This is a genomic window from Flavobacterium sp. NRK F10, assembly GCF_024054235.1.
Classification (GTDB): domain Bacteria; phylum Bacteroidota; class Bacteroidia; order Flavobacteriales; family Flavobacteriaceae; genus Flavobacterium; species Flavobacterium sediminis.
This window is the reverse complement of record NZ_JAMXLC010000001.1, coordinates 1640935-1698605: the sequence shown is the minus strand read 5'-3', so window position 1 is coordinate 1698605 and position 57671 is coordinate 1640935. Positions and strand designations below refer to the sequence as shown.

Below are 57671 nucleotides of genomic sequence, written 5' to 3'. Positions count from 1 at the left end.
ATCAATAATAAATATCCTTGGGGAAGTCTAAGCAAATTCTCTATCCGCAATCCTTCTGTTCAAACAACTGTTATCCCTCAATATTACAATCATTTATTACTGGACTCTTACTTTACAAAAGACTATATTATTTGCAAATACAAACACGAAGGGAATTACTATATCAACGTTAACGACTACAACGGAAAACTGATCCGTAAATTTGAAGCGCCTTACAGTATGAATCTTAACATTCGTTTCTTTGATAGTAAAACCAACGAGTTGTATGTCACTTTTTATTCGTACACTATCTCTTATCTGAATTACAGATTAAATATTGACACAGGTAAAAGCAATGTCTATTACAACAGTTATATACGACCTAAACCAACATTATTCCCGTTTGATTATTTTGAAACTAAAAACATAACCTATAAAAGCAGAGACAATAAAAACATTCCTATAACTATTATTTACAAAAAGGGAATTGAACTAAACGGGCAAAACCCAACACTTTTAGAAGCTTACGGTGGATTCGGGATCATCAGTTCCCCAAAATATGACGTTGGTCTTTTACATTTTTTAGAAAAAGGTGGTGTTTATGCCTATGCTGAAATAAGAGGCGGAGGAGACAAAGGAATAAGTTGGCATAAGAACGGTCGAAAAGATAAAAAAATGAATACTTTTAACGATTTTATCGATGCTGCTGAGTTTTTAATTTCAAGCGGTTATACTTCTTCTGAAAAACTTGCTATTTCCGGGACTTCTCATGGCGGACTTGTTGTTGGGGTTGCATTAACCCAGCGTCCGGAACTGTTTAAAGTTGCAGTTTCTAAAGTAGGTGTTTATGACATGCTCCGATTTGATGAATATACTATTGGCGTTAGGCATTTAGACGAATTCGGTGATCCGAATGTTAAAGAAGATTTTGATTATTTAAAAGCCTACTCTCCTCTTCATAATATAAAAGATGATGTTAACTATCCTATCACATTAATCATTACCAGCGAAAATGATGACAGAGTACCTCCTATTCACTCTTATAAATTTGCAGCAAAACTCCAAGAAAGGCAGGCCCAAAAGAATCCTGTATATTTAATGGTAAAAGAAAAGGCCGGGCACTATGGTAAAATTGCTAATTATACCGACCGAGTAAAACAAGAAGCTGAATTTTATAGTTTTATCTGGGAAACATTAACTAAATAAGAAAGAGCCAAACATAAATGTTTGGCTCTTTCTTTAAAATCTTCTTTATCAAATATTATCCGTTTAACGCTTCTGCACCACCTACAATCTCTAAGATCTCTCCTGTAATTGCAGCCTGACGTGCTTTGTTATACGTTAATTTCAATTGGTTACGCAATGCTGTTGCATTATCTGTAGCTTTATGCATTGCCGTCATACGAGCACCGTGCTCAGCAGCAAATGAATCGCGAACAGATTTATATAATTGTGTCTTTAATGATTTAGGAATCAATGTTGACACGATTTCTTCTTTAGAAGGTTCAAAAATGTAATCAGAAGCTATCGCTTCACCTTCGGCAATCGGTGCCAATGGTAAAAACTGTTCTGTTTTTACAATTTGAGTAGCGGCATTTTTGAAATTGTTGTATACAATTTCAATTTTATCATACTCAGCTGCTACAAACTTATCCATTAATACCTGAGCAATATCAGCTACTTTATCAAATGTTAAATCGTCAAAAACAGAACTATAATTAGCAAGTATCCTATTGGTTTTGCTTAAAATATCGTTTCCTTTTTTACCGATAGAAACCACGTCAACTTGTTTTCCTTGGTAAAAGTTCACTCTGTTTTTTACTTCTTTAATCACATTGGCATTAAAAGCTCCACAAAGACCTCTGTTAGAAGTTACAGCAACAATTAAAACTTTGTTTACTTCTCTTTGTTCAGCAAAAGCTCCACCAGTATTTCCCTCTAATGTAGCACTTAAATTTTGTAATAATTCCGTTAATTTCTCAGCATAAGGACGCATAGCTGTAATAGCATCTTGCGCTTTCTTTAATTTAGCTGCAGAAACCATTTTCATCGCTGATGTAATCTGCATCGTTGACTGAACGGAACTGATTCTATTTCTAATTTCCTTTAAGTTTGCCATTCTTTTTAGGTATTTGGTTAAGGGGAAAAGGCAATAGGTTCTCTAACCTACTACCATTCTCCTTTTACCTATTCTATTAATATTTTGCTGAAATTTCTTTTGCTACTTTTTCTAATACATCAGTGATCGTATCATCAAATTTACCTGCTTTTAACGCATCTAATGTATCACGGTGCTTAGCTCCTAAGTATGCTAAGAAATCTTTTTCAAATTCTTTTACTTTATCAACCGGAACATTTCTCAATAAGTTTTTAGAACCGGCATAGATAATTGCAACCTGATCTTCTACAGTATACGGATCGTTTACTGATTGTTTTAAGATCTCTACGTTACGTTTACCTTTTTCAATTACATTCATTGTTGCAGCATCCAAATCAGAACCGAACTTCGCGAAAGCTTCAAGCTCACGATATTGTGCCTGGTCTAATTTTAATGTACCTGCTACTTTTTTCATTGATTTAATTTGAGCCGAACCTCCTACACGAGATACAGAGATACCTACGTTAATTGCAGGGCGAACACCTGAATTGAACAAGTCTGACTCTAAGAAAATCTGACCGTCAGTAATCGAAATTACGTTAGTCGGAATATAAGCAGAAACGTCACCTGCTTGTGTTTCAATGATTGGTAACGCTGTTAACGAACCACCACCTTTAACGATCGGTTTTAATGATTCCGGTAAGTCATTCATTGTTTTAGCGATTTCATCATCTGCAATCACTTTAGCAGCACGCTCTAATAATCTTGAGTGTAAGTAGAATACGTCTCCCGGATAAGCTTCACGTCCCGGCGGTCTTCTTAATAACAAAGACACCTCACGATATGCCACCGCTTGTTTAGACAAATCATCATAAACAATTAAAGCCGGACGACCTGTATCACGGAAATACTCACCGATAGCAGCACCGGCAAAAGGAGCGTAAACTTGCATTGGAGCAGGGTCAGAAGCATTAGCAGCAACAATAACTGTATAAGCCATTGCACCTTTATCTTCTAAAGTTTTAGCGATAGCTGCAACTGTAGATGCTTTTTGTCCTACTGCAACATATATACAGAATACCGGTTTTCCGGCATCATAAAATTCTTTTTGATTTAAGATCGTATCGATACAAACTGTAGTTTTACCAGTTTGACGGTCACCGATTACCAACTCACGTTGTCCTCTACCTACAGGAATCATGGCATCAACTGCTTTAATACCTGTTTGTAACGGTTCGTTTACCGGTTGACGGAAAATAACTCCCGGAGCTTTACGCTCAAGCGGCATTTCATATAAATCTCCGCCAATAGGACCTTTACCGTCGATTGGGAAACCTAAAGTGTCTACTACACGTCCTACCATTTGCTCTCCTACTTTAAGAGATGCGATACGTTGTGTTCTTTTTACAGTTGAACCTTCTTTAATACCTGTTGAAGGACCTAACAATACTACCCCAACATTATCTTCTTCTAAGTTCAATACGATTGCTTCTAATCCGTTTTCGAATTGAACCAACTCACCATATTGAGCATTAGACAATCCATAAACACGAGCAATACCGTCACCCACCTGAAGTACTGTTCCAACTTCTTCTAAAGTAGCACCAGATTCAAAACCTGATAGTTGCTTTTTTAATATTGCTGATATTTCAGCAGGTTTAATTTCAGCCATAATATTTAATTATTTCATTTTCAATTAAAAATTTTTAGTAAATCTTTAATTTTAATGTTTCATTATTATACTTGTTAATAAATTTATCTAATTTTTCTTCATCAATACTTCCGTCTTCAGATACTAATTCAGATTTATTGATGGCTTTAGCAATTTCTTTACTGCTCAGATCCGTAAACAGTTCCTTTCCGGACTCTAAGAATCTAACCGTAACAACATATTTTTTAAGAGTAGCCGGATAATTATGTCCTCCCGGTTGGCTTCTGGCAGGATTGGGAACTTCATACGACGTACTTAAAAAAGAAACAAATTCTTCTCCGCCTAATGTAGACAACGTCATTGTTGATCCTTCATTTTCATATTTATAAACTTCAACACCGTCAATCAAAACGTTCCCTTTTTTAAATTTTACTTTTTGAGAAAAACTCAAAACAGAGAAAGATAACAACAAGAGTATTAAAACTTTTTTCATCGAAATTAATTCCTTTTGTTTATTAATTACTAAACTCTCTTTTTAATTGTAGCAACCTGTTTGCTACAGATGCATTGTATTGTTGATCACCAATTCGCAATACAAACCCTCCGATAATTGCAGGATCTACTACATTGGTTAAATTTACTTTTTTAGATGTAAAAGTTGCTATTTTCGCCAACACTTTATTTTCCAATGCTGCATCTAACGGAACTGCTGTAGTCACAACGGCATTTTCAATGCCATTGGCTTCATTATATAGCTCTTGGTATTGATCACCTATTGGAGCTAAAATCCCAAATCTTTTATTTTCAAGCAATAACTGGAACAAGGCTTTAGTTTCCGGTTGAGCACTTGCAAAAACTTCAACCAAAGCATTACGTTTAGTCTGAACATTTACAATCGGGCTTTCCAAGAACAATTTCAATTCTTTAGATTCCTTTACAGCCGAAACGATAGTGTTCATATCAGCCAAAACTTTTTCAGAATTGTTATTTCCCTGAGCTATATCAAGTATTGCTTTCGCATAGCGAATAGCGGCTCTACTTCCTGCCATAATTAATTCAATTTAGCGTCATCTAACATTTTCTCAACCAATTTTGATTGTGTTTCTTTGCTAGATAATTCTTCTTTCAATAATTTTTCTGCAATTTCAATAGACAATGTTGAAACTTGAGCTTTGATCTCAGCCATAGCTGCATTTTTCTCAGTTTCAATTGTTGCTTTAGCCTGAGCTATCATTTTATCTCCTTGTACTTTCGCTTCGTCTTTAGCATCAGTAATCATCTTGTCTTTGATTTCACGAGCTTCTTTTAGCATGTTATCTCTTTCTACACGAGCTTCAGCCAATAATTTCTCATTATCCGCTTTTAGGTTTGCCAAATCTTTTTTAGCATTTTCTGCTGCCATTAAAGCATTTTCAATACCTTCTTCACGAGCTGCCAAAGCTGCTAAAATCGGTTTCCAAGCAAATTTTGCCAATAACACAATCAAGATTACCAGAATAATTGCTTGCCAGAAAAACAAACCGTATGAAAAATCATTAATTAACTTATCCATTTTATATCAATAATATTTAAGTGTCTTCTAAAATCTGTTTAACAAAACAAGACCTGCAACCAACCGTTGCAGGTTCTTTGTTTTTCTTTTAATTAAGCTCCTAAGATTAAAGCACCAAATGCTAAACCTTCCAATAATGCACCGATGATAATCATCGCAGTTTGGATTTTTCCAGCAGCTTCCGGTTGACGAGCAATAGCGTCCATTGCAGAACCACCGATTTTACCTAAACCTAAACCAGCTCCGATTACGATTAAACCAGCACCTACTAAATTTGGAATTGTCATAATAATTGATTTATATAATTAAACAAAATTCTTTCTAAATTAAACAATAGCATTATCGTGATCTCCTAATTCATCTACCGAATGGTGTTCATCATGATGATGATCCTGAACTGCCATACCGATAAATAAAGACGATAGCATCGTAAAGATAAACGCCTGAAGGAATGCCACTAACAACTCTATAATCGAAATAAACAACGTTAAAGCCATTGATGTTCCTATAGCACCGCCGGTTGACAACTGCTCTTTCATCAAGAACACAATTGCAATTAACCCCATGACTACAGTGTGCCCCGCCGTAATGTTTGCAAAAAGACGAATCATCAATGAGAACGGTTTCGTAAACATTCCCAACACCTCGATCGGCATCAAAACAATTTTCATCGGAACAGGCACTCCCGGCATCCAGAAGATGTGCCCCCAATAATCTTTATTAGCACTAAATTGTGTAATAAGAAATGTAAACAATGCCAAACATAAGGTTACTGTAATATTCCCTGTTACATTGATCCCTAACGGAGTCAATCCGATCAAATTCAACAACCAGATCAGGAAGAACACAGTCAACAAATAAGGCATGAATTTTTTATATTTTTTCTCCCCGATATTCGGACGAGCTATTTCATCTCTAACGTAGATTACCAATGGCTCTAAAACACGATTAAATCCTTTTGGTAAATTATTGTGGCTTGTTTTGTAGGTTTTCGCCAATGAAGTAAACATAACGAATAACAAAACTGCAGTTAAAAACAATGAGAATACATTTTTTGTAATAGAGAAATCCAATGGTCTCTCATTAGTAGGATGATGATGTTCATCATATTGAATTGTACCTTCAGCATCCGTTTTGTAAACTTTACTATGATACAATTTATAGAACTGACCTCCTTTTTCCACTACTTTTTCTCCGTGATGAAATTCAGAAGCAGAAAAAACTTTTAATCCGTTATCTAATAAGATCACCGGTAATCCGAAACCATAATGCTTTCCTTCTTCCTCATCAGAGAAGAAAATAAAATAGTAATCATCTTTTAAGTGATGTTCAATATGTTCATTGACGATGTCTTTAGAAGATTTTGCTTCTTCACCATGCGTTTCTCCGTGGTCAACGTGATCAGCATGAACTTCATTAGTTTCAACTTTTGTACTATCAACTGTATCAGAAGCTAACACATTTGTAGTCGTAAAAACCAGCATTAGTGCGGCTAAAATCGAAAGTGGTTTTTTCAGAATCACCATATTCTCTTATTTATATAACTTTTATGGTTCTTAAAAATTTTTGCAAAAGTACAACTTTAATTAAAAATCCAAGTTAGAATACATGTTTTTTTTGCTGATTTGTTATACAAATTCATTTTACCTCATTTTTATTCAGCAAAACTACTGTAAAATAGACATCTACGAGCATAAAAGAGAAAAAAATGAGAATAAAAACCATCTTATCTGAAAACGTTTGCGTAATTCCGGAAATAAGACTTGTGTAAAATACGTATACAAGAATGTTTTTAACAGTAAGTGTGATTAGAGCGAAAAAGCCCAATTGGTCTGACTTTTTTTGATAAAAAACAGCTCCGAGCAATACCAGAAAAGTGAGAAATGATTCTACCAGAAATATACTCTTAACAAAAGAGGCTTTTTCGGAAAAAAAATCAAAAAATAAAAAGGCAATATCCACTATTAAGATGATTAAACAGGGATATAAAATTTTAAACAAAAAATTATTTTTTCGTTCAATCTTCATCTTCTCTACTGATTTGTTGTACTTTCTTTATAACCTGATATAAAGCCAAAAACACTCCGAAGAGTGTTAATACTGGTTTAAGGTATGCTGTTCTATAATATTCATCTGCTTTAGCTCCTAAAATCGAAAAAACAAAAATAACCACTCCCATTTGCGTTGGAATCGTTACAAAATACAACCATTTACTAGGCTGATTTTTCTTTTGTTTCATTTGCAACAGACTTTAACTGGTTCTTCATGGTACAGGTCGCTTCAAATACGGCTCCCGGTTCTACTGCTAATTTACCTACAGTTACTTCTCCATTGATCGAAGCTTTTGATTTCACGGTTAACAATTCTGTTGCGATCAGTTTTCCGGTAAACTTACCTTCAATATCCACATTTTTGCATTTAACATCTCCCTGCACTTCGCCTGAAGGACCGACCACTAATTTTCCGGTTGATGTATAGTTCCCGACAAGAACACCGTCCAGCCTAAAATCGGCTTTTGATTCAATGTCACCTCTTATCACTGTTCCTTCAACAATTCTGTTTGTTTTACCCAGAACATTGTCGTTATTTTTTGCTTTATCAAACATGGTTTATAGATTTTGGGGGTTCTTTTTTATTCTTTATGCTCCTGCAACCATTCGGCAAATGCTTTTTTGATCTGAATTACTGTATAATCTTCCGAAGAGAGACAATAAGCCTCGTCATTAATTTTATATTCTTTATAATCTCGCAATAAACTTAAAACTGATTTTGCCGTTTGTTTTGACTGAAGGCCGTGCAAGATAACAAAATCGTTACCCATATCATAAATATCCACCGATAATTTTAAGTTACTATTTTGAGTATTATCCATATACTTCTTTACTGTCTGTAATAATTTTTCCTGAGATTTATCAGCAGGATATTTTACAGGGAAAATAATTTTCCAGCCTGACGCTTCTTCATCTTTTACGAATTTTAACTGTTCCAGTTTAGGAATATTTTTCTGAAGCAATGCCTCTGATTCTTTTCCTTCTTCTGTATTGGGATAAGTCAATGCTACAAAATTCAATCCTTTTTTATATTCCTCCAGACCAAAAAGTCTTCCTGAAACAACCGCCTTAAGCATTTCAAACTTCGGCAAGGCATCATCGCCCACATACTCATCTACTTTTTGAACTAAAGCAGGATAGCTTTCTCTTAATTTACCTTCCTGTACCTCATTATAAACCGATTTATAAACTGATTCAGGATTGTCTTCATCGGCTAAAACTTCCGTCGGGTTCTTAATGATCTCTGCATAACGGCTTTCCGGATATTCCGACAAGATCTGATCTTTAATCATTGCTGCTTTAGCCGGATCTATAATTTCGTATATTTTGTACAAATTGTATTTTGCCGGAAGTATCAAACGTTCTTCAGGTTTGTTCTTAAGCAATGTTTCTAATCGATTAGCAGCCAACTTATATTCTTTGAACTTTTCTTTATAGATCAGCCCTAATTGGTAATATGCCATATTTCGCTCTTTGGCTATACTATCAATCACTTTACTATCTTCAGGAATTTGATCTAAATAATAAGCTACATTATAAAGCGGGTTTTCCGCGATAGAATCTTTTTGTTCTCCTTCATCGGTCAATTCTTCGTCGTCGTCTTTAAAACTTGTTTTATCTTTTGATGAAGACAATCTCCAGTTGTCTTTTAATTCTATTTTTCCCCATTTCTTTTGAAATTCTGTCTTCCCGTAACTTACTGTAACCGGATTGTAGAAATAGAAAGCACTTTGCCCGTTAGTGCTTCCGCCCGGAGGTAATAAGGATGCTGTCCCCAACACTTTGTCACTTGTGTTCTTTCTATTTCCTGACACATCAGAGTTTGCTACACTATTTGCTTTTATATTCGCCTCTTTTTCAGCTTGTTCCTTAGCTAACTTAGCCTTGATCTCATCTTGTACTTTAAGTTTTTCAATATAGCTTTCGTAATATCCTCTTTTCTCTTTATCGGTTAAACTTACCACATGGAGTATGCTGTCATTACGAGTTGCAATATCTTCGTATAAAATAACATCCGCTAAATTGTCTCTCTTTTTCTTTATTTTTCGATATTCACGGGTACGCTCGTCTAAACGGGTCAACGTACTATCATAATACATTCCTGCCAATTTATACTCAGCATTTCTAAAATTGATCTCAGCGATATTGCGATAGTTAGAAGCACTTAAATAACGATCCTGCGAAAGTGTTCTCAAGGATTTATTATAGTATACTTTTGCTGTAGAATCTTTTTTGAAATTGTCATAAAAAATCCCCATCTGATGGTTTAAAACATCTAAATAGGGTCTGTTTTCTCTGTCTGCTAAAAGTTTGTTGAACTTTTCAAGAAAAGCAATAGTATCTCCTTTTTCATAATCGAACTGCTTCGCTTGTTCAGCATGCGCATGAATTACATATTGACGAGGCGATTTACGTTTCATTTCTATGACTTCCTGAAAAGTTGCAAAAGCGCTGTCCTGATAATTCATCTTTTCGTACAACTGTCCTAATATAAAAGTATAACGGGCTTTTTCTTCTTTGCTTTTTGTTTCATTTTTAGCCACCTTAACCGTTGTTATGGCGCTGTCAATTGCTTCTAAATTAATGTAAGCCTGAGTAAGCATAGCATTTGCGTCTGCTAAATCCTGTCCTTCAATCTTCTGACTTTCTAAGAGTTTCTTTAGGTTTTTTATTGCTAATTCTTCACTGTTTAAACGAATATTAACTTTTTCACGCCAAACTTTTGCATGATAGATCCTGTCGCTTTTAGGATATTTATACAGAATATAGTTTAAAGCTTCCAGTGCCGGAATAAAACGATTGTCATAGTATCGCGCTTTAGCCAAAAGCAGATATGCCTCATCCATTTGAGGGTTTCGCTCTGTTCCTCCGATATTCATAGAATGTTTCTGAACTGCTTTTACTGCTTTTTCTTCAGCACGTTCAAAATTAGCATTCTTAGTCTGACCGGGCAGAATATTCTGTTCTTTATCAGTTGTACGCTCAATAGGTAGAACTTCCCAAAAATTGTCCTGATATGTTGTTTTTAATTCTTCTAATCCGGCATCTAACGCTAAATTCCCGTTGTATAAAATATTATACTCGGTAGTTACAGCGTGGAAATTACGATTAATGAACTTGTCTTTCTTTACCGAACAGGCGACGATTAAAGACAATATTCCGATGAAGATTATATATGTAGATATGCTCTTGTTTTTCAAAATAAAAACGCTTTTAAACCTTTAACTCAATTCCTTTATTTTTAGTATAATGATTGGTAAAAATACGTTTCTTTTTGATATGTAAAAAAAAATCCCTTTTTTTTGTTATTCATTAACCACTTTTAAGCCTTTTATTACTTTAAAAGCGACATCTATTTGCTCGTCTCTCACAATGATCGTAAATTCATTTGTCGTAGAAATAACTTCATGAATAACAACTCCTTCCCAAGCTAAACGCTGAAAGATGTAATAATACACGCCGGGAACAGAAACATTTTCCTGAGGTAATTTTACCGAAATAGAAGACAGATTTTCAATTTTATGTGTTTGCTTCTCATTTTTAAAAATATTATCAACCAAATCAGCAACGGCTCTGCTAATAATAATATTGGTTTCATTTACTCCTCGTGATGACGTATAAAAGATATCCTGATTTTTATTGATTTCAGAGATCAGCTTTACCTGATTTTCTAATAAAGTTTCTGAAATTGCAAAAGCATAATCCACCAAAGACGAACGAACCGTTATTTCTCCCAGATTACGAAGTACTTTAGAAATTTTTAAATTGATCTTAAAATCCAATTCCTCAGACAACCTCTTAAGCGCCATAACAACAGCACCTTGCTTCACGTCTTTACCTAGTTCTTTCTCTAACTCCGGCATCATAACTCTGGCTAAGGATGTAAGGTTAATAATTCCCTGAGATAAGGAATTCAATAAAAAGGGCTTTGACTTGATGTAGTTTTCAACTACAGAAGAAATAGTTTTCATTTTGTTAGATTTGTTGTGTGCTTTCCACAAATATATAAAAAGAAAACAAATTGTTACAATTATAACTCTAAAAATAATAAAAAGCCTCTTTTATATGCTCAATGTTATAATTACCACTTTTCTTTGTGATCGCTATAATATCAAAGCGAACTTCCACATCTAAATCATTCTGTTCAATATATTGATTAACAGCTTTTACCAAAAGTTGTATCTTCTTTGGTTTTACAAAATCCTGTGGCAAACCAAATTCAATTGAGGAACGTGTTTTAACTTCGACAGCAACCAAAACAGAATCTTTTTGAGCAATAATATCAATTTCAGCCTTATCAAAAATCCAATTAGTTTCCAGAACAGCATAGCCTTGTTCTTCCAGAAATGCTACTGCTAATTCTTCCCCTAACTTCCCTAATTCATTGTGTTCAGCCATTGTAATATACTATTCCGAAAAGTCTAAAACTACTTCATCTTCTCTCACTTCCAACAAAACCTTTTTCCCTAAAATCAACGTTCTGTTATCCCTCTGATGTCCGACAGGAAAATCAAATGCAACCGGAATATTATATTCCTGAGCAATCGCTGTGATGATCTGTACAGCATTTTGGCCAAAAGGAATTTCATTATCATGCATATCCGTCATCCCTCCTACTATAAGTCCTCTTAATTTTTCAAAATAACCATTTCGTTTTAAATTATACATCATTCGATCCACATGATACAGGTATTCGTCCAAATCTTCTATAAACAAAATCTTATCTTTTGTATCGATAGATGAATCTGAACCCAGCAAACTGTATAAAATAGACAGATTACCGCCCACTAATTCTCCTTTAGCTTTTCCTGTAATATTATAGGGTAATGAAGGCGCAGTATAATATAACTTTTTACCAAATAATGCATCATGTAACGTTTCTTTTATCTCTTCCGGTGCTTTAGGAACTGTAAACGGCATGATCGAATGCAAAGACGCAATCCGTTCTTTATTCAATTGACTATGCAAAACCGTTACATCACTGAAACCCATAATCCATTTCGGATGTTTCTTAAATTTCGAAAAATCCAATGAATCAACTATCCTTACCGTACCATACCCTCCTCTTGCACACCAGATCGCTTTCACATTCTCATCGTCCATCTGTTGCTGAAAATCAGCAGCGCGCTCAGCGTCTGTTCCACCCAATTGACAACTATCCAACCCTATTGTATTCCCTAATCTGACATTTAAACCCCAGGATTCTAACAATTCAATAGCAGGTTTAGCATCTTCAGGAAAAAATTTTCGCGCTGTACAGACAATAGCAACCGTGTCGCCTTTTTTTAAATAAGGAGGAATAATCATTTTCTTTTGTGAATAAGAATAAATTGAAATAATATATAAGATTACAAAATAGCTTTTCATCATATTCTGTAATAAACTTTACTCAAAAATACACAAAATCAAATCAAAAATTCGCTAATTCATCACTAATGAATTATTTTTGCAATCATTTCGATGCTTTTCGAAAACTAAATTTATTTTTTATGTCAGAAAATCCTAAGAGATATACCATAACGGCAGCCTTGCCTTATACTAACGGCCCTATTCACATCGGACATTTAGCCGGTGTTTATGTTCCGGCTGATATTTATGCACGTTATCTTCGTTTGCAAGGAAAAGATGTTGCTTTTGTTTGCGGAAGTGACGAACACGGAGTTGCGATTTCCATGAAAGCAAAAAAAGAAGGAATCACTCCGCAACAAGTAATTGACAAGTACGACGGCATTATTCGTAAATCATTTGAAGAATTCGGAATTGCATTCGATAATTATTCCCGCACTTCTGCTAAGATACATCATGATACGGCTTCTGAATTTTTCAGAAAACTGTATGATGACGGCAAGTTTATTGAAGAAACTACAGAACAATTATACGATGAAAAAGCAGATCAGTTTCTAGCCGATCGTTTTGTGATCGGAACTTGTCCGAAATGCGGAAACGAAGAAGCTTACGGCGATCAATGTGAAAAATGCGGTACTTCTTTAAATGCAACCGACTTAATTAATCCGAAATCGACCATTACCGGAACTAAACCGGTTTTAAAGTCTACCAAACACTGGTTTCTTCCGTTAAATGAATACGACAACTTTCTAAGAGAATGGATACTGGAAGGTCATAAAAACGATTGGAAACCTAATGTTTACGGGCAAGTAAAATCATGGGTTGATGGCGGATTAGAACCTCGCGCCGTAACTCGCGACTTGGATTGGGGAATTGACGTTCCGGTTGAAGGAGCCGAAGGAAAAAAACTATACGTTTGGTTTGATGCTCCTATCGGTTACATTTCGTCTACTAAAGAATGGGCTGCCAGAGAAGGAAAAGATTGGGAACCCTATTGGAAAGATCAAGATACTAAATTAGTGCACTTCATCGGAAAGGACAATATTGTTTTTCACTGCATTATTTTTCCGGTTATGCTAAAAGCAGAAGGAAGTTATATCTTACCTGACAATGTTCCGGCCAATGAGTTCCTGAATTTAGAAGGTAATAAATTGTCCACTTCAAAAAACTGGGCTGTATGGCTGCATGAATACTTAGAAGATTTTCCGGGCAAACAAGATGCTTTACGTTATACCTTAACCGCTAATGCTCCGGAAACAAAAGATAATGATTTCACATGGAAAGATTTCCAAGCCAGAAACAATAATGAATTAGCGGCTATTTTCGGAAACTTTATTAACCGTGTGGTGGTATTAACGCACAAATATTATAACGGAATTGTTCCTGCACCAAACGAATTAACAGAAGTTGACGAGCAAACTTTAACTGAACTAAAAGCCTATCCGGCGGTAATTACTTCTTCCATTGAGCGCTACCGTTTCAGAGAAGCTTTAGGTGAAATGATGAATGTAGCTCGCTTGGGAAATAAATATTTAGCTGATGAAGAACCATGGAAAATGATTAAAGAAAATCCGGAACGTGTAAAAACGCAAATGTATGTAGCTTTGCAAATTGCTTCAGCTCTGGCTATTTTAGCAGAACCGTTTTTACCGTTTACTTCAAACAAGTTAAAAAACATCCTGAACATTCAATCTAACGCTTGGAATTTAGATTTTAGCCAATGGAACTTGGTTAAACCGGGACATGAAATCGGTAAGTCTGAAATTTTATTTGCTCAAATTGAGGATGCTGATATTCAAAAACAACTGGATAAACTTGAAGCTTCTAAAAAAGCAAATCAAATAGCCAATGCTAAGGCTGAACCGCAAAAAGAAACAGCTACTTTTGATGATTTCTCTAAAATGGATTTACGGGTAGGAACGATTCTTGAAGCCGAAAAGATGCCGAAAGCCAATAAACTTTTAGTATTAAAAGTAGATACAGGAATTGATATTCGAACCATAGTTTCCGGAATTGCAGAACATTTCACTCCGGAAGAAATTATCGGAAAACAGGTTACCGTTTTAGTAAATTTAGCCCCGAGAGCACTACGTGGTGTGGAAAGTGAGGGAATGATCTTAATGACCAATAACGCTGAAGGAAAATTAGTTTTCGTTAATCCTGACGCTGACGGTGTTATGAACGGAGCTACTATAAATTAATTTTTTTGTAACTTTAAAGAAAAGAAGTTATGCTATCTAAAAACATTGAAGACACATTAAATAAACAAATCAAAATTGAAGCTGAATCTTCTCAGATCTACTTATCAATGGCTTGTTGGGCTGAGATTCAAGGTTTAGAAGGAGTTGCACAGTTCATGTATAACCAGTCTGATGAGGAGCGTTCCCACATGCTTAAACTGGTAAAATATGTCAATGAAAGAGGCGGACATGCTTTGGTCACTGATTTAAAAGCCCCGAAAACTAAATTCGGAACGTTCAAAGAAATGTTCGAAGAATTATACCAGCACGAGCTTTTCGTTTCTAATTCCATTAACGAATTGGTCCACACTACCTTAAATGAAAAAGATTATGCCACGCATAATTTCCTGCAATGGTACGTTTCTGAACAGATTGAGGAAGAAGCTCAGGCCAAAACTATTCTGGATAAGATCAATTTAATTGGTGAAGACAGAGGCGGACTGTATTTGTTTGACAGAGATATTCAGCAATTATCCGTTACCAGTTCAATTGCAATCAATTCTAAGTAATTTTTATTTAGAATATTTAAAAATAGTCATATCTTTGCTCTGATTATTATGATTTTATGAGCAAGGAAAAGGACAAAAAAAGTAAAAAGAAAAAACTTAAAAAGTTAAACATAAACGACATTAAAGTTACTGAAAATTGCAAATCAAAATGTTGTGAAAAATATAAGAAAGGCGAAAACAAACGTTGTAAACGTTGCCCTATGTTTGATCTTTTGAAAAAAGCAGTATTATAAAAAAAAGAGACGATTAAATCGTCTCTTTTTTTATTATTAAAACCTAAATATTTACAGCTCTAAAGCTTTTTTAGGATTATTATCCATTAAAATTTCAACCGGATTTTCCAAAGCCTCTTTAACAGCAACTAAGAACCCTACAGACTCACGCCCGTCAATGATTCTATGGTCATACGATAAAGCCACATACATTACCGGAGCGATCACGATTTGTCCATTTTTAACAATCGCTCTCTCAACTACATTATGCATTCCTAAAATACCGGATTGAGGAGGATTGATAATTGGTGTAGACAACATACTTCCGAATACTCCACCATTAGAAATAGTAAATGTACCTCCGGTCATTTCATCAACTGTAATTTGTCCGTCACGAGCACGTATAGCTAAACGTTTGATTTCAGCTTCAACGCCGCGGAAAGACAATAGTTCTGCATTGCGAACTACAGGAACCATTAACCCTTTCGGACCTGATACAGCTACTGAAATATCACAAAAATCGTAAGCAATTTGCTCTTGACCGTCGATCATAGAGTTCACATCCGGATATAACTGTAAAGCTCTGGTAACTGCTTTCGTAAAGAATGACATAAATCCTAAGCCTAAACCATGTTTTGCTTTAAAAGCTTCTTTGTATTCATTACGTAAAGCATAGATAGCACTCATATCAACTTCGTTGAACGTAGTTAACATTGCTGTTTCGTTTTTAGCCGCTACTAAACGTTCTGCTACTTTACGACGCAACATTGATAATTTTTTACGCTCACTACCACGTGGACCACCGGTTGGAGTTCCCATTGAAGGTACTGCATTTACAGCATCATCTTTTGTAATTCTTCCGCCTTTTCCTGTTCCTGCAATAGTCGTAGGATCAATGTTTTTCTCGGCTAATATTTTCTTAGCAGCAGGAGACGGTGCGCTGGTAGCATAAGTTGGTGTCGGCGTTGGCGTCGGTACCGGAGCTGCTTCAACTTTTTTCTCTTCTGCTTTAGGTTCTTCTTTTGCTACAGGAGCTGCATCACCTTCAGGTTTAGCAGCACTCGTATCAATTAAACAAACTACTTGCCCCACTGCAACTGCATCACCTTCTTCTGCTTTAAGGGTAATAATACCGCTTGCTTCAGCAGGTAATTCTAAAGTCGCTTTATCTGAATCCACTTCAGCAATAGCTTGATCTTTTTCTACGTAATCACCATCTTTTACTAACCAAGTTGCAATTTCAACTTCGGTGATAGATTCTCCCGGAGAAGGGACTTTCATTTCTAAAATCATAACTCTATGTTGTTTAACGTTTTCCCTTTTCGTTCTTAATTATGAAACAGGGAGCCTTTTATTATTGTTGTGTAAAATTAATTAAATAAATCTTTATCAAAAACCATTGCAATAGCATTAGCCTGACGTTTTTTAGAACGCTCATAACTACCTGCTGCAGGAGCACTATAAGCTTTAGGCGAAGCCAATCGTAACTTAACTAAGTTAAAATTCATCAACATGAAACTGTACGCTCCCATGTTCTTAGGTTCTTCCTGCGCCCAAACATAATCGTCAACATTAGGATAACTTGCAATTATATCTCTCAATTGCTCAACCGGCAACGGGAACAATTGTTCTAAACGCACAACTGCAACATCATTTCTTCCTAACTCTTCACGTTTAGCAATGATATCATAATATACTTTACCGGTACAGAACACCAACGATTTGATCGCTTTTTTGTCTGTTACTGCCGGATCATCAATTACTTCCTGGAATCGACCGTTAGCTAATTCATCCACCTTTGAAACTGCTAGTGGGTGACGTAATAAACTTTTTGGCGAGAATACTACCAATGGTTTACGGAAATTCGTTTTCATTTGTCTTCTCATCAAATGGAAGAAGTTAGCCGGAGTTGTACAATCAGCTATATACATGTTGTGTTTTGCACATAACTGTAAATAACGCTCCATACGTGCTGATGAGTGTTCTGCTCCTTGGTTCTCATACCCGTGAGGCAACAATAAAACAATTCCGTTTTGACTGTTCCATTTGTCTTCTCCTGCAGAAATGTACTGATCCATCATAATTTGGGCTCCGTTTGAGAAATCACCGAATTGTGCTTCCCAAATGGTTAATGTTTTAGGAGATGCTAAAGCATAACCGTATTCAAAACCAAGTACACCATATTCCGACAATAATGAATTGTAGATATAGAAGTTTCCTTTTTTGTCTGCTATTTCATTTAACAGTACTACTTCTTCTTCAGAATCTTCTACTTTAACTACGGCATGACGGTGAGAGAATGTTCCTCTTTCCACATCCTGGCCTGACATTCTTACATCATATCCTTCCGCTAATAAAGAGCCATAAGCCAATAACTCTCCCATTGCCCAATCTAACTGATCTTTCTCAAAATACATTGCATTTCTGTCAGCGATCAAGCGTGAGATCTTGTTAATGAATTTTTTGTCTTTCGGAAGATTAGTGATCGTAGTAGCAATTTCTGTTAATTTTTCTTTATCGAAAGTAGTATCTACTTTTTGAAGCATCACGTCATCTGAAACCTGATGAAAACCTTCCCACTCATTTTGCATAAAAGGAGTAATCACCGTTAGATCTTTTTTACGAGACTCTTCTAAATTTTCATCTAATTTAGCTTTGTAAGCTTCTTCTAAACTTTTTACAAAAGTGGCATCAATAACACCTTCTGATTTTAGTTTTTCAGCATAAATGTCACGAGCATTTTCGTGTTTAGAGATAATCTTGTATAGTTTCGGTTGTGTAAAACGAGGTTCATCTCCTTCATTATGTCCATATTTTCTATAGCCTAATAAATCGATGAATACATCACCGCCAAACTGCATTCTGTAATCCAATGCAAATAACATAGCGTGTACAACAGCCTCAGCATCGTCTGCATTAACATGCAACACAGGAGACAATGTTACTTTAGCTACATCTGTACAGTAGGTCGACGAACGAGCATCTAAATAGTTAGTGGTAAAGCCTACCTGGTTATTGATCACTAAGTGAATTGTTCCGCCTGTTTTATAACCATCCAGTTTTGCCATCTGTACAATTTCATAGACGATTCCCTGACCTGCTATTGCAGCGTCGCCGTGAACGGCAATTGGCAATACTTTAGAAGTATCATTTGAATGATTATGATCTTGTTTAGCACGAGCAATTCCTTCAATCACAGCACCAACTGTTTCTAAGTGCGAAGGGTTAGGTGCTAAATTTAAGTTTATTTTTTTACCGGAATCCGTTGAGCGATCAGATGTAAGCCCTAAATGGTATTTAACATCTCCGTCAAAATACATATCATCATCATAATCCTTACCGTCAAATTCAGAGAATATATTTTGAGTGTTTTTCCCGAAAATATTAGCTAACACATTCAATCTACCTCTGTGTGCCATTCCCATTACAAATTGTTCAACTCCCTTTTCTGCAGCCGCTTCTATCAAAGCGTCTAAAGCCGGGATTGCAGATTCACACCCTTCAAGTGAGAAACGCTTTTGTCCAACATATTTAGTATGTAAGAATGTCTCGAAAGAAACTGCTTCATTGAGCTTCTTTAAGATGTTTTTCTTCTGATCCGGAGAGAAAGCCGGTTGATTGTCGTTCACATCTAACCGATTTTTAATCCATTCCTGTATTTCAGGATTTCTGATATACATAAATTCAACCCCGATAGACTGACAATAAACACGTTCAAGGTGTTTAATGATCTCAGCTAAAGTTGTCGGCTGCATATTTACCATTTTAGCAGCATCAAAAACTGTATTCAAATCGGCCGATGAAAGTCCGAAATTCTCCAGTGCTAAAGTAGGCGTGTACGTTCTTCTTTCACGAACCGGATTTGTTTTGGTAAACAAATGCCCTCTTGTTCTGTAACCTTCAATTAATTTAAGTACATTAAATTCTTTCTGTAATTTTTCAGAAACTTTTCCTGAATCTTGGGACTCACCTGAAGCAATGTAGGCAATTTGTTGTCCTACTTCTTCTGAACCGTAATTTGCCAGTGCAAAATCGAACCCTTGAAAAAAACTTCTCCAACTTGGTTCTACGCTGTCTGGACTTTGCAAATATTGATCGTATAAATCGGCAAAAAAAGCCGTGTGTGCAGCGTTTAAAAAGGAAAACCTATCCATAATCGTGTCTAAATGACCTTTTAATTAAAAAATTTTTATGCAAAAGTAAAACATTTGTGATAATCTTTTAAAGAAAATCGTATTTTTATATCATTAATTTTTTAGAAAAGGTTTTATGAAAATGAAATTCTCAAAGATTTTAACAGTTTTATTGAATTCTGTGTTTTTATTTTATTTTAGCCTATCCATTTCTGCTCAAAATTCGCAAGAATTCAAAACAAAATCTAATTTTTGGGAAAAAGTACAGTTCGGTGGCGGTTTAGGTTTAGGATTTGGCAACGGATATACTGATATTTCTGTAGCCCCTAGTGCTATTTATAATTTTAACCAATATGTTGCTGCCGGCTTGGGATTACAGTATTCTTATTCCCAACAAAAAGACCTCTATAAAGCTAATATTTACGGAGCAAGTGTAATAGGCTTATTCAATCCTATTGAAGAAGTTCAGCTTTCCGTTGAAGTAGAACAACTAAGGGTTAATACAGTCTTTGAAGATTTCTACAACCACTATGAAGATGATTTCTGGAATACGGCTTTATTTTTCGGAGCCGGTTACAGAACTGACAATATTACTTTCGGTGTTCGCTATAATGTGTTGCACAAAGATAACCGAGGAGTCTATGCAGATGCTTTCATGCCTTTTATCAGAATCTATTTCTAAACCATACCTTTTGCCATTCTCGTTTTAAGACTAAAAAGGCAACTTGTTCTGAAAGTTCAACCAGATCAGATCCGTCTAATTTTTTTACCTCACTCTCAGAAACGTCAATCACATAAAGCAGATTAAGGTATTCTGCAAACTTATGTTGGATTAAAAAATATATCTTTTCGTGTAATTGCTGCTTTAACTCTAAAGGAAGCATTGTTGTCTCTACATCCAAACTTTCATTTGCCAGATGAAAATCCTTTTGCAATTGCAATATCAACTTTTCGTATAGATTTTCTTCTTCAGCCTGAAAAAATAAGGCTTCTATGTTTGCCGGTGGATTATACATTTCTATTCATTAAATTTTCACCAAAAGCTCTTAAAACTTGCTTTTTATCTTCAGCAACTTGTATTGCCTCTAATGTTTTCATCGCTTTATCAGTATATTCCCGAATTGCCAATTTTGTCATTTCATCAGCTCTTGAATTCCTGAAAATATTTTTAACCAATTCTACCTTTTCTGAACTATCATTAGGTTTTAATGAAAATAAATACTGCAACTGACGTTGTATATCTTCTTCCGCGTTTTGCATAGCCATTAAATACAAATAGGTCTTTTTATTTTCTATGATATCCCCTCCTACTTGCTTCCCGAAAGTCTCCGGATCTCCGAAAGCATCTAAATAATCATCCTGCAATTGGAATGCAATTCCCAGATTTAAACCAAAATCATAGACCAAATTTGCATCTTCTTCATTTGCTTCAGCAACAATGGCGCCCATTTTCATTGCTGCCCCCACTAAAACAGCTGTTTTATATTCAATCATTTTTAAATATTCCGGAACCGTAACATCTTCTCGAATTTCAAAATCCACATCATATTGCTGCCCTTCACAAACTTCTAAGGCTGTTTTACTAAATAATTTTGCTAATTGCCGGAATATTTTGGGTTCGTAATTTTCAAAAAACTGATATGCCAAAATCAACATGGCATCTCCTGATAATATTCCCGTATTCAAATCCCACTTTTCATGAACTGTCTGATGTCCTCTTCTTAATGGAGCTTCGTCCATAATATCGTCATGAATCAATGAAAAATTATGAAAAACCTCAACAGCAGTTGCTGCCGGCAATGCTTTTTCAATAGCACAATTAAAAATATCTGCAACCATAACGGTCAACATAGGTCTTATTCGCTTTCCTCCTATGTTTAAGATATACTGAATAGGACTGTACAAATTTGCAGGCTCTTTCTGTACATCTAAAGAGTTAAAATGTTCCGCTATGGAATTCTGATAGTCGGTTATAGTTTGCATGGATTTTAAAAAATTATCGCAAAGGCAAAGTACGCTATTTTTTTATGAAAAACCGAAAACTTTACCTGAGTTTTAAATCTTTGTTAAAAAAATGCAAAAACTTAGGAAACTTTTTTTGTTTTAAAAGTTTCCTATGTAGCTTTGTACGCAAATTAAACGCATATTATGCAAACAGAAATTTTAGAAAAAGCCACTGAAATGTTTCTTACACTAGGGTTCAAAAGTGTAACTATGGATGATATTGCTAATGAAATGGGGATTTCTAAGAAAACTATTTACCAACATTTTGCAACTAAGCCCGAATTAGTTAAGAGTGTAACAGTTCGATTGTTTGAGACTATTTCTTGCGGAATTGACGGAATCTGCAACACTGGTAAAAATCCGATTGAAGAGCTTTTTGAAGTCAAAAATTTTGTTCTTCAACATTTAAAAGATGAAAACTCTTCGCCGATTTATCAATTACAAAAGTATTACCCCAAGATTCACAACACTTTAAAACAAATGCAATTTGAAAAAATGGATGATTGTGTTATTGACAATTTGAATCGCGGTATTACAGAAGGTTTGTACCGAAAAGAAATAAATACCGAGATCATCGGTCGTTTGTATTTTGCCGGCATGAACAGCATTAAAGACGGGGAACTGTTTCCTGCTAACCAATTTAGTCTGAAAAATGTTCAAAACCAATATTTAGAATACCACTTAAGAGGAATTTGCACCTTAAAAGGCATACAGATTTTAGAAAGTTTAATACAGTAAAAACAACTAATGAAGCAAAAATTTATTTTAGCGCTATTGGTCATATCAGGTTTGCTGAATGCCCAAGAAAAACAAGAGGATTATAATTTTTCCTTAGAAGAAGCTATTGCATACGCATTAGAGCATAACTATCAATCGCAAAACGCTTCTAAAGATGTTGAAGCAGCCAAAAAGAAAAAATGGGAAACAACCGCCAGTGGTTTACCACAGATCAATGCAGGAGCTGATTACCAGCACAATTTTGTGTTGCAAAAATCAATTATCCCTGCTGAATTCTTTGGTGGTAATCCCGGGGAGTTTGTAGAAGTCGCTTTCGGCACTAAACATACGATGAATGCTTACGGAAATATTAGCCAGTTGATCTTTGACGGTTCTTATTTAGTAGGACTACAATCTGCAAAAGTCTATCTTCAGATCTCAGAAAATGCTAAAGAGAAAACAGATCTTGAGATCAGAGAACTGGTAATCAACTCTTACGGAAATGTGCTTTTAGCAAGAGAAAGTGTAAGCATTTTAGAAAGCAATAAATCTTCCATAGAAAAAACACTTTTTGAGACCAATGAAACGTTCCAAAACGGTTTAACGGAAGAAGAAGATGTGGAACAATTACAAATAACACTTTCTCAGATCAACAGTTCGTTAGCCAATGCTGAACGAAATGAGATCATTGCTTTAAACATGTTGAAATATGTTTTAGGTATTGATTTAGAAGAAAGCATTACATTAAAAGATGAATTAGAAAATCTAACTCAGGAAAATGTTGATCTAACGGTTTCTCAAGGTTCTTTTTCTGTTGAAAACTCGATTGATTACAAGATTGAACAAAACAATTTAGAATCAAATCGTTTATTGCTAAAATTGGAAAAAAGTAAAGCCTTACCTAGTTTGTCTGCAAATTACAATTTCGGTTATAACGCATTTAATGACCAGTTCAAGTTCTTCACAACAGAGCAAAAATGGCTGAACTATTCCTATTTAGGTGTTAACTTAACGGTTCCTTTATTTAGCAGCTTGGCCCGAAGTGCCCGTACTCAGCAAGCCCGTATTGCTTTTGAACAATCTAAAACGAGCCTGAAATCAACAGAACAAAAGTTGCTTTTAGATTATCAAAAAGCAAAAAGCGACTACGAATTGAGCATTGAGCTATACGGAACTAATAAAGATAATTTACAACTAGCAGAGCGTATTGAGAAAAAACAATCTGTAAAATTTAAAGAAGGGATCTCCAGTAGTTTTGAATATACCGAAGCACAGAGACAATTATACTCGGCACAACAAAACTATTTACAATCCATGATCGATGTTATCAACAAAAAAACAGCTTTAGATAAAATCACCAACACAAAATAATCTTTCCTCATGAAAAAACTATATATCACAAGTCTTGCTGCTTTACTTTTAACAGCATGTGGCAATAACAAAAAAAACTCTACCGAATCTATTATAGAAAAGGGAAATTTACAAGAATTGCGTCAAAAAAGAAGCGAACTGGTAACAGAAGCTGATGCCTTAACTAAAGAAATTGAACTGATTGACAATGCTATCGGAAAATTAGATGACAATCAAAAACTAGCCTTAATCACAACTTTTACAGCAAAAGATTCGATCTTTGATCACTATCTGGAGCTACAGGCTGATGTTCAAACCAAAGAAAATATCGTTCTTAATGCTGAATATGCAGGAACTCTTCAAAAAGTTTATGTAACGGAAGGACAAAAAGTAAGTAAAGGTCAGACTTTAGCTAAAATTGATGATGGAGGATTGAGCCAACAATTAGCCCAATTAGAGATTCAAGCAAATCTGGCTAAAACAACTTATGAAAGACAAGAAAATCTTTGGAATCAAAAAATAGGTTCTGAAATCCAATATTTACAGGCTAAATCTAATTATGAGGCTCAGGCAAAAGCCGTTGCACAACTACAAAGCCAGATCGCTAAAACTTATGTTAAAGCGCCGTTCTCCGGAACCATTGACGATGTTATTACAGATCAAGGATCAGCAGTGGCTCCCGGCTCCCAACTTATCCGTATCGTCAACTTAAGCAATATGTACTTAGAAGCCGAAGTACCGGAGAAATATGTAGGTAGTGTTAAAAAAGGTACAGATGTTAATGTAAACATCCCTGTTTTAAACGAAGTATTTACTACAAAGATTAATCAGGCCAGTGATTATATCAATCCGGGAAACCGTTCGTTTAAAATATTAATCAACATTACTAATAAAAAAGGAACGATCAAACCGAATTTAACGTCTAAAATAAGCATCAAAGATTATACAAATCCGAAAGTTATCGCTGTTCCTTTGAGTATTGTATCTGAAAATGCTGAAGGAGAACAATATGTTTACATTACTGAAAAGCAAGAAAACAACTTAGTCGCTAAAAAAGTAATTGTAAAAACCGGTAAAACACAAGGAGATCTAGTAGAAATATTAGAAGGTATTAAAGATGGTGACCAAATTGTAAAAGAAGGTGCAAGAAGTGTGAAAGACGGTCAAAAAGTTTCAATCATCAAATAATTTAAGACAATGAGTAATAACACTTCCGATAAAGAATTCAGACTGTCATCGTGGGCCATTGAAAACAAAATGACCATTTATGTGATGATGGGGTTATTTTTCTTCTTGGGATTATCGGCATACTATTCTATGCCCAGAGAAGACTTCCCAGAGGTTAAAGAAACAAAAATTTACATCAGCACCGTTTATCCGGGAAATACTGCTGAAGATATTGAACGTTTGATCATCGATCCGCTAGAAGAAGAACTAAAGAACATCAGTAATGTAGATGAGATCACTTCTACTTCTCAAGAAGATTACGGAATCATCACCATTGAATTTGATGAAAAGATCACCGTTGAAGCAGCAAAGCAAAAAGTAAAAGACAAAGTAGATGTAGAAAAAGCAAAAGAAGACTGGCCTACATTCAACGATGCTAAGGTAGATCCGAATGTATTTGACCTAAACCTTTCAGAAGAGGTTCCGATCCTGAACATTAATATTTCTGGAGATTATCCGGTAGACAAATTAAAAAAATTCGGAGAATACCTGGAAGATGAAATAGAAGCTTTAACCGAAATTAAGCAAGTCGATATCAGGGGAGCTCAGGACAAAGAAGTAGAAGTTAGTGTTGACATCTATAAAATGATGGCCTCAAAAGTAAGTTTTGACGATGTTTTAAATGCGATCAGAGGAGGCAACGTAACTACTTCTGCCGGGAACTTAATTGCTAACGGACAACGTAGAACCATTCGAATTGAAGGCGAAATTGACCAGCCTAAAGATCTGGAAAACTTTGTAGTAAAAACTCAAAACGGGGTCGTTTACCTAAGAGATATCGCAGAAGTAGAGTTCAAAGATGTTGACAAAACTACGTATGCACGTGAATTCGGTAACAGTGTCGTGATGCTCGACGTTAAAAAACGTGCTGGGAAAAACATGATTGAAGCTTCCGAAAAGATAAAAGAAATCATTAAAAATGCCGAAGAAAACGTTTTCCCGAAAGACTTAAAAATCACATTAGCAAATGACCAATCTTCAAGAACCTTGAATCAGGTTGACGACTTGGTTAACAATATTATTTTCGGTATTATTCTGGTAGTAGGAGTCCTGATGTTCTTCTTAGGGTTCCGTAACGCTTTATTCGTTGGCTTCGCCATCCCGATGTCGATGTTCATGTCATTCATGATCTTAAATTTAATGGGCTACACAATGAATACCATGATCCTTTTCGGATTAATCATGGGACTGGGAATGCTAGTAGATAACGGAATTGTAGTTGTTGAAAACGTTTACCGCTTAATGGACGAAGAAGGTATGAGCCGACTGGAAGCTGCTAAAAAAGGAATTGGCGAAATTGCATTACCTATTATTATTTCAACTGCAACTACAGTTGCCGCTTTCGTTCCGCTAGGATTGTGGCCGGGAGTAATGGGACAGTTCATGAAGTTTTTCCCGATCACACTTTCAGTTGTATTAGGTTCGTCCTTATTTGTTGCCGTGTTCTTCAACTCTTTGATGGTATCTCAATTTATGGATGTCAATGAAAAAATACTGAGTAGAAGACAACTTCTTATCTTAAGTGCTATCCTTGTTTCTATCGGAACCTTTATGTTAATTACCGGTGGTGCTGTCAGAGGTTTAGGAACAGTATTGATCTTTACGGCTGTTTGTTTCTGGATCTATCGTTATTTTATCAAAAAAATCACGACGGTTTTCCAGACCAAAATTTTATCCCGTTGGGAAAGTATTTATGAGCGTTCGCTTTTATTTTTCCTTTCCGGAAGAAAACCATACGTTGTTGTCGGCTTAATGATCGTTATGTTCTTTGTTGTATTAATGACTTATTTTGGTTGGAGCGTTGGTAGTGGTAGAACAAAAGTAGAATTCTTCCCGGATAACAAACCTAATCAGGTTATAGTTTATATTGAATACCCGCAAGGAACCGATATTGAAAAAACCAATAAAATAACTAAAGCCATTGAAAAAAGGGTTTATGCAGTAATGAACTCTCCGGAATTCACCGAAGGTGATCACAACTTCCTTGTTGAATCTGCGGTATCCCAAGTAGGTGAAGGTGCCGGAAACCCTCAAACTGACGGAGGTTCGAGTGCCGAAATGCCGCACAAAGGTAAAATAACCGTTTCTATGAGAGAATATAAATTCCGAAACGGATTAGACTCTGAGGACTTACGTAAAAAAGTACAAGAATCTCTGAAAAATATTTATCCCGGTGTATTGATTTCAGTTGAAAAAGATGCGGTAGGACCTCCTGCCGGATATCCGATCAACATCGAGATCAAAGGTGATGATTACAATGAATTGATTGTTACTGCTGAAAAGATGAAAGATTTCCTGAATGCTAAAAACATTCCCGGAATTGAAGAGCTGAAAGTAGACGTCAACAAAGATAAACCTGCCATGAAAGTGGTCGTTGACAGAGAAAAAGCAGGTGAAATGGGCGTTTCAGCCGGACAAGTCGGTAATCAGTTAAGAAGATCCGTTTTCGGAGAAAAAGCCGGTATATATAAAGAAGGTAAAGACGATTATGACATTTATGTCCGTTTTAACGAAGACAATCGTTACAATCAAAGTGCCATTTTCAATCAGAATATTACGTTTAGAGATGTTGCTACCGGTCAGTTAAAAGAAATTCCGGTTTCAACTGTCGCTGCACAAAAAAATGCGTCTTCGTTTAGTGCCATTAAACACCGTGACCTTGACCGTGTAGTTGTCCTTTATTCTGCTTTGGCGCCAGGATTTACAGATGCAGGTGCTATCGTAAAACAAATTCAAGCTGAAATGGGTGACTTTGATGCGCCTAAATCAGTTGAATTTGATTATACAGGGCAAATTGAGGAACAAAACAAACAGATGGCTTTCTTAATGGGGGCTTTAATAAGCGGATTAGGCTTGATTATGCTCATTTTAGTATTTCAATTTAACTCTATATCTAAACCTTCGATCATTATGATCGCGGTATTCTTAAGTTTCATTGGAGTATTTTTAGGACTGATGGTAACCGGTTGGCCTTTCGTGATCATGATGACCATGATGGGGATTATTTCCCTCGCCGGTATTGTGGTAAATAACGGAGTAGTACTTCTGGATTATACTCAGTTATTGATGGATCGTAAAAAAGAACAATTGAACATTCCTGAAGGAACGTTTCTAGATAAAAAATATGTTTTTGAAGCTATTGTAAAAGGTGGAAAGTCACGTTTAAGACCGGTACTTTTAACAGCCATTACTACGGTATTAGGATTAATTCCTTTAGCTATCGGTTTTAACATCGATTTCTTTTCGCTATTCAGCGAACTAGACCCGAAAATATACATCGGTGGAGACAATGTAATTTTCTGGGGACCACTGGCATGGACTGTAATCTTCGGATTAATTTTTGCCACTTTCTTGACATTAATTGTGGTTCCGGTATTATTCTATTTGGTTTGTATACTTAAAATTTGGTGGTTTAACGAACGAAAACAAAAAGTTTTAGATTAAAAAAGGCTGCTGCTTAAGCAGCTTTTTTTATTTTTAGAAAAAATTTTCATGAAAAAGATTCTATATTCCTTTCTGGTTTCTGCCTTTTTAATTGCATGTCAAGGCAGTCAAACCTATACTGAACATAAATCTCAAAATTTCAGCATTAAGGTTCGTGACGACCTGAGTGAAACCGATGCTTTAAACGATGAGGCCATTTTACAATTTAAAAATGAATTTCAGGAATTATATCTTATTGTTCTGGAAGAGCCTAAAACTGATGTTTCTCTTTATTTTCCGGAAATCCGTGAAGAAAATGACGCTGATGAACGAATTAAGCTGTATGCCGATATTTTACTGAAAAATTATGAAAACTCATTAACGCTTACTAATTTTTCAGGATACATACCTGTAACGATCAACGGATCAAATGCTATCGAAATGACTTTTAACGCTGTTGATCCTGAAAGTAAGATCAATGTCTTTTACTACGTAACTTTTATAGAAACTCAAAACCATTTTTTTCAAATACTGACCTGGACTTTATTTGATAGTAAAAAGGAACATTTAGACAGTATGGAAAAAATGATTCGTTCTTTTAAAAGCAGAAATCAAAATATAAAATTAAAAAAGGCTACTTAAAAAGTAGCCTTTTACATTTGAATTTATTTGGTTGAGTTAGTTTTTTGCTAATGCTTCTCTAGACCATTTTTTAACATCAGTTATCTTACTGTTGCTAAAATCAACTTCACTTAAGGTATTTTCACCCCAGAAGAACCATTTTCCAACTTTGGTTCCGTCTTTATATTCTCCGATGGCCTGCTTTGTTCCGTCTTCATTGTAGGCAACCCATTTACCATGTAATTTTCCGTTTAAATAATATCCCTCTTGTTTTACCTGCCCATTATCATAATAATATGTCGCTTTAACCATTTGGTCTACTATTTCAAATTTAGGTTTAACTTCTTGCGCAAATATCAAAGTTGAAACCATCAAAAATCCTGCAATCACTAAATTTTTCATAACGCAAAAGTATTAATTAGATTAACAATTATGTAACAAATATATAAATTGTTTTACAATTAAAAAACTTTTACTTAACAATTTGGTAACATTGGAACAAAATTTAACATTGGAACATAAAAAAAGCGATATGAATTCATATCGCTTTTGCATTTTATTAACCGAAAACTAATTCATTACAAATTAGTATCTAATAATTCATGAACATCAGCTGAAGAAGGTCTCGGCGCATCTGCATTAATGATTTCACCGTTTTTACCTACCAAAATAAAACGCGGAATACCGTTGATCTGGTATTGCGTTACAAAATCCGATTTCCAACTATCGTCTGCAAAAAGTTGAATTCCTCCTAACTCTTTATCTGTAACAAATTTTTTCCATTTATCGTGATCTTTAAGAGCATCTACAGAAATACTTACAAAAGCAATGTTTTTACCATGGTATTTCTTTTCCAACTCTTTTAAATGTGGAATCTCTGCTCTACACGGACCACACCAAGTTGCCCAAACATCAATATAAACCAATTTCCCTTTTAGATCTTCCAACTTTGTTTTACCTCCTTTATGATTTTCATAATCAAAAGTCGGTGACGGTTTTCCATTCAATTTTTTGACTTTCTGTGATTCCTCATAATAAGCAGATAATGCTTTCATATTTTGCTCAAAAGTCGACTTGTATTGATTTACAAAAGTCTCTCCCAACTTCTTGTTACCTTCTAATTTAGCAGCTACATCACTTTTCTTTTTTTCGATAATTGCACTGAATTTATCTTCCGGTGAATTCAACAACGTATTAAAATCCATTTGTTCATCCTCAAGAGCCATCTGAGCGATAAAATTATTCTCTTCTGAACCTTTACCACTGTATTTTATAGATTCATCGAACTCTTTTGCATCCATAGTCAACGTCAGATCATAACCGTTTTTAAGATAAAGCTGGGTATACTCTGTTCCGTCAGACAATTGGTAGAAACCTTCTGCAACGGCAAACTTATCTTTAAAAACACCATTCTTATCGGCTACAATTATCTTCGTAAAACGATTTGCTCCTTTAATAATTAAAGAATCACCGTTTCTGTTCTCAATCTTAGCAGTAAATGTAACTGTATCATCATCAACCATAGCAAATGAAAACAGCGCAAAAACACATAATAAGGCAATTAGTTTTTTCATAATTAACGTTTAATTTTTGTAAAGTTACTCTTTTTAATGATTTTTGAAAAATAAAAAAGTGCCACAATAATTTCTTTACTGCACAGCTATACTGTTTTTTGTGTTATTTTTGCAAAAAATAAAGAAAAATGTATAGAAGTCATACTTGCGGCGAACTAAATGCCTCTCACATCAATACAGAAGTTACACTTGCCGGTTGGGTCCAAAAAACACGTGACAAAGGTTTCATGATTTGGGTTGATTTACGGGATCGATATGGTATTACCCAATTGATTTTTGACGAACAAAGAACAGACCTTTCTGTTTTTGAAAAAGCCAAAACATTAGGACGTGAGTTTGTAATCCAAGTAAAAGGGACTGTGATTGAACGCGAGTCGAAAAATAAAAATATAGCAACGGGTGATATCGAAATCCTTGTTTCCGAATTAAATATTTTAAATGAAGCTAAGCTTCCCCCTTTTACTATTGAAGACGAAACGGATGGCGGTGAAGACATCAGAATGAAATACCGTTATCTGGATATCAGAAGAAACCCTGTTAAGAATAACCTTCTATTCCGTCACAATGTGGCCATGGAAGTTCGCAAATATCTTTCGGAACAAGGTTTCTGTGAAGTAGAAACACCTTATCTGATCAAATCAACTCCTGAAGGAGCCCGTGATTTTGTGGTGCCAAGCCGTATGAACGAAGGTCAGTTTTATGCGTTACCTCAATCGCCGCAAACTTTCAAACAGTTGTTAATGGTAGGCGGAATGGATAAATATTTCCAAATCGTGAAATGTTTCCGTGATGAAGATCTACGCGCTGACCGTCAACCGGAATTTACACAGATTGACTGTGAAATGGCTTTCGTAGAACAGGAAGACATTTTAAATATGTTTGAAGGCTTAACACGTCATTTATTAAAAGAAGTAAAAGGTATTGATGTAGATAAATTTCCGAGAATTACCTATGACTACGCCATGAAAACTTATGGTAACGACAAACCGGATATTCGTTTCGGAATGAAATTCGGTGAGTTGAACGAAGTAGCACAACATAAAGATTTTGGTGTTTTCAACTCTGCGGAATTAGTAGTAGGAATTGCCGTTCCCGGTTGTAATGAATACACTCGTAAACAAATTGATGAATTGATCGACTGGGTAAAACGACCGCAAGTTGGCGCTTCAGGAATGGTTTTCTGTAAATACAATGAAGACGGAACTTTAAAATCATCTGTAGATAAGTTCTACGATCAGGAAGATTTGAAAAAATGGGCTGAAATAACAGCTGCTCAACCTGGTGACCTCATCTTGGTTCTTTCCGGTCCTGCTCACAAAACGCGTACACAGCTAAGTGCTTTACGTATGGAATTGGGTAACCGTTTAGGTCTACGCAAACCAGATGAGTTTGCTCCACTTTGGGTGATTGATTTTCCTTTGTTAGAATGGGACGAAGAGAGTGCTCGCTACCATGCCATGCACCATCCGTTTACTTCACCGAAACCTGAAGACATTCATTTAATAGCAAATGATCCGGGAGCAATCAGAGCTAATGCTTACGATATGGTATTGAACGGAAATGAGATCGGTGGTGGTTCTATTCGTATTCATGATAAAGAGCTGCAAGCTAAAATGTTTGAACTATTAGGTTTTACTAAAGAAGAAGCTGAAAACCAATTTGGATTCTTAATGAATGCTTTCCAGTACGGTGCTCCTCCGCATGGTGGTTTGGCTTTTGGTCTAGATCGTTTGGTTGCTATTTTAGGCGGACAGGAAACTATTCGTGATTTTATTGCTTTCCCTAAAAACAACAGTGGTCGCGATATCATGATAGACGCTCCGGCAACAATTGATGATGCTCAACTGGAAGAATTACATATTAAATTGAAATTATAATTTATATCTCCGACTTAAAGAGGAATCTCATAATCAATATGATGAGATTTCTCCAACCGGTCGAAATGACAAATTTGGAGATTTTCAGAAACTTCATTTTCTTTACAAAATGAAATACGTATTACAACTATTATTAGTTCTATTTTTCGGCCTTGTAGGATATGGTTTTTACCAAAATTCTTTCATTCCAAAATCCGGTGATAAATGGATTGGCTTAGGTGTTTTAGTTTTAGCTTTTGGCTTAATGCCTCTGTTCATAATTTATCGATATAAAAAAAGCAAGCTGAAAGAGTTTATTAACTCTAATATTGACAAAGGAAACAAAGAAAATTCTGAAGATCAGTAAATTTATATCCAAAAAAACTTTGTTATGTAATTAATAAGACTATCTTTGATTCATTATTAATTATTTTTATTTATTACTTTAATGCGAACAGGCACAATTAAATTCTTCAACGAAGAAAAAGGCTATGGTTTCATCACTGATGAAGAGACCGGAAAAGACATTTTCGTACACGCTACTGGTTTAAAAGTAGAAAAAGTTAACCAAGGTGAACGCGTAAGCTACGAAGAAGAAGATGGGAAAAAAGGTAAAATAGCTGCTCAGGTAGTAGTTATCGAAGAATAATATAGATTACTTATTAATTTTTGATTACCTTAAGGGAACAAAATCTCTGAGCAATTGCTCAGAGATTTTTTATTTTACACCCATTTTTTCTCAGCTTCAGTAGCGTCAAGAATATCAATCCCTAAAGCTAATTTAAAATGTTCCGCAACATCAAAAGCTTTACCTTTATCAGTCGTTTTAAAAAATGTAATATGCTTATTTCTGTCGTAAAATAAATTTACCAGAATGATATCGTATTTCTGAGTAGTCTCTGCAGTAACAACCCTTATTGTTTGACCTTCTTTAGTTTTAAAAACCGAGATATATTCAAATTCAGGAATAGGTTTCCATTTTCCGATTTTCACACTGAATAAAGAATAAAAGGTTCTGAACTCTTTACTGGTTAAATTAATATCAGAACCTTCTGCTACATTTAATCCCAAACCAATAACTAAAAAAATCAAGGCCATTAAACTTCCGGTTCCTATTAACATTACAACTCCTAACAAAGCAAACGCAATTCCAAAAAAACGTTTTACAAAAGGAATTTCTTTCTGGTAGCTAATTATATTCATCTTCATATCTCATAAAAAAAGAGATTACAAAATTGTAACCTCTCTTCAAATTTAGTTGTTTTTAGTCTTATTTGAAAAAATATTTTAACCCGAATAGTACATTTCCTTTTGGCATCGGAATCATTCCTGCCTCTATATATTCTGCATTAAAAATATTATTCGCATACATGGACAATTCCACAGCTTTAATTTTATAACTGACATTGGCATCATATACATTATAGCTCATTCCAGCAGTTCGTTCTACATATCTATACGCAATGGTAGAATTAAACCCTTTAATCCAGTTCAGTATTAAACTACCTGTAAACTGATGTTTCATTGAGTTAATGGAATATTGTGAAAAATTAGCTTCGCTCTGTTTAACATCATTGTCCAGATACGAATATCCTAAATGTAACTTCTGCTTTAATTCATTGATTGTAAACTGATAATCCATTTGCGTTTCAAAACCTTTCGTATTTACATTTTGAATGTTCCTCGCCTGCCAGGCATCCGTCTCAGTCGCTCTGACATAGTCTATTAAATTATCTGCATCGCGATTAAATACAGCAAACGTCCAACTCAATCTGTTGTTGATCCATTTCAGACCAACCTCTTCCGAAACGGCTTTTTCTGCCTCTAGATCAGGATTGCTGATGGTTGTAGGCGAAGTATAATACAAATTCGTATATGTAGGCACTCTGTAGGTATAACCTGCATTAGCGTAGGCTCTTATATTTTCAGAAACCTTCACTCCTAAATCAATTCCCGGAAATACCTGATTATCAAAATCAGAAAAATAGGATGCTGCAATTCCCGGAGTTATATCTAAAAGAGTATCAAAGAACTGAAAACGATGCTCTAAAAACAACGTTCCGATCTCTCTTTGGTTATCCCCTAAACGGTTACTTGAAATATAATATTTAGAGAACTCAAATCCGAAACCTGTAATTCCTGCTTTAGACTGATACGAACCGTTTAGTTCAGCCGCTATTTTATTAGTAATATGTAAATTTCTGTAGGCTGAAGGATTATCCCTGATATACAAATATTCGTCTTGGTTCCTCCTCCAATACACTTTTGGTTTCCATGTCCAATTTCCTTTTTTAATTGTAGTTGAAAATCCAATTAAACTCGCCTGTGTTTCTTCATATTGTTGGGTTGCAGTAGCAATTCCGTAAAAACCATTGGCTCCGAACTTTCGCTCGCTAAATGAGGTTATGAAATCTATTGGTAATTTGTTTGTATTAAACTGACTTTTTACAAAAACATTGGTGTTGTCGAAATCTGTATTTTCCCGATAGCCTTCTGAAAAGTTTTTACTAACATGAATTAAATGGCTTGATGTTTCCCGACGGATCGTTCCGGTAACTTCTCCTAAGAACTGATGGAACGAACCACCTTGAATTTTGGTTACCAATGAATTTTCAGGCGCGTCTTTGGTTACAATATTAATAGCTCCGTTAAAAGCATTTTGTCCGAAAATGCGAGCAGCCGGTCCTTTTATAACTTCAATTCGTTTGATAACTTCAATTGGCAAAGCTAAATTCATCGTGTGGTGTCCTGTTTGCGCATCATCAACTTTAATCCCGTCGATCAATAACAAAGTTTGGTCAAAACTTCCGCCTCGGATGTATAAATCCGATTGCATTCCGCTGACACCCTGACGGCGAACATCTATTCCGGCTACCTGCTGCAAAGCATCCGCAACATTTGTTACTCCTGATCTTTGTATATCTTCAGCCGTTACAATTTGAATAGTTCTTGAATTCTCTTTAAAAGGCAAATCAATTCGGGAAGAACTCACGATAACTTCTTTTAAAGTATCGATGTTTTGATCTTCCTGTGCTTTTCCTATTAAAGAGAGCAGAACAAAGGGCCATAAAAAATATTTATTTTTCATAAACAGTAATTTGTATTCATTTTTTAACGGCACAAAATTCGTAACTTTCCGGACTAGCAAAATAGTCCAGTTTGAAAATAACAGATAGTCCGGTTAATGCTTTTTTGAAGGAGAACATTCGTTTTGAAAAAAATAGCGAAACAGCGGTTTATATCCAAATCGCCCAACAAATCATTAATGCTATTCAGCGAGGTTATTTGGCTCGGGGAACTGCATTGCCCGGAACAAGAAGATTCAGTCGGTTATTACAAGTACACCGAAATACTGTTGTAGCGATTTATGATGAATTGGCTTCACAAGGTTGGGTTGAGATAATCCCAAATAAAGGTACTTTTATTTTGGTTCCCGAACAAAAAACCGTAACAATAAAAGCAACGCACCAGCATGTTAGCCCCGTTAATGATTACGCTCCGAAAACAGGTTTCCCCTTTCAATCTTCCTTTCATCTGGCATCTACAGAAGAAGTATCAACTACTAAATATAATATAAATGATGGTCAGCCGGATTTGAGACTGCACCCTGTTCATCAATTTTCAAAATGGTATAGTGCTTCTATGAAACGTAAATCTTTGCTCTCTAAATGGAATCAAACGACAGCTTCAACGCATTCAAATTTTGAAACACAACTGAGCAACTATCTAAATATAACGCGTGGTTTTCACATTCAACCATGTAATATAATGAATACACGTAGCACAGAAATGAGTTTATACATTGTCTCCCAACTGCTCATTCGCCCGGATGATGTTATTCTTGTGGGAAACCTGAGTCATTATGCCGCCAATATGATTTTTCAACAGGCCGGAGCTATCATTAAAACTATTCCTGTTGATGAAAAAGGTCTTGATATTGATTATATCTCAAAACACTTTACCAAAGGCTCTATTCGCTGTATCTATGTTTGTTCTAATCGTCACTATCCTACTACCCGGACGCTGAGTGCTGAAAGACGCCTGAAACTATTAGAATTGGCTAAAAACCATCAATTTGCTATTATTGAAGATGACTTTGATTACGATTTTCAATTTGAAGGTTCAGCCATGCTTCCTATGGCAAGCTCAGATATTAACGGAATGGTAATTTATTTAGGAAAACTGGGACAATCACTGTTTCCTAGCTTTCAAACCGGATTTGTTGTGGCTCCTCAAAATTTAATTACAGAAGCTAAAAACTATTTACAAATGCTGGACCGCCAAGGAGATCTGATTCAGGAACAAATGCTCTCTGAATTGATCCATGAAGGCGAAATTTATCGATTATTAAAGAAAAACATAATGGTTTACAAACAAAGACGTGATCTTCTCTGCAAATGTCTGAATACGTATTTAGGGAAAGCTATTCAATGGAAGAAACCTAACGGAGGACTGGCTGTATGGTTAGAATTTGAACCTAAGATATCTTTGGTTCAATTAACAGAAGAAGCCCGAAAAGAAGATTTGTTTTTACCTAAGACCATTTTATATCAAGATAAGGATACATGCTCTATTCGTTTTGGTTTTGGACATCTGAATGAAGAAGAAATAGAAATTGCAGTTCTAAAATTAAGAACTGCATATAACAGAATTACAAATGTATTGCGATAGAATTTCTGAAATATTCCATTTCAGGCTGAATTATTTTGTGTAGTTTTGATTAGAATTTCAAAGTATCAAAACAGAAATAATATGAAAAAGCAATTTGTTCTTATACTCATCGGCCTTGTATTAGTTTTAGTGGGAATAGCCCTGAAATTAAAATTTGTTGCTTATGCTGATACAATTATTTTAGCCGGAGTGGGCTGTGAAATTGTCTTTTTAGTACTCACAATAAAAAAAGCAATGAGAGAACGGTTTAAAAAGTAAATTTCTTCCAATAAAAAAATCCTATCTTATTCAGATAGGATTTTTATTTTGACTTATGTTAAAGCTTAATCTGCTAAAACAATAATTTTGTTGTCTTGTAACTCAATGGTTCCGGAACTGATCGGCAACCAATAATTCTGCTCGCTTACTTTAGTGAATTTAGAAACAAATTCTTTTTCGATCTTAAAGTTCTGAGCATTGATTTTTATATTCCCTTTAGTTAATAATGACACAATAGGTGCGTGATTGTTTAACATTTGGAATTCACCATTAACACCCGGAACTGCTACTGAAGTAACTTCTCCTTTAAACAATGTTGCTTCTGGTGATACTATTTCTAAAATCATACTTTTCAAATTGATAATTAATAATTGCCAATGGATAATTATTGTCAACTATCAATTGTTTATTGTACATTGATTAAGCTTCTGCTAACATTTTTTCTCCGGCTTCAATAGCTTCTTCGATAGTACCTTTAAGGTTGAATGCTGCTTCCGGTAAGTGATCTAATTCACCGTCCATAATCATGTTAAAACCTTTGATAGTATCTTTAATATCTACTAATACACCAGGAATTCCTGTAAATTGCTCAGCAACGTGGAAAGGTTGAGATAAGAAACGTTGTACACGACGCGCTCTAGCTACGGCCAATTTATCATCTTCTGATAACTCTTCCATACCTAAGATAGCGATAATATCTTGTAATTCTTTATAACGTTGTAAAATCTCTTTTACTCTTTGTGCACAAGCATAGTGTTCTTTACCTAAAACTTCAGGAGTTAAGATACGAGAAGTAGAATCTAATGGATCTACCGCAGGATAAATACCTAACTCTGCAATTTTACGAGACAATACCGTTGTAGCATCTAAGTGGGCGAAAGTAGTAGCCGGCGCCGGGTCAGTTAAGTCATCCGCAGGTACATAAACCGCTTGTACAGAAGTAATAGACCCTCTTTTTGTTGAAGTAATACGCTCCTGCATAGCTCCCATCTCAGTAGCCAATGTTGGCTGGTAACCTACCGCAGACGGCATACGTCCTAATAATGCTGACACCTCAGAACCTGCTTGTGTAAAACGGAAGATGTTATCAACGAAGAACAATACGTCTTTCCCTTGATCTTCACCGGCACCATCACGGAAATATTCAGCAATAGTTAAACCTGATAACGCCACACGAGCACGAGCTCCCGGTGGTTCATTCATCTGACCGAAAACGAAAGTAGCTTTAGAATCTCTCATTCCGTTTTTGTCAACTTTAGTTAAATCCCATCCTCCATTTTCCATAGAGTGCATGAAATCTTCACCATATTTAATAATACCAGATTCTAACATCTCTCTTAAAAGGTCATTTCCTTCACGAGTTCTTTCACCTACTCCGGCGAAAACTGACAGACCTCCGTGACCTTTTGCAATATTGTTAATCAACTCCTGAATCAATACTGTTTTACCTACTCCGGCACCTCCGAACAAACCGATCTTACCTCCTTTTGCGTAAGGCTCAATCAAATCGATTACTTTAATACCTGTAAATAAAACTTCTGTTGAAGTTGATAATTCATCAAATTTTGGCGCTGGTCTGTGAATTGGCAAACCATTAGCACCTTCTTTAGGTAAATTACCTAAACCATCGATAGCATCACCAATTACATTAAATAAACGTCCGAAAACTTCTTGACCAACCGGCATTTGGATTGCAGCTCCGGTAGCCACAACTTCAGTTCCTCTTGACAAACCATCAGTAGAGTCCATTGAAATTGTACGAACGGTGTCCTCACCAATATGTGATTGTACTTCTAAAACTAATTTAGAACCATCAGCTTTAGCGATTTCTAATGAATCATAAATCTTAGGAAGCTCAGCATTTTCAGTGTTAAACACCACATCTACAACTGGCCCGATAATTTTTGCAACTTTTCCTGTGAATTTAGACATTGCTTATGTATTTATTTAATAGCTATTTACCTAATGAAAAACACTTCTATTTTTCAGAGTGCAAAGATAGTTTTTTTAAAAACAATTTTGCAATTTATTTTTTGTGTTTTTTGTAATAAAAATAGAAAAACAAGCAAATTTAGTATAGTTTCTTTTACCTGCTTTCAAAATTTATCTACATCGTTATCGTAAAAGGTTCTTTTTTTACTTATTTCTTTTGCATAATAAAAAAGCGAAACTTAAAGTTTCGCTTTTTTATTATTATTACCTATTCTACAGTTACTGATTTTGCTAAATTTCTTGGCTGATCTACATTACAGCCGCGCATGACTGCAATGTGATACGATAACAATTGAAGAGGTATCGTTGTCAACAAAGGGGTTAAGGCTTCATTCGTTTCCGGTATTTCAATAACATGATCCGCTAACTCTTTTACCTGCACATCTCCTTTAGTTACTACGGCAATAATCTTACCACTTCTTGATTTGATCTCTTGTATATTACTCACTACCTTATCATAATGCCCTTTATTAGGAGCAATAACCACAACCGGCATTGACTCATCGATCAATGCTATAGGACCGTGCTTCATTTCCGCTGCCGGATAACCTTCTGCATGTATATAAGAGATCTCTTTTAATTTTAAAGCACCTTCTAAGGCTACTGGGAAATTATATCCTCTTCCTAAATACAAACAGTTTGTTGCATCTTTATAAATTGAAGCTACTTCTTTTGCCACTTCATTACTTTTCAAAGCTTCTTCCACTTTTTCAGGAATTAACTCTAATTCTAACAAATACCTTTGGTAATCAGAATTTGACATTTTACCGTTTGCTTTCGCCAAACGTAATGCTATTAAAGTAAGAACTGTGATCTGTGTTGTAAAAGCTTTTGTTGATGCCACACCGATCTCAGGACCTGCATGGGTATAAGCTCCCGCATGTGTCTCTCTGGAAATTGACGAACCGACAACATTACAAACACCAAACACAAAGGCTCCATTCTCTTTAGCCAGTTTAATGGCGGCTAATGTATCTGCTGTTTCTCCTGATTGTGAAATAGCTATAACAACATCGTCTTTGTTTATAATAGGATTGCGGTAGCGAAATTCTGAGGCATACTCTACTTCGACCGGTATACGGGCAAATTCTTCCAGCACATATTCAGCGACTAAACCGGCATGCCACGATGTTCCGCAAGCTACTATGATGATCCTTTCAGCATTTAAGAATTTCTCCAGATTATCTTCCACACCAGCCATCTGCACAATTCCTTTATTCGCTAATAAACGTCCGCGATATGTATCTTTAATAACATTCGGTTGCTCATAAATTTCTTTAAGCATGAAGTGCTCATATCCTCCTTTTTCAATTTGCTCTAAATTCATTTGGAGCTCCTGAACATAAGGGTCTACTTCTGAGTCATCCTTAATTTTATGAACTTTAAGCGGTTTATTTAAACGCACAATAGCCATTTCTTCATCTTCTAAATAAATGGCATTTGAAGTATATTCAATAAAAGGCGAAGCATCAGATGCGATGAAAAACTCTTCATCTCCGATCCCGATAGCTAAAGGAGAACCTAAACGAGCTACTACAATTTCATTCGGCTTTTGTTTATCCATCACTGCAATAGCATAAGCACCAACAACCTGATTCAGTGCGATCTGTACTGCTTTTCCTAATTTTACATTTTCCTTTTTCTTAACATCTTCAATCAGATTAACCAAAACTTCAGTATCTGTATCTGATTTGAATGTATACCCTCTTTTTATTAGTTCTTTTTTTATAGGCTCATAATTCTCAATGATTCCATTATGAATAATTACAAGATTCCCCGAATTTGAAAAATGCGGATGAGAGTTTACATCATTCGGAACGCCATGAGTAGCCCAACGTGTATGACCTAATCCTATCTTGCCTTTTAATGTTCCTTCCTTCTCTGCTTTTTCTTCTAAATCTGAAACTTTTCCTTTAGTTTTTGAAAGTTTCAGATCAGTTCCGTCATAAAGCACAATTCCTGCACTATCATACCCTCTGTACTCTAGGCGCTTTAGCCCTTTAATCAAAACAGGATATGCTTCTCTGTGACCGATATAACCAACAATTCCGCACATAAAAAATTAATTAGGTTCTGTATAATAAATTTCGAGCTTTAATCTATTTTCTTCAAGAACACTAGGGTCATTTCCGTAAACTACTGTTCCTAAAGGGTTCATTATACTTGACAAAGGTACTGTTTCAACAGTGAAATCAGCACTCCCGCTTGGAATAGCCACCGGTAGATCAAATGTATTCCTTAAATTATAATTAGCCACATTAGCAATGGTTTCAGTAACTGCTAAGCCTAACCTGATATTCTTAAGATCTTCTATATCTTCACTTTGCAACAAATTATTAATGTAGTACAATAATCTGAATTTGTAAACTGTTCCTACATCATTATCATCAACCTCTAAAATACCTCCAAAAACATATTTATTATATTTAGCATCTGAAGCAGTGGTTGAGTCGTACGTATAATCTAATAAAACAGTATTATTAGTTGCGTCATACAAATAGATTCTTTTAGCCTCTTCATCAAAATTTATTACATCATTAGCTATTGTAAATGTCAAAACCGCATCGTTAACCATCCAACCATGCTCTCTTATTTCATCTAATTCATCTGCCACTCCGTTACCATCGGTATCATCTGTCCCAAACAAATCAATAAATGCCACTGATCCGTTACCCCCTTTTAAATACAACATTGCATCATTTGAATTTGCTGTATTTAAGACATTTTGGTAATTAGTATTATATGTATTGTCTAAAAAATTAACTGTATTTCCGCTTAAATTAAGTTTTAAAGATTTTTTCTTCAAATCAGCACTGGCACTAGCTCTGGAATGATATTGTATCACTATATAGCCCGAAGAAAAATCTAATTTTGCTAATGCACCGGCTGCACCGGAATTAGGTGTTACTTGAAAATACAAACCTCTGAAATACTCTTTAAAGTTATTATTATTAAACAAATCTGTTGAATTAGCTTCTAAAACTCTTGTCAAAAAATGATTTTTATCCAAATCAAGCCACATACCCGGCTTCATTCGTTCTTTAACAACTCTTTGAGTAAGGTCTATAGTTGTATTTCCGTCTGAATTCAAAAAATGACCTTCACCGTCCGTTTCATATACAACAATTTCGCCATTTTGAAATTTAAACTGACTATTCTGAGACGTATTGATTGAAGTATTCAATTGAGCACTTACTAAGTTCCCTTCAATTAAGTTTTTATCATCAGAATAATATCTTTGTATTTCTGAAGGATTTACAGCGTCATAACTTCTTAAGAGATAACCACTTTCATATATTTTCAAATCAAAAGAATCACTTAAATTCCCGTGTATTGAATCAAGGCTGTAAGTATTATTTCCCTCACCGTCAGTATCTTCAAGAGTACTGAAATAAGGGACATATAGATAAACTGAATCGATTGCTTGAATTTCAATATCAATTCCTAAATCCGGGTCTGTACTATTTAATTCCAACTGTGTTACAAAACTGGCCTTAGTTGTACCAAAAACAGGATCTTCAAACACTCCTAAAGCATTTAAAGGCATATTATTAGTCTGCACAGGACCGGTAGCTCTTGTATAAGCCGTCAAGTTCTGAACCGGATATCTGTTAAAATTATAATTTCCGTCGCCTATCAAATCAGCCCCGACAGTGTTAAAATCTTTATCACAAGACACTAACGAAAGTAACATCAACCCTAAAAAACCTAATACTTTTTTTCTTTTCATCCTGACTTTAAAATGTTTTAAAATAAATTCTTTCGAATAAAATCAACGTATTCATCTTTGATTTTATCTTTTGGTTCGAAAGGTAAAAAAGGTTTTTCTGAAGTTTCTATATATTTTGTTAAATTTGGATTCAGCTCTTCTGAACCTATAATTAACGCATCTGAATGATCAATTGTTAACTTCATCAAATTTTCAAACGTAGGATCTTCAACTGTTTTTAAAGCGTTTTCTCCAATAGCATCAAATGCTAATTTATCTTTGAAATTTGTTTCTAATGTGCCTTCGAATCCGGAATTATAAATAGAGCTTACGATTTTAGTATCTGTAAAAATCCCTTCATTTTTATAATAATGTTTCAAATAAACCGGCAACAATGCTGCCATCCAGCCATGTACATGAATTACATCCGGTACCCAATTCAATTTCTTTACCGTTTCCACAACCCCTTTTGCAAAAAAGATAGCTCTCTCATCATTGTCTGTAAAGAAATTCCCTTCTTCATCTGAAAAAGTTGCTTTTCTTTTAAAATATTCATCATTATCAATAAAATAAACCTGAATACGCTCTTTAGGAATTGAAGCAACTTTGATAATTAAAGGCATATCCATATCATTTACCACTAAATTCATCCCTGAAAGACGAATTACCTCATGCAGCTGATGCCTTCTCTCATTAATATTTCCGTATCTAGGCATAAAGATTCGTATTTGCCCACCCAGATCATTAATCATCTTAGGGAATTCATACGACTGTATTGACACTTCATTTTCTGCCAAATATGGCACTACTTCAGATGATACATATAATATCCTCTTGTCTTTCATAATATTTTGTTTATCAAATTGCTCTCAAAAAACATGCAAAATTACAAAAATTTATGGACTTATCCATTAAAATAGTAAGTTTGCACCGCAAACATAATATTTACACGATGTTTATTTTTAACGATAAGGACTCATTAGAAGCTTTTCTAAACCCTTTAATTAATCAAAAAAAGACCATTGGTTTTGTCCCTACTATGGGGGCTCTGCACGAGGGACATCAATCATTAATAAAAAGATCTGTAGCAGAAAACGAAATAACCGTTATTAGCATTTTTGTTAATCCGACTCAATTTAATAACACCGAAGATTTAGAAAAATACCCGAGAACACTTGATCAGGATATTGACAAAGTAAAAGAAATAAATGATCTTATTTTAATATATGCTCCCACAGTAGAAGATATTTATGGTAAATCTCCCATTGCCGAGCATTTTAATTTTGATGGTTTAGAATTACAAATGGAGGGAAAACAAAGACCGGGTCATTTTGACGGAGTAGGAACTATTATCAAAAAACTATTTGCGACCGTTAAACCTACAAGAGCATATTTCGGAGAAAAAGATTTCCAGCAGCTTCAGATCATCAAAAAATTAGTCAGCAAAGAAAAACTACCGGTAAAAATAGTTGGCTGTCCTATCCACAGAGCTTCTAGCGGTTTAGCCATGAGTTCCCGCAACGAAAGACTTTCCGCTGACGCTAAAGAAAAAGCTGCTTTTATTTACAAGGTCTTACAAGAAGCCAAAGAACAATTTCAACAACGCTCTGCAAAAGAAGTAATTGATTTTGTATACACCACTTTTGAGAAAGAACCTGAATTTGAATTGGAATATTTTGAGATCGCAGATGAAGAAACGCTTTTGTCATGCATTGAGAAAGATCCTCATAAAAAATATAGGGGATTTATTACTGCCTTTATCGAAAACATACGATTAATAGATAATATTGCCCTGTATTAAATTAACCCGAATTTCTCAATTCTTTTCTTTTAGTTAAAAAATTACATAATTTATTTGAAGATAATTACCTTTGCACCATGCAAATTCAAGTAGTAAAATCAAAAATTCACAGAGTGACCGTTACCGGTGCCGACCTAAATTACATCGGTAGCATCACCATTGATGAAGCTTTACTAGAAGCTTCTAATATCATTGAAGGTGAAAAAGTTCAAATTGTTAACATTAACAACGGTGAACGATTAGAAACATACGCTATTAAAGGTCCTCGAAATTCTGGTGAGATCACTTTAAACGGTCCTGCTGCCCGAAAAGTACACAGAGGAGATATCGTTATCATTATCTCTTATGGTTTAATGGACTTTGAAGCAGCAAAAACATTTAAGCCTACAATTGTTTTCCCTAACGAGAAGGATAATTCTTTAACTTAAAACTTGAAAAAGTTCAAAAAAATACTTAGTGTATTGCTACCTATTTTATTAGGAGCTATGCTGATAGTATATGAATTTAACAAGTTTTCCGACGATCAGATCGAACAAATGAAACACTCCATCTACGGAGCTGATTACTCTTTCATCTTATTGTCCGGAATTTTATCCTTTTTAGGCTATGCCTTGCGGGCTTATCGCTGGAAATACACTTTGGAATATGTCGGTTATCCGGCAGATTTTAAGTTCAATCTAACCGCTGTAAGCATTGGTTATTTTTTAAATTTAACCATTCCCCGATCAGGAGAAATCTCAAGAGCTGCTCTTTTAACCAAATACAAAGATGTCCCTTTTGACAAAGGCTTCGGAACCATTATTTCTGAAAGAATAATTGACTTTATTGTATTACTCTTATTCATATTAACTGCTGTTTCAATTGAATTCCACACTTTAAAAGCTTTCCTGTTAGAAAACATTCCTCTGAAACCATTAATTATTTTAGGTGTTTTAGGATTTACAGCAGCATTTATCGGGATTTACCTGCTTATCTTTTCAAAATGGAAATTCATTTTAACCATTAAATCAAAGATATCCGGTTTAACGGAAGGCATGTTAAGCGTTTTTAAAATGCCTCACAAATGGATGTTTCTATTCCAGACTTTTTTAATCTGGTTTACTTATATCTTAATGTTCTACTCTGTTGTATTTGCCCTGCAGGAAACCAGAATGATCTCTTTCAATGCTGTAATTGTTGCATTTGTAATCGGCAGTTTAACCATTGCATTTACTAACGGCGGATTTGGCTTTTTCCCTGTTTTGATCGCTAAGATCCTTTTTCTATATAACATTCCCGAAGAATCAGGACAAGCATTCGGCTGGGTTGTCTGGACCTCTCAACTAATCATTACAATTCTTCTCGGAGGAATTGCCTTTTTAATTTTATCAACTTTTACGAAAAAAGAAATTAATTAGTATATTGCTTTTAATTTCTGTAAAAACAACTCCCCATGAGAACAGCACTTTTATTATTATTGTTTTCCATTACTTCTATTGGCTTTTCGCAAACTTTTCGCGAAACCATCGAATCTAAAAAACTAGGTGAAGCCCGAGAATTTAATGTCGTTCTTCCTCCCGGTTACGAACAAAATGTAGATAAAAAATACCCCGTTTTAGTCATATTGGACGGAGAATATCTAGCCAGTCCGTTTACCGGAATTTTAAAATATGGTGCTTATTGGGACGATCTGCCGGAAATGATCGTTGTTTCGGTTTTCCAAAACGGAGACAAACGCTTTCAGGACAGCGAATTTGACGAAGCCGGACTTCCTTCAGGAACGGGAGCCAATTTCTTCGAATTTATCGGCTTTGAATTACTCCCTTACGTTGAAGGGAAGTATAGAACCCAACCTTTCAGAATTATAGCTGGTCACGATACAACCGCCGGATTTTTAAACTTCTATCTGTATAAAGACAACCCCATTTTTAACGGTTATATCTCTTTAGCGCCCGAATTTGCACCCGATATGGAAAAAAGAGTAGCTGACAGATTAGCTGTTATCACGAAACCTATTTTCTACTATCAAGCCTCCGGAGAAGGTGATCTAAAAGAGTTGCAGGAGCGCGCGGCTATTTTGGACCAAAATATCAATGCAATACCCGATAAAAGTTTTAAATACCGTTCTGATATTATCAAAGGAGCTTCTCACTATTCTTTAGTAGCTCAGGCTATACCGCAGGCACTTTATTTCATATTTGACGGTTACCAACCTATTTCAATGGTAGAATTTCAGGAAAAGATCTTAAAACTGGATTCAGGTTATGCTCAATATTTAATTGACAAATACAAAAATTTAGAAGAAAAACTAGGCTTAAAGATACAGCCTCGTCTAACGGATTTTAAAGCAATTGAAGCGGCTATCATAAAAAACAAAGCATATCCGGAACTACAGGAACTTTCAAAATATGCTGAAAAGCAATATCCGAAGACAACTTTAAGTATCTACCACCAAGCATTGTATTATGAAAAAATGGGAGAATACAAAAAAGCCGTTAAAGAATACAAAAGAGCCTTTTCAAGAGAACCTATTCGTGAACTGACTAAAGATTTTATGCTATCCAGAGCTGAAAGCTTAAAAGACAAAGAAGACGACTCTAAAGTAGAAGAATACGCAGAACCACTACCGGAAGAAGGTACAACGGAAGATGGCAGCGAGAAAAAAGAAGGAGAAGAATAAACATGAGTAAAATAAAAACTGCTTTTTTTTGCCAGAAATGCGGCACGTCCTATTCTAAATGGCAAGGCCAATGTTATACTTGCAAAGAGTGGAACACTATAGTTGAAGAAGTAATCCAAAAAGAAGATAAATCCACTTGGCGAACAGCTTCCTCACAAGAAAAAACAAAAAGCAGCAAACCACTTCTCATAAAAGAAATAGACACCACTGAGGAAATCCGGTTAAACACTAATGACAAAGAGTTAAACCGGGTTTTAGGCGGTGGCTTAGTTCCCGGTTCCTTAACTTTATTAGGGGGCGAACCCGGAATCGGAAAGAGTACTCTTTTATTGCAGATCTCACTAAAACTTCCTTACAGAACTCTTTATGTCTCCGGAGAAGAAAGTCAGAAACAAATTAAAATGCGTGCTGAACGTATTTTACCATCTAGCGAGAATTGCTATATTTTAACAGAGACCAAAACACAAAATATTTTCAGACAAATTCAGGAAATAGAACCGGAAATTGTCATTATTGATTCCATTCAGACTTTACAAACCGATTACATTGAATCATCAGCCGGAAGCATTTCTCAGATCAGAGAATGTACTGCTGAATTAATAAAATTTGCCAAAGAAACTAATACACCGGTTATCCTAATCGGACATATTACTAAAGACGGAACTATTGCCGGTCCTAAAATTTTAGAGCACATGGTTGATACCGTTTTACAATTTGAAGGCGATCGAAACCATGTTTACCGGATTTTACGTTCCCTAAAAAACCGTTTCGGTTCTACTGCTGAATTAGGCATTTACGAAATGTTAGGCAACGGTTTACGGGAAGTTGAAAACCCCTCTGAAATTTTAATTTCTCACAAAGAAGAAGCTCTTTCGGGTACGGCAATTGCCTGTACTTTAGAAGGTATGCGCCCGTTAATGATTGAAATTCAAGCTTTGGTAAGCTCTGCTGTCTACGGAACACCTCAACGCAGTGCAACCGGATATAATGCCAAACGCCTGAATATGATTTTAGCTGTTTTGGAAAAACGCGCCGGTTTCCGGTTAGGAACGAAAGATGTTTTCTTAAATGTGACCGGTGGGATTTCTGTTGACGACACCGCTATCGACCTGGCTGTTGTAGCGGCTATTTTATCCTCCAATGAAGATATTGCTATAGAGGAAGGATTCTGTTTTGCAGGAGAAGTTGGACTCTCCGGAGAAATTCGTCCTGTGAATAGAATTGACCAACGAATTCAGGAAGCTGAAAAATTAGGTTTCACGACGATTTTAGTCTCTAAACACAATAAAATTTCACTAAAAAGCAGTAAAATAAAAATTGTATTGGTTTCCAAAATAGAAGATGTCGTAAGCGAATTATTTGGATAACCCTTAAAAAAACACAACAAATATTCTCTTTTTTGTTTTTAAGCGTTAATACCCCTATTTTTTACAGGGGTGTTTCAAAATATTTTTTAGTTTTGTTTAAAACTACTGAATTATGAAAATAGAGAAAAGATGGGTTATTTCTTTTGCTTTGATTACCCTTATTGCTATTACCAGTTTATTTTGGACTGGTTCAAATGATTTAAAAGATCAGTTTCTTTCAGAAGACAACATTAACACTTCTGATGTTGCTTGGCTATTAACCTCTTCGTCTTTTGTCTTGTTGATGACTCCCGGACTTTCGTTCTTTTACGGGGGGATGGTCGGTAAAAAAAATGTCATTTCCACTATGCTCCAAAGTTTTATTTCTTTGGGCGTTGTAAGTTTACTATGGGTAATTGTCGGTTTTAGTTTGTCTTTTGGCTCTCCTATCGGTTTTGAAATCGGAGGAACAACTTATGGATTAATCGGCAATCCATTAGATTTTCTCTTCTTCAACAATGTCTCTTCGTTACCTCATAATGCATTAGCCAGTACAATCCCTTTTGTACTGTTTGCCTTATTTCAGATGAAATTTGCCGTAATTACTCCGGCCATCATAACCGGATCTTTTGCAGAAAGAGTTCGGTTTATTTCCTATTTATTATTTATCTGCTTATTCATTGTTTTTATATATGCACCGCTTTGCCACATGGTTTGGCATCCGAACGGGCTATTAGGAAGTTTCTTCGGGGTTAAGGATTTTGCCGGTGGAACCGTTGTTCACATGAGTGCCGGTTTTGCTGCTTTAGCAGGTGTTTTAGTTTTAGGAAAAAGAAAGAACAGTGAACACATTCCAACCAATATTCCTTTTGTGCTATTGGGAACAGGTATGCTATGGTTCGGTTGGTTCGGTTTTAATGCCGGATCTGCTTTAGCTTCAAACGGAACAGCCGCTATGGCTTTTGCTACAACAACTATTGCTTCTGCTTCTGCTATGGTAACCTGGATATTCTTTGACCGAATCAACGGAAGAAAAGTTTCTGCAATGAATGCCTGCATCGGAGCCGTTGTCGGTTTAGTTGTAATAACACCTGCAGCCGGATTTGTTTCGATTCCTAAAAGTATCTTCTTCGGATTTGCCGCAGCTATTGTTTCTAATCTGATGGTTAACTGGAAAAAATTAAAAGCTTTTGATGATACATTGGATGTTTTCGCCTGTCACGGTGTTGGTGGTATCATGGGAATGATTCTTACTGCTATTTTTGCAGAAGGTGAAAATGCCAGTCTATTACATGGTGGGTGGTCAGTTTTCGGTCATCACATGTTAGCATTGATCCTTGTATCTGCTTTCACCTTTTTCGGAGCTTTACTTTTATATAAAGTAACTAATTTATTTATACCTTTACGCGTATCTGATGAAGCTGAGCGCATTGGCTTAGATTTATCGCAACACGATGAAAAGCTTTAATATATGTTTAAAAAAGGTATTTTCTTTTTAATTATCTGTAGTTTGTTTTCTTTCCAAAAGAACATTTCAGATGATGAAAAGATAAAAAAAGAGATCAACCAAATTTTAGATAACTGGCATGCTGCTGCCGGCAGGGCAGATTTTGATGCCTACTTTCACCTATTGTCTGACGAATCTATTTACATTGGTACTGATGCCAATGAAAATTGGATCAAAAAAGAATTCATGGCGTTTGCCAAACCTTATTTTGACAGGGGAAAAGCATGGAATTTCATAGCTCTTGAAAGACATATTTATTTGTCGCCCGATAAAAAAACAGTTTGGTTCGACGAACTCTTGGATACCCAGATGAAACTTTGTCGGGGAAGTGGTATTCTGATTCGCGAAAAAGGGGAATGGAAGATTAAACATTATGTTCTGTCCATGACAATCCCTAACGAAAATGCTAAAGAAGTAGTAACCATCAAGTCACCTTTGGAAAACAAAATACTAGAAAGTAAAAAATAAAAAAAGCGGTCAATTGACCGCTTTTTTCAATTTCCTAAAAAGGTAATCTCTGTTGCTAGAATTTCTGAAACGTAACAGGTATTTCCCTCTTTATCTTCATAACTCCTATGCGTTAATTTACCCCCAACGGCAATCTTCTTTCCTTTTACTACATATTTCTCAATGATCTCTGCAATTTTCCCCCAAGCAACAACTCTGTGCCATTCTGTTTTTTCTACTTTGTCACCATTTTCCCTGAAATATACTTCATTGGTTGCCATAGAAATATTCGCTAATTTTTTCCCTTCCTCTAAAATCTTTATTTCCGGTTCCTGACCTACATAACCGATTAATTGAACTGAATTTTTCATATCCTTATCTTTTAAATTATTTACCCAGAAACATAACCTCATTAATAACCACTTCCGTTACATAATGTTTAACTCCTTCTTTATCCTCATAGTTTCTATGTGACAATCTGCCTTCAACAGCTAACTCTTTCCCTTTGGTTACATACTGTTCGATAATTTGTGCAGTTTTTCCCCAAGCAACAACTCTATGCCATTCCGTTTGTTGTACTTTTTCTCCTTTAGAATTAGTATAGCTTTCATTTGTGGCAATTGAAAAGCTGGCGAACTTTCCTGATTCTAAATTTTTGATTTCCGGTTCTTGACCTACATGTCCGATTAATTGAACTCTGTTTTTCATGGCGTATAAAAATTAAAATGTTAAAAAATAATTTACTGTCAACAATTACACTGTTTGACGAGGCAAAGATGAAGTGAGCCGCAAAATTTATTCGGTATTTATCTACTTGATTTCGGTTGTAAATAATTGTAACCGTTTGTAAACGGAAAATATTTTTATTATCTTTACTTAAAACCAACACTTTATGCGCCAAGAAATAAAAAAAGTAGAATTAAGAAACTTACAGATCGAAGACTATAAACAATTGCGAAATTCCATGATAGAGGCCTATCCTGATATGGAAAATTCCTATTGGGCAGAGACCGACATCAAAAAATTACTTGATATTTTTCCGGAAGGGCAATTAGTAATTTTAGCAGATGACGTCGTTGTAGGTTCTGCTCTTTCAATTATTGTTCCTGAAAAACTAGCTTATAAAACTCACAACTACAAAGAAGTAACCGGCAATTACAAGTTCACTACTCATACAGAAGAAGGAGACATCTTATATGGTATCGACGTATTTGTACACCCTAAATATCGCGGACTACGCTTAGGAAGACGTTTGTATGATGCCCGGAAAGAATTGTGTGAACAACTGAATTTAAAAGCCATTGTCTTCTCCGGTAGAATTCCACATTATAGTCAATTTGCAAACGAAATGTCTCCTAAAGAATATATTGATAAAGTTAACCGAAAAGAGATATATGACCCTGTTCTGACTTTTCAATTAAGCAATGACTTTCAGCCGGTACGTGTGATGCGGAATTATTTAGAAGGCGACAAACGATCGCAAGAATATGCGGTTTTACTTGACTGGAATAACATTTACTACGAAGAAAACAAAAAACTCATCAATGTTGAAAAAAGTGTCATTCGATTAGGTTTGATCCAATGGCAAATGCGTCCTTTAGCAAATCTGGAAGCCTTATTTGAACAAGTAGAATTTTTTATCGATGCTGTTTCAGGTTATGGCAGTGATTTTGCCATGTTTCCGGAACTCTTCACTGCTCCGCTCATGGCAGATTACAATCACCTGTCTGAAGCAGAAGCCATTAAAGAACTGGCAAAATATACAGAACTCGTTCGCAAGAGAATGCAAGAATTTGCCATATCATACAATATCAACATCATTACCGGAAGTATGCCTTTTGTTGAAGAAAACCATGTGTATAATGCAGGATTCCTTTGTCGTAGGGACGGAACATTCGATATGTATCGCAAGATACACATTACCCCAAATGAAATTTTCCATTGGGGAATAACCGGAGGCAATACCATTCAGACATTTGATACCGATTGCGGAAAGATAGGAATCGTTATCTGCTATGATGTTGAGTTTCCGGAATTATCCCGATTAATGGCTGATCAGGGAATGAATATTTTATTTGTTCCTTTTCTGACCGACACACAAAACGGTTATACACGTGTACGTCATTGTGCACAGGCCAGAGCTATTGAAAATGAATGTTATGTTGCCATAGCCGGATGTGTAGGCAACTTGCCTAAAGTAAATAATATGGATATCCAATATGCACAAGCAGCTGTCTTTACCCCTTCAGATTTTGCTTTTCCAAGCAATGGTGTAAAAGCTGAAGCTACTCCGAATACAGAAATGACTCTGATCGTTGATGTTGACATCGATGTTCTGAAAGAATTACATGAACACGGAAGCGTTCAAACACTCAAGGATCGAAGACATGATCTATACAAACTAAAAAAATTAAAATAATTTAAACTTTTTCCTATGCTTAAGCATTTATTTTCCATCTTATTGCTATTAAGTTTATCTGGTAAAATCATAGGGCAAAACACCCTAACCTATAATGACGAAAAAGGTTCTCCTAAAGCTACTTTACAGGATGTAAAATGGATTTCCGGAACCTGGCGGGGTGAAGCCATGGGAGGAACCTGCGAAGAATTTTGGGATCAACCAAGTGGTAATACAATGCTATTTTGTTTTAAGTTTCTCGAAAATGACAAGGTGATCTTTTATGAGTTAGGACATATTATTGAAGCAGACAATACGCTTTTTTTAGAGCTCAAACATTTCGGCCCTGACCTGAAAGGCTGGGAAAAAGCAGATGAAAAACAAACATTCCGTTTAGTGAAACAAGATGAAAACCGCGTTTATTTTGACCGCTTTACCTTTGAAAAAGTATCCGATAACGAAATAAACATTTATGTTGTTTTTGAGAAATCGGGCGAAGAAATGCTCTTTAACTATAAAAGGGAAAAATCATGAGTAAGACCTGTTTAGAATGCGGAGAAAAAATTGTAGGCCGTGAAGATAAAAAATTTTGTAGTGATAGCTGTCGTAATGCCTACAATAATAAAATGAATAAAGATCATAATAATCTAATGCGGAATATTAATAATAAATTGCGCAAAAATTATCGTATCTTAAATGAGTTGAATCCTGATGGAAAAACAAAAATCAGTCGGACCAAATTACTAAGTAAGGGGTTTGATTTTGAATTCATGACTTCCATTTATCAAACCAAAAACGGGAATACCTATTATTTTTTATATGATCAGGGGTATATGACTATTGAAAATGACCAATATGTTTTAGTAAAAAAAGATTCGTAATGGCAAAATTGCAAAAACAAGTTTCTATATTAGGCTGCGGTTGGCTTGGTTTACCGTTAGCTGAACAATTTCTGGAGCAGGATTACCTTGTTAAGGGCTCCACAACTTCTGTCGCTAATCATGACCTTTTAAAAGGCAAAAACATTATTCCGTACTTAGTAGAATTGAAAGAGAACGAAGTTTTTGGAAATTTTGACCATTTTTTAGACGGTAGTCAGATTCTAATCATCAACTTTCCTCCCCGATTTAAAGCAGATTCCCCTGAAAGTTTAGTAAAAAAAATAGAAAACTGCCTCCCGATAATTGAAAGATCAACGATTGAACATATTATTTTCGTAAGTTCAACTGCCGTATTTCCGGATAGCTTTCCTATGCAAACCATCTATGAAGACACAGCTCCTCACCCAAATAACGAAAGAGGTAAGCAACTCTTAGAAGCAGAGAATCGATTGCGTTATAACACACACTTTCAATCTACCATTATACGATTCGGAGGATTAATAAGTGAAGATAGACATCCTATTTATCACATTGCAGGAAAAAGTAACATTGATAATCCGGAAGCTCCGGTTAATTTAATTCACCGACAAGATTGTATTAACTTTATTTTTCATATTATCAATAATAAACTCTGGAACAAAACCTTAAATGTAGCTTATCCGAAACATCCCAAACGAAAAGATTATTATCCCCAAAAAGCCTTAGAATTAAATTTAGATTCCCTTACTTTTAAAGAAAACTCTATCTCAAAAGGCAAATATATTAGTTGTAAATATTTGCGTGAAAAGTACAACTTTACTTTTCAGTTTATGATTTAGTTTTACAGTCTTATTTTTTGATCCTGCTTTGTTCAGAAATAACCCATTTATTTAGCTGAAGCAGAATTTTTACAATAAAATACGATACATTACATTTTAAAAACAAAAAGTCCCGAAAGGATTTCGGGACTAAATGTTCTTGATAAGAAATAAAATTACTGCTATTAACCATCACAAATATACGACAGCCTGAACCTATCTCGGATACAGAAAAAATGTATATTTTGTTAAAGTTTTATAAAAGAACATAAATTCATAAACCGAATCCATTTCACATTATAAAGTGGCATCATTGTTTCGTCAAAGTGATAAAAGGAGGCAACACCTGTTCTGCTGTCCCGGTTAAACAATCAGTCGTTTTCTCTCCTTTAACAGCATATGCTAAATTCATCTGAGTATTGTTATTCACAACAGCTATTAGTACATAACCGTTCTGACCACATATAAAATCTTCTCCCATATACTCTAAATGATAGGTTTCACCATTTTCATCCAGATAGCTTCCTGTTATCATCATTGGTGAATCATCTAAAAGAGGAGTAGTATCTATAATCACATTTCCGGTAGAAGCATCTGTTATTTTGTAACGGATTATTAATTCATCCATTGCAATTTCTAAAAAAGAAGATGTATATTTCGTAACAACAAATTCATAATTTTTACCATCATAAATTCCAGTCCATGTACCAATATATTTATCAAATAAATTATTTACATCTTTTATATAATATCCTTCAGGAACATCGTAAGGATATGTTATATAATCTTCTATAGGTATTATATTTTGCGAAGATGATATGATTTGTGCTTTACAACCCAATAAGTTGATTATTAAAATGAATATTAATATTATCTTTTTAATCATTATTTCAATTTTAAAAATTATTTAATTTACTAACAGTCTTGAGAAGATACTCCTCCATTTTCATTTAAAAACTTTTCCTTAACCGTTTTACCGTTTATTTTAAAAAGCCTTATACCCTCAATCCCTATCTCATTTTTTAGAAATTTTAAAAAGGCTTTTTCTCTGTTAAGTTTATATTTCTTAAAATATTCCATGTATTTTTTATCCAATGTTTTATTATTCTTTAAAGTTCTTAGATTATTAATATTTGCCAGAACATCCTGAATGTCTCCTGTAAATTTTAATGTATAATCATTTACTGCTGAATACATACTTCCATAAACATCTGACAAAGGTATTCCATTGTTATCAGCATTTTGAAGTAAGATAAGAAATTTAATCACATCACCCGGAGATGGCATTTTTATAGGTTTTACTTCCTCCGGGATTCCATCACCATTACTATCAGGTACCTCATAGCGATTTATATGAGAATGAATATAGCCAATCATATTACTATTTATCGGAATATCTAAAGCATGCCCCCCGTCTGCTGTAAGTTCATTGAAGCTATTATCTGAATTTTGGGAAAAACCTATCTCATGATCGGCATTAAAAGCAGAACTACTATTAACAATATGTTCTTTCTCTTTAAAATCAGAGTTATTCAACTGATCTAAAATTTTTTTACAAGGTGTGATTAGTTCTACAGCAGATTCAACTGCCGGAATAGAAATTATTGCGCCATCACTACAACCTTTGCAGCTATCTCCGGTATCAGAATTATCTCCTGTTGTACCTCCGGTACTGCCTCCGCTGCCACTACCGCCTACACCGCCCGAGGTCTCTACTCCGGTTGTGGTGGTGGTGCTTCCGCTGCCGCCGTCTGTTCCGTCATCGTAGTAATTCCATGTGCATTCGTTAGAGACCAATACCCATTCTTCCGTGTACAGTTCCCCACCTGTGTTGTCGCCCTGATGCGCCGGTACGACTTCCAATGACCATATTTCTACACAACTGTATTCCAGCACCATTTTATTCAACTCACCGCTGTTGAAGACCGAAGTGTCAAAATCTATCGGATAATAACGGGTCGTTGTGTTGTTCAGCGTCGTTTGGGACACAGCATTGTATTCGTACTTTGAAAAACCGTATTCCACAATATACGCATCGTAACTCCCGTCGGAACGTGACGATAGCAAGAGGTTTTCCAAATGGGAAGTGACCAAACTGTCCCGCGTGAGCGGAAAGTTATAGGAATGTTTCCCCGTTGTGGTGTCTTCCACGTATTTCACATAAGCGGTGTTTACGGAAAAGCCGTAGGTTGAATTGTAAAGGATTCGGGAAGTACCTATCGGTGTTCCCGTTCCGGTGGCTTGTGCTTTGGTTTGCCCTGCAATCTTTTGTAATTCGTCCATAACCTTAGCATTGGACAGGATCTGTTCACTATCCAGAACCCGAATGTCAAAACGGGAGGTTGTCAGATTGTAGTTTGTTGTACTTTCCTCATAGTCTTTCTCACAGTTGGTCAACAGCAGCACTAAGAGTCCCGATAAACTTAAGAGCAGTCTTTTCTTTCGTTTTAATTTCATTTAATAAACATTATACCTTTTTATTTCTCACTATGACGGCTGAAAAGGGTTTATGATCCGTTTGGGGCTTAATTCAATTTTTCCGATACATGTATTTTGTAATCGTAAGAAATCGGGATCAAATGTATAGCATTGTTCTTATAACTCGGATACAGGAAAAATGTATATTTTGTTAAAATTTATATTTTATCCATTAAAAAAACAG

General features: G+C 35.3%; 55 protein-coding genes (1 of these 55 running past the window's edge). 25 read left to right on the top strand and 30 right to left on the bottom strand.

Annotation, left to right across the window (positions count from 1 at the left end):
* On the top strand, window positions 1-1185 hold the 3' portion of the coding sequence (locus tag NHF50_RS07750) for a prolyl oligopeptidase family serine peptidase (protein ID WP_252775595.1). It extends 897 nt beyond the left edge of the window; the window shows 1185 of its 2082 coding nt (coding positions 898-2082); its start codon lies beyond the left edge, outside the window; its stop codon occupies window positions 1183-1185.
* Window positions 1186-1240: 55 nt separating this feature from the next.
* On the opposite strand, the gene atpG is transcribed toward NHF50_RS07750, so the two are convergent.
* The 13 genes from atpG to NHF50_RS07685 all read right to left on the bottom strand — a co-directional run bounded on the left by atpG (window position 1241) and on the right by NHF50_RS07685 (window position 12638).
* A complete protein-coding gene (gene atpG / locus NHF50_RS07745) occupies window positions 1241-2098 on the bottom strand; it encodes an ATP synthase F1 subunit gamma (protein WP_252775593.1) in 858 nt (285 codons plus the stop codon).
* A 76-nt stretch (window positions 2099-2174) separates the two neighbouring features.
* Window positions 2175-3749, bottom strand: coding sequence for a F0F1 ATP synthase subunit alpha (gene atpA, locus NHF50_RS07740; RefSeq protein ID WP_109569144.1), 1575 nt, complete (start codon window positions 3747-3749; stop codon window positions 2175-2177).
* Window positions 3750-3783: 34 nt separating this feature from the next.
* Entirely contained in the window at window positions 3784-4221 is a 438-nt protein-coding gene (locus NHF50_RS07735; RefSeq protein ID WP_109569143.1) for a hypothetical protein, read from the bottom strand.
* 22 nt (window positions 4222-4243) lie between these two features.
* Window positions 4244-4777: an ATP synthase F1 subunit delta gene (gene atpH, locus NHF50_RS07730; protein ID WP_252775591.1), complete on the bottom strand. Its 534-nt coding sequence runs from the start codon at window positions 4775-4777 to the stop codon at window positions 4244-4246.
* 2 nt (window positions 4778-4779) lie between these two features.
* Window positions 4780-5280: a F0F1 ATP synthase subunit B gene (locus NHF50_RS07725; protein ID WP_109569141.1), complete on the bottom strand. Its 501-nt coding sequence runs from the start codon at window positions 5278-5280 to the stop codon at window positions 4780-4782.
* Window positions 5281-5372: 92 nt separating this feature from the next.
* A complete protein-coding gene (locus tag NHF50_RS07720; protein WP_014165720.1) occupies window positions 5373-5567 on the bottom strand; it encodes an ATP synthase F0 subunit C in 195 nt (64 codons plus the stop codon).
* A 39-nt stretch (window positions 5568-5606) separates the two neighbouring features.
* Window positions 5607-6806: a F0F1 ATP synthase subunit A gene (gene atpB / locus NHF50_RS07715; RefSeq protein WP_252775589.1), complete on the bottom strand. Its 1200-nt coding sequence runs from the start codon at window positions 6804-6806 to the stop codon at window positions 5607-5609.
* Between the two features lie 491 nt (window positions 6807-7297).
* The gene (locus NHF50_RS07710) at window positions 7298-7519 is read right to left on the bottom strand and encodes an AtpZ/AtpI family protein (protein WP_109569138.1); all 222 of its coding nucleotides are present in this window, start codon (window positions 7517-7519) and stop codon (window positions 7298-7300) included.
* Window positions 7494-7886 carry a polymer-forming cytoskeletal protein gene (locus NHF50_RS07705; RefSeq protein WP_109569137.1) on the bottom strand — a complete coding sequence of 131 codons (393 nt, stop codon included), beginning with the start codon at window positions 7884-7886 and terminating at the stop codon, window positions 7494-7496. The genes NHF50_RS07710 and NHF50_RS07705 overlap by 26 nt, the downstream gene beginning before the upstream one ends.
* Before the next feature lie 26 nt (window positions 7887-7912).
* The gene (locus NHF50_RS07700) at window positions 7913-10531 is read right to left on the bottom strand and encodes a gliding motility protein (protein WP_252775587.1); all 2619 of its coding nucleotides are present in this window, start codon (window positions 10529-10531) and stop codon (window positions 7913-7915) included.
* A 105-nt stretch (window positions 10532-10636) separates the two neighbouring features.
* Window positions 10637-11302 carry an aspartate kinase gene (locus NHF50_RS07695; RefSeq protein WP_109569136.1) on the bottom strand — a complete coding sequence of 222 codons (666 nt, stop codon included), beginning with the start codon at window positions 11300-11302 and terminating at the stop codon, window positions 10637-10639.
* A 67-nt stretch (window positions 11303-11369) separates the two neighbouring features.
* Window positions 11370-11729 carry a YraN family protein gene (locus NHF50_RS07690; RefSeq protein ID WP_109569135.1) on the bottom strand — a complete coding sequence of 120 codons (360 nt, stop codon included), beginning with the start codon at window positions 11727-11729 and terminating at the stop codon, window positions 11370-11372.
* A gap of 9 nt (window positions 11730-11738) precedes the next feature.
* A complete protein-coding gene (locus NHF50_RS07685) occupies window positions 11739-12638 on the bottom strand; it encodes an LD-carboxypeptidase (protein WP_252777319.1) in 900 nt (299 codons plus the stop codon).
* Between the two features lie 182 nt (window positions 12639-12820).
* Between NHF50_RS07685 and metG the strand changes: the two genes are divergently transcribed.
* Window positions 12821-14878, top strand: coding sequence for a methionine--tRNA ligase (gene metG / locus NHF50_RS07680; RefSeq protein ID WP_252775585.1), 2058 nt, complete (start codon window positions 12821-12823; stop codon window positions 14876-14878).
* A gap of 29 nt (window positions 14879-14907) precedes the next feature.
* Complete coding sequence (locus tag NHF50_RS07675) at window positions 14908-15426, top strand: ferritin (protein ID WP_109569133.1); 519 nt, start codon at window positions 14908-14910, stop codon at window positions 15424-15426.
* A 284-nt stretch (window positions 15427-15710) separates the two neighbouring features.
* On the opposite strand, the gene odhB is transcribed toward NHF50_RS07675, so the two are convergent.
* On the bottom strand, window positions 15711-16931 hold the full coding sequence (gene odhB / locus NHF50_RS07670) for a 2-oxoglutarate dehydrogenase complex dihydrolipoyllysine-residue succinyltransferase (RefSeq protein ID WP_252775583.1): 1221 nt from the start codon (window positions 16929-16931) through the stop codon (window positions 15711-15713).
* 77 nt (window positions 16932-17008) lie between these two features.
* Window positions 17009-19792 (bottom strand): 2-oxoglutarate dehydrogenase E1 component, encoded by a 2784-nt coding sequence (locus NHF50_RS07665; RefSeq protein WP_252775573.1) that lies wholly within the window; start codon window positions 19790-19792, stop codon window positions 17009-17011.
* A gap of 121 nt (window positions 19793-19913) precedes the next feature.
* On the opposite strand from NHF50_RS07665, the gene NHF50_RS07660 reads away from it, so the two are divergent.
* The gene (locus NHF50_RS07660) at window positions 19914-20453 is read left to right on the top strand and encodes a hypothetical protein (protein ID WP_252775571.1); all 540 of its coding nucleotides are present in this window, start codon (window positions 19914-19916) and stop codon (window positions 20451-20453) included.
* On the opposite strand, the gene NHF50_RS07655 is transcribed toward NHF50_RS07660, so the two are convergent.
* Entirely contained in the window at window positions 20437-20787 is a 351-nt protein-coding gene (locus tag NHF50_RS07655) for a hypothetical protein (RefSeq protein WP_109569129.1), read from the bottom strand. The genes NHF50_RS07660 and NHF50_RS07655 overlap by 17 nt on opposite strands.
* Window positions 20780-21754: a polyprenyl synthetase family protein gene (locus NHF50_RS07650; protein WP_252775569.1), complete on the bottom strand. Its 975-nt coding sequence runs from the start codon at window positions 21752-21754 to the stop codon at window positions 20780-20782. The genes NHF50_RS07655 and NHF50_RS07650 overlap by 8 nt, the downstream gene beginning before the upstream one ends.
* A gap of 165 nt (window positions 21755-21919) precedes the next feature.
* Between NHF50_RS07650 and NHF50_RS07645 the strand changes: the two genes are divergently transcribed.
* Genes NHF50_RS07645 through NHF50_RS07625 form a run of 5 tightly spaced genes read left to right on the top strand, consistent with a single transcriptional unit; the run spans window position 21920 to window position 29134 of the window.
* Window positions 21920-22513, top strand: coding sequence for a TetR/AcrR family transcriptional regulator (locus NHF50_RS07645; protein ID WP_252775566.1), 594 nt, complete (start codon window positions 21920-21922; stop codon window positions 22511-22513).
* Window positions 22514-22522: 9 nt separating this feature from the next.
* Entirely contained in the window at window positions 22523-23863 is a 1341-nt protein-coding gene (locus NHF50_RS07640) for a TolC family protein (RefSeq protein WP_109569126.1), read from the top strand.
* A 9-nt stretch (window positions 23864-23872) separates the two neighbouring features.
* Window positions 23873-25030 (top strand): efflux RND transporter periplasmic adaptor subunit, encoded by a 1158-nt coding sequence (locus NHF50_RS07635; RefSeq protein WP_252775564.1) that lies wholly within the window; start codon window positions 23873-23875, stop codon window positions 25028-25030.
* A gap of 9 nt (window positions 25031-25039) precedes the next feature.
* On the top strand, window positions 25040-28513 hold the full coding sequence (locus NHF50_RS07630; RefSeq protein WP_252775563.1) for an efflux RND transporter permease subunit: 3474 nt from the start codon (window positions 25040-25042) through the stop codon (window positions 28511-28513).
* Between the two features lie 48 nt (window positions 28514-28561).
* Window positions 28562-29134 carry a hypothetical protein gene (locus NHF50_RS07625; protein WP_252775562.1) on the top strand — a complete coding sequence of 191 codons (573 nt, stop codon included), beginning with the start codon at window positions 28562-28564 and terminating at the stop codon, window positions 29132-29134.
* Between the two features lie 36 nt (window positions 29135-29170).
* On the opposite strand, the gene NHF50_RS07620 is transcribed toward NHF50_RS07625, so the two are convergent.
* Together NHF50_RS07620 and NHF50_RS07615 are read right to left on the bottom strand one after the other, a co-directional pair.
* Window positions 29171-29515: a toxin-antitoxin system YwqK family antitoxin gene (locus tag NHF50_RS07620; protein ID WP_109569122.1), complete on the bottom strand. Its 345-nt coding sequence runs from the start codon at window positions 29513-29515 to the stop codon at window positions 29171-29173.
* 176 nt (window positions 29516-29691) lie between these two features.
* A complete protein-coding gene (locus tag NHF50_RS07615; RefSeq protein WP_109569121.1) occupies window positions 29692-30687 on the bottom strand; it encodes a TlpA disulfide reductase family protein in 996 nt (331 codons plus the stop codon).
* 128 nt (window positions 30688-30815) lie between these two features.
* Here NHF50_RS07615 and aspS point away from each other — a divergent pair, with 128 nt between their 5' ends.
* The 3 genes from aspS to NHF50_RS07600 all read left to right on the top strand — a co-directional run bounded on the left by aspS (window position 30816) and on the right by NHF50_RS07600 (window position 33192).
* A complete protein-coding gene (gene aspS / locus NHF50_RS07610; RefSeq protein WP_252775561.1) occupies window positions 30816-32564 on the top strand; it encodes an aspartate--tRNA ligase in 1749 nt (582 codons plus the stop codon).
* 109 nt (window positions 32565-32673) lie between these two features.
* Window positions 32674-32910 (top strand): hypothetical protein, encoded by a 237-nt coding sequence (locus tag NHF50_RS07605; RefSeq protein WP_109569119.1) that lies wholly within the window; start codon window positions 32674-32676, stop codon window positions 32908-32910.
* Window positions 32911-32991: 81 nt separating this feature from the next.
* Entirely contained in the window at window positions 32992-33192 is a 201-nt protein-coding gene (locus tag NHF50_RS07600; RefSeq protein ID WP_109569118.1) for a cold-shock protein, read from the top strand.
* 74 nt (window positions 33193-33266) lie between these two features.
* Here NHF50_RS07600 and NHF50_RS07595 read toward each other — a convergent pair whose 3' ends face one another.
* Window positions 33267-33746 carry a hypothetical protein gene (locus tag NHF50_RS07595; RefSeq protein WP_252775560.1) on the bottom strand — a complete coding sequence of 160 codons (480 nt, stop codon included), beginning with the start codon at window positions 33744-33746 and terminating at the stop codon, window positions 33267-33269.
* 67 nt (window positions 33747-33813) lie between these two features.
* On the bottom strand, window positions 33814-35631 hold the full coding sequence (locus tag NHF50_RS07590; protein WP_252775559.1) for a TonB-dependent siderophore receptor: 1818 nt from the start codon (window positions 35629-35631) through the stop codon (window positions 33814-33816).
* A gap of 77 nt (window positions 35632-35708) precedes the next feature.
* Here NHF50_RS07590 and NHF50_RS07585 point away from each other — a divergent pair, with 77 nt between their 5' ends.
* Both NHF50_RS07585 and NHF50_RS07580 read left to right on the top strand, forming a co-directional pair.
* Window positions 35709-37214: a PLP-dependent aminotransferase family protein gene (locus NHF50_RS07585; protein WP_252777317.1), complete on the top strand. Its 1506-nt coding sequence runs from the start codon at window positions 35709-35711 to the stop codon at window positions 37212-37214.
* A gap of 81 nt (window positions 37215-37295) precedes the next feature.
* Window positions 37296-37472, top strand: coding sequence for a hypothetical protein (locus tag NHF50_RS07580; RefSeq protein WP_170108184.1), 177 nt, complete (start codon window positions 37296-37298; stop codon window positions 37470-37472).
* Between the two features lie 65 nt (window positions 37473-37537).
* Here NHF50_RS07580 and NHF50_RS07575 read toward each other — a convergent pair whose 3' ends face one another.
* From NHF50_RS07575 to NHF50_RS07555, 5 genes are all read right to left on the bottom strand, one after another.
* Window positions 37538-37819 carry a F0F1 ATP synthase subunit epsilon gene (locus NHF50_RS07575; protein ID WP_109569116.1) on the bottom strand — a complete coding sequence of 94 codons (282 nt, stop codon included), beginning with the start codon at window positions 37817-37819 and terminating at the stop codon, window positions 37538-37540.
* Window positions 37820-37892: 73 nt separating this feature from the next.
* Window positions 37893-39404: a F0F1 ATP synthase subunit beta gene (atpD, locus tag NHF50_RS07570; RefSeq protein WP_252775558.1), complete on the bottom strand. Its 1512-nt coding sequence runs from the start codon at window positions 39402-39404 to the stop codon at window positions 37893-37895.
* Window positions 39405-39672: 268 nt separating this feature from the next.
* Window positions 39673-41520: a glutamine--fructose-6-phosphate transaminase (isomerizing) gene (glmS, locus tag NHF50_RS07565; protein ID WP_109569115.1), complete on the bottom strand. Its 1848-nt coding sequence runs from the start codon at window positions 41518-41520 to the stop codon at window positions 39673-39675.
* A 6-nt stretch (window positions 41521-41526) separates the two neighbouring features.
* A complete protein-coding gene (locus NHF50_RS07560; protein WP_252775557.1) occupies window positions 41527-43194 on the bottom strand; it encodes a DUF4270 domain-containing protein in 1668 nt (555 codons plus the stop codon).
* 17 nt (window positions 43195-43211) lie between these two features.
* Window positions 43212-44018: a glycogen/starch synthase gene (locus NHF50_RS07555; protein ID WP_252775556.1), complete on the bottom strand. Its 807-nt coding sequence runs from the start codon at window positions 44016-44018 to the stop codon at window positions 43212-43214.
* Window positions 44019-44125: 107 nt separating this feature from the next.
* On the opposite strand from NHF50_RS07555, the gene panC reads away from it, so the two are divergent.
* From panC to NHF50_RS07520, 7 genes are all read left to right on the top strand, one after another.
* Window positions 44126-44974: a pantoate--beta-alanine ligase gene (panC, locus tag NHF50_RS07550; RefSeq protein ID WP_252777316.1), complete on the top strand. Its 849-nt coding sequence runs from the start codon at window positions 44126-44128 to the stop codon at window positions 44972-44974.
* Window positions 44975-45051: 77 nt separating this feature from the next.
* Window positions 45052-45402: an aspartate 1-decarboxylase gene (gene panD / locus NHF50_RS07545; protein ID WP_109569112.1), complete on the top strand. Its 351-nt coding sequence runs from the start codon at window positions 45052-45054 to the stop codon at window positions 45400-45402.
* A gap of 3 nt (window positions 45403-45405) precedes the next feature.
* Complete coding sequence (locus NHF50_RS07540; protein WP_252775555.1) at window positions 45406-46371, top strand: lysylphosphatidylglycerol synthase transmembrane domain-containing protein; 966 nt, start codon at window positions 45406-45408, stop codon at window positions 46369-46371.
* A 35-nt stretch (window positions 46372-46406) separates the two neighbouring features.
* Entirely contained in the window at window positions 46407-47633 is a 1227-nt protein-coding gene (locus NHF50_RS07535) for an alpha/beta hydrolase (protein WP_252775554.1), read from the top strand.
* Between the two features lie 2 nt (window positions 47634-47635).
* The gene (gene radA, locus NHF50_RS07530) at window positions 47636-49000 is read left to right on the top strand and encodes a DNA repair protein RadA (protein WP_252775553.1); all 1365 of its coding nucleotides are present in this window, start codon (window positions 47636-47638) and stop codon (window positions 48998-49000) included.
* A gap of 112 nt (window positions 49001-49112) precedes the next feature.
* Window positions 49113-50447: an ammonium transporter gene (locus NHF50_RS07525; protein ID WP_252775552.1), complete on the top strand. Its 1335-nt coding sequence runs from the start codon at window positions 49113-49115 to the stop codon at window positions 50445-50447.
* A gap of 3 nt (window positions 50448-50450) precedes the next feature.
* Complete coding sequence (locus NHF50_RS07520) at window positions 50451-50954, top strand: nuclear transport factor 2 family protein (RefSeq protein WP_252775551.1); 504 nt, start codon at window positions 50451-50453, stop codon at window positions 50952-50954.
* A 26-nt stretch (window positions 50955-50980) separates the two neighbouring features.
* Here the strand turns inward: NHF50_RS07520 and NHF50_RS07515 are convergent, their stop codons facing one another.
* Complete coding sequence (locus tag NHF50_RS07515) at window positions 50981-51304, bottom strand: single-stranded DNA-binding protein (RefSeq protein WP_252775550.1); 324 nt, start codon at window positions 51302-51304, stop codon at window positions 50981-50983.
* A 16-nt stretch (window positions 51305-51320) separates the two neighbouring features.
* Window positions 51321-51641, bottom strand: coding sequence for a single-stranded DNA-binding protein (locus tag NHF50_RS07510; RefSeq protein ID WP_109569107.1), 321 nt, complete (start codon window positions 51639-51641; stop codon window positions 51321-51323).
* A gap of 184 nt (window positions 51642-51825) precedes the next feature.
* Here NHF50_RS07510 and NHF50_RS07505 point away from each other — a divergent pair, with 184 nt between their 5' ends.
* Genes NHF50_RS07505 through NHF50_RS07490 form a run of 4 tightly spaced genes read left to right on the top strand, consistent with a single transcriptional unit; the run spans window position 51826 to window position 55030 of the window.
* Window positions 51826-53352 carry a bifunctional GNAT family N-acetyltransferase/carbon-nitrogen hydrolase family protein gene (locus NHF50_RS07505; RefSeq protein WP_252775549.1) on the top strand — a complete coding sequence of 509 codons (1527 nt, stop codon included), beginning with the start codon at window positions 51826-51828 and terminating at the stop codon, window positions 53350-53352.
* A gap of 15 nt (window positions 53353-53367) precedes the next feature.
* Window positions 53368-53865: a DUF6265 family protein gene (locus tag NHF50_RS07500; RefSeq protein ID WP_252775548.1), complete on the top strand. Its 498-nt coding sequence runs from the start codon at window positions 53368-53370 to the stop codon at window positions 53863-53865.
* A complete protein-coding gene (locus NHF50_RS07495; RefSeq protein ID WP_252775547.1) occupies window positions 53862-54212 on the top strand; it encodes a hypothetical protein in 351 nt (116 codons plus the stop codon). Before NHF50_RS07500 ends, NHF50_RS07495 begins: the two co-directional genes overlap by 4 nt.
* Complete coding sequence (locus NHF50_RS07490) at window positions 54212-55030, top strand: SDR family NAD(P)-dependent oxidoreductase (RefSeq protein WP_245896556.1); 819 nt, start codon at window positions 54212-54214, stop codon at window positions 55028-55030. The genes NHF50_RS07495 and NHF50_RS07490 overlap by 1 nt, the downstream gene beginning before the upstream one ends.
* A 289-nt stretch (window positions 55031-55319) precedes the next feature.
* Here NHF50_RS07490 and NHF50_RS07485 read toward each other — a convergent pair whose 3' ends face one another.
* Together NHF50_RS07485 and NHF50_RS07480 are read right to left on the bottom strand one after the other, a co-directional pair.
* The gene (locus tag NHF50_RS07485) at window positions 55320-55850 is read right to left on the bottom strand and encodes a hypothetical protein (protein ID WP_146193396.1); all 531 of its coding nucleotides are present in this window, start codon (window positions 55848-55850) and stop codon (window positions 55320-55322) included.
* 74 nt (window positions 55851-55924) lie between these two features.
* Window positions 55925-57466 carry a hypothetical protein gene (locus NHF50_RS07480; RefSeq protein ID WP_252775546.1) on the bottom strand — a complete coding sequence of 514 codons (1542 nt, stop codon included), beginning with the start codon at window positions 57464-57466 and terminating at the stop codon, window positions 55925-55927.
* Window positions 57467-57671 lie beyond the last annotated feature (205 nt).

Coding starts and splice junctions, on each gene's coding strand:
- atpG (WP_252775593.1), bottom strand. CDS start 2,098: ATGGCAAACTTAAAGGAAATTAGAAATAGAATCAGTTCCGTTCAGTCA.
- atpA (WP_109569144.1), bottom strand. CDS start 3,749: ATGGCTGAAATTAAACCTGCTGAAATATCAGCAATATTAAAAAAGCAA.
- NHF50_RS07735 (WP_109569143.1), bottom strand. CDS start 4,221: ATGAAAAAAGTTTTAATACTCTTGTTGTTATCTTTCTCTGTTTTGAGT.
- atpH (WP_252775591.1), bottom strand. CDS start 4,777: ATGGCAGGAAGTAGAGCCGCTATTCGCTATGCGAAAGCAATACTTGAT.
- NHF50_RS07725 (WP_109569141.1), bottom strand. CDS start 5,280: ATGGATAAGTTAATTAATGATTTTTCATACGGTTTGTTTTTCTGGCAA.
- NHF50_RS07720 (WP_014165720.1), bottom strand. CDS start 5,567: ATGACAATTCCAAATTTAGTAGGTGCTGGTTTAATCGTAATCGGAGCT.
- atpB (WP_252775589.1), bottom strand. CDS start 6,806: ATGGTGATTCTGAAAAAACCACTTTCGATTTTAGCCGCACTAATGCTG.
- NHF50_RS07710 (WP_109569138.1), bottom strand. CDS start 7,519: ATGAAACAAAAGAAAAATCAGCCTAGTAAATGGTTGTATTTTGTAACG.
- NHF50_RS07705 (WP_109569137.1), bottom strand. CDS start 7,886: ATGTTTGATAAAGCAAAAAATAACGACAATGTTCTGGGTAAAACAAAC.
- NHF50_RS07695 (WP_109569136.1), bottom strand. CDS start 11,302: ATGAAAACTATTTCTTCTGTAGTTGAAAACTACATCAAGTCAAAGCCC.
- NHF50_RS07690 (WP_109569135.1), bottom strand. CDS start 11,729: ATGGCTGAACACAATGAATTAGGGAAGTTAGGGGAAGAATTAGCAGTA.
- NHF50_RS07685 (WP_252777319.1), bottom strand. CDS start 12,638: ATGATTATTCCTCCTTATTTAAAAAAAGGCGACACGGTTGCTATTGTC.
- metG (WP_252775585.1), top strand. CDS start 12,821: ATGTCAGAAAATCCTAAGAGATATACCATAACGGCAGCCTTGCCTTAT.
- NHF50_RS07675 (WP_109569133.1), top strand. CDS start 14,908: ATGCTATCTAAAAACATTGAAGACACATTAAATAAACAAATCAAAATT.
- odhB (WP_252775583.1), bottom strand. CDS start 16,931: ATGATTTTAGAAATGAAAGTCCCTTCTCCGGGAGAATCTATCACCGAA.
- NHF50_RS07665 (WP_252775573.1), bottom strand. CDS start 19,792: ATGGATAGGTTTTCCTTTTTAAACGCTGCACACACGGCTTTTTTTGCC.
- NHF50_RS07660 (WP_252775571.1), top strand. CDS start 19,914: ATGAAATTCTCAAAGATTTTAACAGTTTTATTGAATTCTGTGTTTTTA.
- NHF50_RS07655 (WP_109569129.1), bottom strand. CDS start 20,787: ATGTATAATCCACCGGCAAACATAGAAGCCTTATTTTTTCAGGCTGAA.
- NHF50_RS07650 (WP_252775569.1), bottom strand. CDS start 21,754: ATGCAAACTATAACCGACTATCAGAATTCCATAGCGGAACATTTTAAC.
- NHF50_RS07645 (WP_252775566.1), top strand. CDS start 21,920: ATGCAAACAGAAATTTTAGAAAAAGCCACTGAAATGTTTCTTACACTA.
- NHF50_RS07640 (WP_109569126.1), top strand. CDS start 22,523: ATGAAGCAAAAATTTATTTTAGCGCTATTGGTCATATCAGGTTTGCTG.
- NHF50_RS07635 (WP_252775564.1), top strand. CDS start 23,873: ATGAAAAAACTATATATCACAAGTCTTGCTGCTTTACTTTTAACAGCA.
- NHF50_RS07630 (WP_252775563.1), top strand. CDS start 25,040: ATGAGTAATAACACTTCCGATAAAGAATTCAGACTGTCATCGTGGGCC.
- NHF50_RS07625 (WP_252775562.1), top strand. CDS start 28,562: ATGAAAAAGATTCTATATTCCTTTCTGGTTTCTGCCTTTTTAATTGCA.
- NHF50_RS07620 (WP_109569122.1), bottom strand. CDS start 29,515: ATGAAAAATTTAGTGATTGCAGGATTTTTGATGGTTTCAACTTTGATA.
- NHF50_RS07615 (WP_109569121.1), bottom strand. CDS start 30,687: ATGAAAAAACTAATTGCCTTATTATGTGTTTTTGCGCTGTTTTCATTT.
- aspS (WP_252775561.1), top strand. CDS start 30,816: ATGTATAGAAGTCATACTTGCGGCGAACTAAATGCCTCTCACATCAAT.
- NHF50_RS07605 (WP_109569119.1), top strand. CDS start 32,674: ATGAAATACGTATTACAACTATTATTAGTTCTATTTTTCGGCCTTGTA.
- NHF50_RS07600 (WP_109569118.1), top strand. CDS start 32,992: ATGCGAACAGGCACAATTAAATTCTTCAACGAAGAAAAAGGCTATGGT.
- NHF50_RS07595 (WP_252775560.1), bottom strand. CDS start 33,746: ATGAATATAATTAGCTACCAGAAAGAAATTCCTTTTGTAAAACGTTTT.
- NHF50_RS07590 (WP_252775559.1), bottom strand. CDS start 35,631: ATGAAAAATAAATATTTTTTATGGCCCTTTGTTCTGCTCTCTTTAATA.
- NHF50_RS07580 (WP_170108184.1), top strand. CDS start 37,296: ATGAAAAAGCAATTTGTTCTTATACTCATCGGCCTTGTATTAGTTTTA.
- NHF50_RS07575 (WP_109569116.1), bottom strand. CDS start 37,819: ATGATTTTAGAAATAGTATCACCAGAAGCAACATTGTTTAAAGGAGAA.
- atpD (WP_252775558.1), bottom strand. CDS start 39,404: ATGTCTAAATTCACAGGAAAAGTTGCAAAAATTATCGGGCCAGTTGTA.
- glmS (WP_109569115.1), bottom strand. CDS start 41,520: ATGTGCGGAATTGTTGGTTATATCGGTCACAGAGAAGCATATCCTGTT.
- NHF50_RS07560 (WP_252775557.1), bottom strand. CDS start 43,194: ATGAAAAGAAAAAAAGTATTAGGTTTTTTAGGGTTGATGTTACTTTCG.
- NHF50_RS07555 (WP_252775556.1), bottom strand. CDS start 44,018: ATGAAAGACAAGAGGATATTATATGTATCATCTGAAGTAGTGCCATAT.
- panC (WP_252777316.1), top strand. CDS start 44,126: ATGTTTATTTTTAACGATAAGGACTCATTAGAAGCTTTTCTAAACCCT.
- panD (WP_109569112.1), top strand. CDS start 45,052: ATGCAAATTCAAGTAGTAAAATCAAAAATTCACAGAGTGACCGTTACC.
- NHF50_RS07535 (WP_252775554.1), top strand. CDS start 46,407: ATGAGAACAGCACTTTTATTATTATTGTTTTCCATTACTTCTATTGGC.
- radA (WP_252775553.1), top strand. CDS start 47,636: ATGAGTAAAATAAAAACTGCTTTTTTTTGCCAGAAATGCGGCACGTCC.
- NHF50_RS07525 (WP_252775552.1), top strand. CDS start 49,113: ATGAAAATAGAGAAAAGATGGGTTATTTCTTTTGCTTTGATTACCCTT.
- NHF50_RS07520 (WP_252775551.1), top strand. CDS start 50,451: ATGTTTAAAAAAGGTATTTTCTTTTTAATTATCTGTAGTTTGTTTTCT.
- NHF50_RS07515 (WP_252775550.1), bottom strand. CDS start 51,304: ATGAAAAATTCAGTTCAATTAATCGGTTATGTAGGTCAGGAACCGGAA.
- NHF50_RS07510 (WP_109569107.1), bottom strand. CDS start 51,641: ATGAAAAACAGAGTTCAATTAATCGGACATGTAGGTCAAGAACCGGAA.
- NHF50_RS07505 (WP_252775549.1), top strand. CDS start 51,826: ATGCGCCAAGAAATAAAAAAAGTAGAATTAAGAAACTTACAGATCGAA.
- NHF50_RS07500 (WP_252775548.1), top strand. CDS start 53,368: ATGCTTAAGCATTTATTTTCCATCTTATTGCTATTAAGTTTATCTGGT.
- NHF50_RS07495 (WP_252775547.1), top strand. CDS start 53,862: ATGAGTAAGACCTGTTTAGAATGCGGAGAAAAAATTGTAGGCCGTGAA.
- NHF50_RS07490 (WP_245896556.1), top strand. CDS start 54,212: ATGGCAAAATTGCAAAAACAAGTTTCTATATTAGGCTGCGGTTGGCTT.
- NHF50_RS07480 (WP_252775546.1), bottom strand. CDS start 57,466: ATGAAATTAAAACGAAAGAAAAGACTGCTCTTAAGTTTATCGGGACTC.